General features: G+C 74.0%; 47 protein-coding genes and 1 pseudogene (1 of these 48 only partly in view). 15 read left to right on the forward strand and 33 right to left on the reverse strand.

Annotated elements, in window-relative coordinates; all coding sequences use genetic code 11:
• Nucleotides 1-144: 144 nt before the first annotated feature.
• The gene (gene pdxR / locus ACZ6ZT_RS27760; protein WP_469722733.1) at nucleotides 145-1,560 is read right to left on the reverse strand and encodes a MocR-like pyridoxine biosynthesis transcription factor PdxR; all 1,416 of its coding nucleotides are present in this window, start codon (nucleotides 1,558-1,560) and stop codon (nucleotides 145-147) included.
• Between the two features lie 46 nt (nucleotides 1,561-1,606).
• Here pdxR and ACZ6ZT_RS27765 point away from each other — a divergent pair, with 46 nt between their 5' ends.
• A complete protein-coding gene (locus ACZ6ZT_RS27765) occupies nucleotides 1,607-2,113 on the forward strand; it encodes a carboxymuconolactone decarboxylase family protein (RefSeq protein WP_469722735.1) in 507 nt (168 codons plus the stop codon).
• Nucleotides 2,114-2,135: 22 nt separating this feature from the next.
• Here the strand turns inward: ACZ6ZT_RS27765 and ACZ6ZT_RS27770 are convergent, their stop codons facing one another.
• The 6 genes from ACZ6ZT_RS27770 to ACZ6ZT_RS27795 form a co-directional block, all read right to left on the reverse strand.
• The gene (locus ACZ6ZT_RS27770; RefSeq protein ID WP_469722736.1) at nucleotides 2,136-2,948 is read right to left on the reverse strand and encodes a hypothetical protein; all 813 of its coding nucleotides are present in this window, start codon (nucleotides 2,946-2,948) and stop codon (nucleotides 2,136-2,138) included.
• A gap of 435 nt (nucleotides 2,949-3,383) precedes the next feature.
• On the reverse strand, nucleotides 3,384-3,755 hold the full coding sequence (locus ACZ6ZT_RS27775; protein ID WP_469722737.1) for a hypothetical protein: 372 nt from the start codon (nucleotides 3,753-3,755) through the stop codon (nucleotides 3,384-3,386).
• Nucleotides 3,745-5,532, reverse strand: coding sequence for a hypothetical protein (locus ACZ6ZT_RS27780; RefSeq protein ID WP_469722739.1), 1,788 nt, complete (start codon nucleotides 5,530-5,532; stop codon nucleotides 3,745-3,747). The genes ACZ6ZT_RS27775 and ACZ6ZT_RS27780 overlap by 11 nt, the downstream gene beginning before the upstream one ends.
• A 110-nt stretch (nucleotides 5,533-5,642) precedes the next feature.
• On the reverse strand, nucleotides 5,643-6,632 hold the full coding sequence (locus ACZ6ZT_RS27785; protein WP_469722740.1) for a malate dehydrogenase: 990 nt from the start codon (nucleotides 6,630-6,632) through the stop codon (nucleotides 5,643-5,645).
• A 283-nt stretch (nucleotides 6,633-6,915) separates the two neighbouring features.
• Nucleotides 6,916-7,422: a DUF3017 domain-containing protein gene (locus ACZ6ZT_RS27790; protein ID WP_469722741.1), complete on the reverse strand. Its 507-nt coding sequence runs from the start codon at nucleotides 7,420-7,422 to the stop codon at nucleotides 6,916-6,918.
• Entirely contained in the window at nucleotides 7,412-8,272 is an 861-nt protein-coding gene (locus ACZ6ZT_RS27795; protein ID WP_469722742.1) for a bifunctional methylenetetrahydrofolate dehydrogenase/methenyltetrahydrofolate cyclohydrolase, read from the reverse strand. The genes ACZ6ZT_RS27790 and ACZ6ZT_RS27795 overlap by 11 nt, the downstream gene beginning before the upstream one ends.
• A 254-nt stretch (nucleotides 8,273-8,526) precedes the next feature.
• On the opposite strand from ACZ6ZT_RS27795, the gene ACZ6ZT_RS27800 reads away from it, so the two are divergent.
• Nucleotides 8,527-9,267, forward strand: coding sequence for an RDD family protein (locus ACZ6ZT_RS27800; RefSeq protein WP_469722743.1), 741 nt, complete (start codon nucleotides 8,527-8,529; stop codon nucleotides 9,265-9,267).
• Between the two features lie 101 nt (nucleotides 9,268-9,368).
• On the opposite strand, the gene purH is transcribed toward ACZ6ZT_RS27800, so the two are convergent.
• A complete protein-coding gene (purH, locus tag ACZ6ZT_RS27805) occupies nucleotides 9,369-10,979 on the reverse strand; it encodes a bifunctional phosphoribosylaminoimidazolecarboxamide formyltransferase/IMP cyclohydrolase (protein ID WP_469722744.1) in 1,611 nt (536 codons plus the stop codon).
• Nucleotides 10,976-11,599, reverse strand: coding sequence for a phosphoribosylglycinamide formyltransferase (gene purN, locus ACZ6ZT_RS27810; protein WP_469722745.1), 624 nt, complete (start codon nucleotides 11,597-11,599; stop codon nucleotides 10,976-10,978). The genes purH and purN overlap by 4 nt, the downstream gene beginning before the upstream one ends.
• Before the next feature lie 225 nt (nucleotides 11,600-11,824).
• Between purN and ACZ6ZT_RS27815 the strand changes: the two genes are divergently transcribed.
• A complete protein-coding gene (locus ACZ6ZT_RS27815) occupies nucleotides 11,825-12,433 on the forward strand; it encodes a hypothetical protein (protein WP_469722746.1) in 609 nt (202 codons plus the stop codon).
• 169 nt (nucleotides 12,434-12,602) lie between these two features.
• Here the strand turns inward: ACZ6ZT_RS27815 and ACZ6ZT_RS27820 are convergent, their stop codons facing one another.
• A complete protein-coding gene (locus ACZ6ZT_RS27820; protein ID WP_469722747.1) occupies nucleotides 12,603-14,171 on the reverse strand; it encodes a cell division protein PerM in 1,569 nt (522 codons plus the stop codon).
• Between the two features lie 119 nt (nucleotides 14,172-14,290).
• Here ACZ6ZT_RS27820 and ACZ6ZT_RS27825 point away from each other — a divergent pair, with 119 nt between their 5' ends.
• Nucleotides 14,291-15,727: a helix-turn-helix domain-containing protein gene (locus tag ACZ6ZT_RS27825; RefSeq protein WP_469722748.1), complete on the forward strand. Its 1,437-nt coding sequence runs from the start codon at nucleotides 14,291-14,293 to the stop codon at nucleotides 15,725-15,727.
• 82 nt (nucleotides 15,728-15,809) lie between these two features.
• Here ACZ6ZT_RS27825 and sucD read toward each other — a convergent pair whose 3' ends face one another.
• The 5 genes from sucD to ACZ6ZT_RS27850 form a co-directional block, all read right to left on the reverse strand.
• Nucleotides 15,810-16,700: a succinate--CoA ligase subunit alpha gene (sucD, locus tag ACZ6ZT_RS27830; protein ID WP_469722749.1), complete on the reverse strand. Its 891-nt coding sequence runs from the start codon at nucleotides 16,698-16,700 to the stop codon at nucleotides 15,810-15,812.
• Nucleotides 16,701-16,721: 21 nt separating this feature from the next.
• Entirely contained in the window at nucleotides 16,722-17,900 is a 1,179-nt protein-coding gene (sucC, locus tag ACZ6ZT_RS27835; RefSeq protein ID WP_469722751.1) for an ADP-forming succinate--CoA ligase subunit beta, read from the reverse strand.
• Nucleotides 17,901-18,211: 311 nt separating this feature from the next.
• Nucleotides 18,212-19,318 carry a VWA domain-containing protein gene (locus ACZ6ZT_RS27840; protein WP_469722896.1) on the reverse strand — a complete coding sequence of 369 codons (1,107 nt, stop codon included), beginning with the start codon at nucleotides 19,316-19,318 and terminating at the stop codon, nucleotides 18,212-18,214.
• Between the two features lie 329 nt (nucleotides 19,319-19,647).
• On the reverse strand, nucleotides 19,648-21,942 hold the full coding sequence (locus ACZ6ZT_RS27845) for a DUF5682 family protein (protein ID WP_469722752.1): 2,295 nt from the start codon (nucleotides 21,940-21,942) through the stop codon (nucleotides 19,648-19,650).
• The gene (locus tag ACZ6ZT_RS27850; protein WP_469722753.1) at nucleotides 21,939-23,045 is read right to left on the reverse strand and encodes an ATP-binding protein; all 1,107 of its coding nucleotides are present in this window, start codon (nucleotides 23,043-23,045) and stop codon (nucleotides 21,939-21,941) included. The genes ACZ6ZT_RS27845 and ACZ6ZT_RS27850 overlap by 4 nt, the downstream gene beginning before the upstream one ends.
• 134 nt (nucleotides 23,046-23,179) lie before the next feature.
• On the opposite strand from ACZ6ZT_RS27850, the gene ACZ6ZT_RS27855 reads away from it, so the two are divergent.
• The 3 genes from ACZ6ZT_RS27855 (at nucleotide 23,180) to ACZ6ZT_RS27865 (ending at nucleotide 27,940) form a co-directional block, all read left to right on the forward strand.
• Complete coding sequence (locus ACZ6ZT_RS27855; protein WP_469722754.1) at nucleotides 23,180-24,535, forward strand: SWIM zinc finger family protein; 1,356 nt, start codon at nucleotides 23,180-23,182, stop codon at nucleotides 24,533-24,535.
• 280 nt (nucleotides 24,536-24,815) lie between these two features.
• Nucleotides 24,816-26,480 (forward strand): DUF5691 domain-containing protein, encoded by a 1,665-nt coding sequence (locus ACZ6ZT_RS27860; protein ID WP_469722756.1) that lies wholly within the window; start codon nucleotides 24,816-24,818, stop codon nucleotides 26,478-26,480.
• Nucleotides 26,477-27,940 (forward strand): oxidoreductase, encoded by a 1,464-nt coding sequence (locus tag ACZ6ZT_RS27865; protein WP_469722757.1) that lies wholly within the window; start codon nucleotides 26,477-26,479, stop codon nucleotides 27,938-27,940. Before ACZ6ZT_RS27860 ends, ACZ6ZT_RS27865 begins: the two co-directional genes overlap by 4 nt.
• 23 nt (nucleotides 27,941-27,963) lie before the next feature.
• Here the strand turns inward: ACZ6ZT_RS27865 and ACZ6ZT_RS27870 are convergent, their stop codons facing one another.
• On the reverse strand, nucleotides 27,964-28,368 hold the full coding sequence (locus ACZ6ZT_RS27870) for a cobalamin B12-binding domain-containing protein (protein ID WP_469722758.1): 405 nt from the start codon (nucleotides 28,366-28,368) through the stop codon (nucleotides 27,964-27,966).
• Between the two features lie 211 nt (nucleotides 28,369-28,579).
• On the opposite strand from ACZ6ZT_RS27870, the gene ACZ6ZT_RS27875 reads away from it, so the two are divergent.
• On the forward strand, nucleotides 28,580-29,464 hold the full coding sequence (locus ACZ6ZT_RS27875) for an esterase/lipase family protein (RefSeq protein ID WP_469722760.1): 885 nt from the start codon (nucleotides 28,580-28,582) through the stop codon (nucleotides 29,462-29,464).
• A gap of 300 nt (nucleotides 29,465-29,764) precedes the next feature.
• Complete coding sequence (locus ACZ6ZT_RS27880) at nucleotides 29,765-31,225, forward strand: M23 family metallopeptidase (protein WP_469722762.1); 1,461 nt, start codon at nucleotides 29,765-29,767, stop codon at nucleotides 31,223-31,225.
• Nucleotides 31,226-31,306: 81 nt separating this feature from the next.
• Here ACZ6ZT_RS27880 and pcrA read toward each other — a convergent pair whose 3' ends face one another.
• Entirely contained in the window at nucleotides 31,307-33,799 is a 2,493-nt protein-coding gene (pcrA, locus tag ACZ6ZT_RS27885; RefSeq protein ID WP_469722763.1) for a DNA helicase PcrA, read from the reverse strand.
• Between the two features lie 92 nt (nucleotides 33,800-33,891).
• Nucleotides 33,892-34,206: an ArsR/SmtB family transcription factor gene (locus ACZ6ZT_RS27890; RefSeq protein WP_469722765.1), complete on the reverse strand. Its 315-nt coding sequence runs from the start codon at nucleotides 34,204-34,206 to the stop codon at nucleotides 33,892-33,894.
• 215 nt (nucleotides 34,207-34,421) lie between these two features.
• Between ACZ6ZT_RS27890 and ACZ6ZT_RS27895 the strand changes: the two genes are divergently transcribed.
• Nucleotides 34,422-34,778 carry a hypothetical protein gene (locus tag ACZ6ZT_RS27895; protein WP_469722767.1) on the forward strand — a complete coding sequence of 119 codons (357 nt, stop codon included), beginning with the start codon at nucleotides 34,422-34,424 and terminating at the stop codon, nucleotides 34,776-34,778.
• 129 nt (nucleotides 34,779-34,907) lie between these two features.
• Nucleotides 34,908-35,966 carry a C40 family peptidase gene (locus ACZ6ZT_RS27900; RefSeq protein ID WP_469722768.1) on the forward strand — a complete coding sequence of 353 codons (1,059 nt, stop codon included), beginning with the start codon at nucleotides 34,908-34,910 and terminating at the stop codon, nucleotides 35,964-35,966.
• 29 nt (nucleotides 35,967-35,995) lie between these two features.
• Here ACZ6ZT_RS27900 and ACZ6ZT_RS27905 read toward each other — a convergent pair whose 3' ends face one another.
• From ACZ6ZT_RS27905 to ACZ6ZT_RS27915, 3 genes are all read right to left on the reverse strand, one after another.
• Nucleotides 35,996-37,108, reverse strand: coding sequence for an alpha/beta hydrolase (locus ACZ6ZT_RS27905; protein ID WP_469722770.1), 1,113 nt, complete (start codon nucleotides 37,106-37,108; stop codon nucleotides 35,996-35,998).
• Nucleotides 37,109-37,196: 88 nt separating this feature from the next.
• Nucleotides 37,197-37,895 carry a LuxR C-terminal-related transcriptional regulator gene (locus ACZ6ZT_RS27910; protein ID WP_469722771.1) on the reverse strand — a complete coding sequence of 233 codons (699 nt, stop codon included), beginning with the start codon at nucleotides 37,893-37,895 and terminating at the stop codon, nucleotides 37,197-37,199.
• On the reverse strand, nucleotides 37,892-39,178 hold the full coding sequence (locus ACZ6ZT_RS27915; protein WP_469722772.1) for a PspC domain-containing protein: 1,287 nt from the start codon (nucleotides 39,176-39,178) through the stop codon (nucleotides 37,892-37,894). Before ACZ6ZT_RS27915 ends, ACZ6ZT_RS27910 begins: the two co-directional genes overlap by 4 nt.
• A gap of 131 nt (nucleotides 39,179-39,309) precedes the next feature.
• Between ACZ6ZT_RS27915 and ACZ6ZT_RS27920 the strand changes: the two genes are divergently transcribed.
• Complete coding sequence (locus ACZ6ZT_RS27920; protein ID WP_469722774.1) at nucleotides 39,310-40,599, forward strand: PspC domain-containing protein; 1,290 nt, start codon at nucleotides 39,310-39,312, stop codon at nucleotides 40,597-40,599.
• Complete coding sequence (locus ACZ6ZT_RS27925) at nucleotides 40,586-40,852, forward strand: hypothetical protein (protein WP_469722775.1); 267 nt, start codon at nucleotides 40,586-40,588, stop codon at nucleotides 40,850-40,852. Before ACZ6ZT_RS27920 ends, ACZ6ZT_RS27925 begins: the two co-directional genes overlap by 14 nt.
• Here ACZ6ZT_RS27925 and ACZ6ZT_RS27930 read toward each other — a convergent pair.
• From ACZ6ZT_RS27930 to ACZ6ZT_RS27960, 7 genes and pseudogenes are all read right to left on the reverse strand, one after another.
• Nucleotides 40,756-41,343, reverse strand: coding sequence for a DoxX family protein (locus ACZ6ZT_RS27930; protein ID WP_469722777.1), 588 nt, complete (start codon nucleotides 41,341-41,343; stop codon nucleotides 40,756-40,758). The genes ACZ6ZT_RS27925 and ACZ6ZT_RS27930 overlap by 97 nt on opposite strands.
• Entirely contained in the window at nucleotides 41,330-42,595 is a 1,266-nt protein-coding gene (locus ACZ6ZT_RS27935; RefSeq protein ID WP_469722779.1) for a hypothetical protein, read from the reverse strand. Before ACZ6ZT_RS27935 ends, ACZ6ZT_RS27930 begins: the two co-directional genes overlap by 14 nt.
• Before the next feature lie 102 nt (nucleotides 42,596-42,697).
• A complete protein-coding gene (locus tag ACZ6ZT_RS27940) occupies nucleotides 42,698-43,468 on the reverse strand; it encodes a class II aldolase/adducin family protein (protein ID WP_469722780.1) in 771 nt (256 codons plus the stop codon).
• Nucleotides 43,469-43,623: 155 nt separating this feature from the next.
• Entirely contained in the window at nucleotides 43,624-45,216 is a 1,593-nt protein-coding gene (gene guaA, locus ACZ6ZT_RS27945; protein WP_469722781.1) for a glutamine-hydrolyzing GMP synthase, read from the reverse strand.
• A gap of 116 nt (nucleotides 45,217-45,332) precedes the next feature.
• Nucleotides 45,333-45,920, reverse strand: a pseudogene (locus tag ACZ6ZT_RS27950) (DUF5753 domain-containing protein); the annotation flags it as partial.
• 11 nt (nucleotides 45,921-45,931) lie between these two features.
• On the reverse strand, nucleotides 45,932-46,774 hold the full coding sequence (locus ACZ6ZT_RS27955) for a helix-turn-helix domain-containing protein (RefSeq protein ID WP_469722783.1): 843 nt from the start codon (nucleotides 46,772-46,774) through the stop codon (nucleotides 45,932-45,934).
• A 22-nt stretch (nucleotides 46,775-46,796) separates the two neighbouring features.
• Nucleotides 46,797-47,543 (reverse strand): DUF6879 family protein, encoded by a 747-nt coding sequence (locus tag ACZ6ZT_RS27960; protein ID WP_469722784.1) that lies wholly within the window; start codon nucleotides 47,541-47,543, stop codon nucleotides 46,797-46,799.
• Nucleotides 47,544-47,732: 189 nt separating this feature from the next.
• Between ACZ6ZT_RS27960 and ACZ6ZT_RS27965 the strand changes: the two genes are divergently transcribed.
• Both ACZ6ZT_RS27965 and ACZ6ZT_RS27970 read left to right on the forward strand, forming a co-directional pair.
• A complete protein-coding gene (locus ACZ6ZT_RS27965; RefSeq protein ID WP_469722898.1) occupies nucleotides 47,733-48,107 on the forward strand; it encodes a DUF7848 domain-containing protein in 375 nt (124 codons plus the stop codon).
• A gap of 210 nt (nucleotides 48,108-48,317) precedes the next feature.
• The gene (locus tag ACZ6ZT_RS27970; RefSeq protein WP_469722786.1) at nucleotides 48,318-48,581 is read left to right on the forward strand and encodes a chorismate mutase; all 264 of its coding nucleotides are present in this window, start codon (nucleotides 48,318-48,320) and stop codon (nucleotides 48,579-48,581) included.
• A gap of 262 nt (nucleotides 48,582-48,843) precedes the next feature.
• Here the strand turns inward: ACZ6ZT_RS27970 and ACZ6ZT_RS27975 are convergent, their stop codons facing one another.
• From ACZ6ZT_RS27975 to ACZ6ZT_RS27995, 5 genes are all read right to left on the reverse strand, one after another.
• Nucleotides 48,844-50,511 (reverse strand): peptidase, encoded by a 1,668-nt coding sequence (locus tag ACZ6ZT_RS27975; RefSeq protein WP_469722788.1) that lies wholly within the window; start codon nucleotides 50,509-50,511, stop codon nucleotides 48,844-48,846.
• A 184-nt stretch (nucleotides 50,512-50,695) separates the two neighbouring features.
• Nucleotides 50,696-52,537 carry a GMC oxidoreductase gene (locus ACZ6ZT_RS27980; RefSeq protein ID WP_469722790.1) on the reverse strand — a complete coding sequence of 614 codons (1,842 nt, stop codon included), beginning with the start codon at nucleotides 52,535-52,537 and terminating at the stop codon, nucleotides 50,696-50,698.
• A gap of 10 nt (nucleotides 52,538-52,547) precedes the next feature.
• Nucleotides 52,548-54,179: a succinic semialdehyde dehydrogenase gene (locus ACZ6ZT_RS27985; protein WP_469722791.1), complete on the reverse strand. Its 1,632-nt coding sequence runs from the start codon at nucleotides 54,177-54,179 to the stop codon at nucleotides 52,548-52,550.
• 137 nt (nucleotides 54,180-54,316) lie between these two features.
• The gene (locus ACZ6ZT_RS27990) at nucleotides 54,317-55,963 is read right to left on the reverse strand and encodes a serine/threonine-protein kinase (protein WP_469722793.1); all 1,647 of its coding nucleotides are present in this window, start codon (nucleotides 55,961-55,963) and stop codon (nucleotides 54,317-54,319) included.
• A gap of 114 nt (nucleotides 55,964-56,077) precedes the next feature.
• On the reverse strand, nucleotides 56,078-56,514 hold the 3' portion of the coding sequence (locus ACZ6ZT_RS27995; protein ID WP_469722794.1) for a protein kinase family protein. The gene runs 2,623 nt beyond the window's last position; only the last 437 of its 3,060 coding nucleotides appear in the window; its start codon lies beyond the right edge, outside the window — the gene reads right to left on this strand; the stop codon is at nucleotides 56,078-56,080.

The raw sequence follows: 56,514 nt of genomic DNA on the forward strand, positions 1-56,514 counted from the left end.
TTGAGGCGCGGGGGTCCGGGGGCTGGCCCCCGGCAACGGCGCGCAAGGCGAACGGAGCGTCCAGCCAAAATCCAGCCTCGCCGGCGCTTGAGGCGCGGGGTCTGGGGCGGAGCCCCAGGGGGCCCGGGCGCGGGCGGGGTGCCGTCAGGGGAGGGTGGCCAGGAGGGCGGTCAGGGTGGGGGTCCAGGCGCTGTCCGACGGGGTCCCGTAGCCGACGACCAACGCTTCGCGCACCGGCATCGCCGACTCGGGGTGGCGGTACCCGGCCAGACCCTCCAGGGCCAGGTCCTGCCAGGCGGCGCCCCGCACCAGCCCCCGCTCCACCCCCACCGGAAGGTCCAGCACGGCGTGCAGCCCGGCCGCGATGCCGGAGACCGGGACCTTCCCCGCCACCGCGGCGACCAGCTCGTCCCGCCGCCGCCGGTACCGCACCCGCATCCCCCGCACGTGCCGGTCGTACGCCCCGGAGGCGAGGAACGCCGCCAGCGTCAGCTGGTCCAGCGCACTGGAGCCCCCCGCCAGCCGCCCCCGCACCGCGAGCACCTCCTCCAGCAGATCCGGCGGCAGCACCATCCACCCCATCCGCAGCCCCGGCGCCAGCGACTTGCTCGCGGTGCCGAGGTACACCACCCGGTCCGGGTCGAGCCCCTGGAGCGCGCCGACGCTCTGGCGGTCGTAGCGGAACTCCCCGTCGTAGTCGTCCTCCAGGATCACGCCGCCGGTGGTCCGCGCCCAGTCCACCGCCGCCGCCCGCCGCTCGGGGGTCAGCGCCCCGCCCGTCGGGTACTGGTGCGCGGGGGTCAGCAGTACCGCCCCCGTACGGGGACCGAGCCCGGCCAGGTCGGGGGTGCGGGCCCCGTCCGCGTCCACCCACAGCGGCCGGGTCCGCAGCCCGGCACCGGTCAGCAGGTCGCGGTGGATGCCGAGGCTGTACCCCTCCACCGCCACCTCCCGCACCCGGCGCGCCCGCAGCACGTGTCCGAGCAGCGTCAGCCCGTCCGCGAAGCCCCCGCACAGCACGATCCGGTCGGGATCCGCGTACACGCCGCGGGCCCGCGCCAGGTACCCGGCGAGGGCCTCGCGCAGCTCCACCCGCCCGCGCGGGTCCGCGGGGTAGCCGAAGGCGTCGTTCGGCGCGTCGGTGACCGCCCGCCGGGCCGCCGCCAGCCACGCCGCCCGGGGAAAGGCGCCGAGGTCCGGGGAGCCGGGCACCAGGCTGTACGAGGGCCCCCGCCGGGCCGGACGGCGTACCGGGGCCGCGCCCGCCGGCCGCCGCGGCCGGGCCCGCTCCGCGACCCGGGTCCCGGAACCCTGCCGGGCGGTCAGCCAGCCCTCCGCGACGAGTTCCGCGTACGCCTCGGCGACGGTGTTGCGGGCGATCCCCAGGTCGGCGGCGAAGGACCGGGACGACGGCAGCCGCGTCCCCGGCGCCAGCCGCCCCCCGCGTGCCGCCTCCCGCAGTGCCTCCGTCAGCGCGGCCCGCAGACCGCGCCCGCCGCGCACCGCCGCCGAGACGTCCAGGTGCAGGTCGGCTCCGAAAGTGGCCCAAGATCCCGTCATGGACATGGACCATATCCGCGGGCCGCACGCTCCGTACGGTGGAGCCATGACCCACGACACGAAGAGCACCGGACTCGCCGCCGAGCACCCGCCCCGCATGCAGCTGGCCCAGCTGGCGCCCCAGTTCTACAAGGCCGTCTACGCCATGGAGATCGCCTCCACCAAGGGCCTGGACCCGGTCCTGGTCGAGCTGGTCAAGATCCGCGCCTCGCAGCTCAACCACTGCGCGTTCTGCCTCGACATGCACACGAAGGACGCGCTCGCGCAGGGCGAGAGCGTCGAGCGGATCGTGCAGCTCAGCGCGTGGGAGGAGTCGCGGCACTTCTACACGGAGAAGGAGGTGGCGGCGATCGAACTGACCGAGGCCGTCACCGTCCTGACGGACGGCTTCGTCCCGGACGAGGTGTACGCCAGGGCCGCCGCGCACTTCGAGGAGACGGAACTGGCCCAGCTGATCGCCGTGATCACGACGATCAACGTCTGGAACCGGATCGCCGTCACCACCCGCCTCGTCCCGGGCCATTACACGCCGGGCATGTACAAGAACGCCTGACCCCGGCCTCCGGGGGCTCCGCTCAGCGCGGCCGGAACGAGTCCAGCGCCGCCGTCAGGTGCGCGCGCGTCGTCACCGTGTCCGTGGCCGGTCCGGCCGCGAGCAGGGCCCACCGGCCGCCGTCGGGTGTGCTGATGATCCGCTCCATGCCCTGGCGGCGGCCGTGCGACTCGGGGCTGTCGTACGCGTAGACCAGCTCGCAGGCGTCGGCCGCCGGCCGGTCGAGCGAGAGCTGCCGGTAGCCGGAGGTGCCGGCGGCCAGGCGCTCCGAGGACAGCCGCAGCAGTTCGCAGGAACCGGTGCCGGCGTCCTCGGTGACCCGGAAGATCTGGAGCAGGGCGCTGCGGTCACCGGGCGGCCGGTAGAAGGCGCCGCTGCCGGTCTCGTCGTGGCTGGGCTGCCAGCCGTCGGGGACGGCGACCGAGAAGCCGCCGCTCTCGTCGCGCACCACCGTGTAGCCCGCACCGGCCCCGCCCGACGGGCTGGCCGAAGCGCTCGGGCTCGCGCTGTCCGAGGGGGCGCCGGTGGGCGTACGGGAACCCGTGGGCCCCGGGGTCGGCTCCCGCGAGGGGGCCGACGCGGCGGGCGGGCGGGCGTCCGCGCCGGGGTCGTCCCGGCCGCCCAGCAGCATCCACGCCGCCACGGCGGAGCCGCCCACGGCCGCCGCCACCAGCCCCACCAGCAGCGGCATCCGCCACGGCCCGAACCCGCCGGGCCCCGCCGGGGCGTACGAGGGCACGGGCGCGGCCGACGGCTCCTCCCACGGCCCGTACCCGGGCGGCCCCGGCGGCACGGGCGGCAACGGCGGCAGCACCCCGGGCCCTCGGGGCGCCACGGGCCCCTCCCACCAGGGCGCCACGGCACCACCCGCCGCACCGGGACCGGCCGCAGGCCCGGCACCAGCCGCAGGCCCGGGGCCGGGCGGCGTACCGGAGCCGACCGCCGGACCGGGGCCCACACCAGGCTCGGGGCCGACCGGCGGCCCGGCCGGGGGTGCGGGCGGCACCGGCGGCACCCCCGGCTCCGGAGCCACGACCGGCTCCGGAGCCACGACCGGCCCCGGCTCCACCACCGGTTCCGGGACCGGCTCGGGGGTCGGCCCCGGCGCCGGCTCGGGGGTCGCGACCGGCCCAGCGACCGGCCCCGGAGCCACGGCCGGCTCCGGAGCCACGGCCGGCCCCGACTCCGACTCCGGCCCCGGCGCCCCGCCCCACTCCCACCGCTGCGCGCCCGGGTTCCACCACGGGGCGCCCTTGGCGTCGGCCACCGGTCAGCCCCCCAGCGACGTGAGCAGCCCGGCCAGGGCAGTGGCCGCGCTCACCGACTCCACCAGCGGAGCCCACCGCTCCAGCGCCCCGCGCAACCGCGCGGCCACGCCCGGCCGGATCGCGTCGGCCTCCTCCAGTTCCGCCGCGGCCCCGTCCAGTTCGGCGTCGAGCGCCGACCGGTCCTCGCCGCGCGGCAGCCGCACCAGCGCGGCGCGCAGTTCGAGCACCGCCTCCAGCAGCTCCGCGGCCCCGGGCGCGGGGGTCCCCGTACCGCCGTGGTGGACGGTGTTGGTGTGTCCGGACCCGCCGATGCTGAAGGCGCTCCCGCTGATCCCGCCGATGTGGACCGAGGGCTCCTCGCCGTTACTTGCCACCACTCTTCCTCCCACCGCTCCTGCTCCCGCTCCGGCTCCTGCCGCCACCGCCGGCCGTGTTGTGGTGCCCGCTGCCGCCGACGCTGAACGCGCTGTCGTTCACCGACTGGATGAACACGCCGCCCTCCGCGACGTGGACCGCGCGCTGCGCGAACTCCTCGGTGTGCCAGCCCGCTTCGTGCAGGGCGACGGTAATGCCTCCGACGATCCGGTCCTGAATGGTTTTCAGGTACCGGTCCAGGTCCATGAGGTGGAAGAGCGAGCCCTCGTCCTGCGCGGCGAGTTCCCGCACCGACAGCCCCGGCCCCTCGGGGCGCGCCCCGCCGTGGCCGCCGGTGGCGATCCGCCACCAGCTCGCGACGCCCCGGCCGAGGGTGGCGAGGGCGCCGGTGAAGGAACGGGGCGTCGCGGCGAGCGCTCCGACGGCCTTGCCGAACCAGTTGTTCGCCAGCAGCCGGTGCGCGTCCGCATCGGCCCGCTGAAAGTCCGTCCGTACGGGGAGCAGCACGTGCGGGGCCACTTCCAGCATCAGCATGCGGCCCTGGGTGTGGACCCGTACGAAGACGCTGACGACGAGGTTCTCGTCCCAGCCGCCGACCCGGACGCGCAGGAAGTGCCGGCGCCGCTCCCCGCCCTCCTCGATGGCCCCGCCGCGGTGCTCGGCGAAGTCCCACGGGGTCAGCGGGGCCGCGTCCCGGTGGGGCAGGCCGCCGGCCGGGAGGAAGACGCACTCGTCGACGACCAGTTCGCGCAGCCGGTCCAGGACGGCGGCCTCGGCCTGCGGGGAGCCGTGGTGGGACGGTACGCGCAGGGCCTCCAGGAACGGCACGACGCGCTCCACCATGTGGGCGTTGGTCAGGGGACGCGGCTCCCGGCCCGCGCCGAGGTCCTCGCGCGGACGCAGTTCGACGGACAGCTGCCAGGGCCGGAACGGCTCCCCGGCCCCGGTGAAGGGGCTGTTGACGTCGTACATGATCAGCGGGGCGTGCTGTTCGGCCCGGATACGGGTACGCACCCGGGCGAAACGCGGACTCGGCGAGGCCTCGGCGTCGTCGTTCACGGTGTCGGCGTACCGGGCGGGGGAGAGTTCGGTGGCGACGATGCGGGCGGCGTGTCCGCGCTGGAACGCGACGACGGCGACGATGGCGGCGAAGACGAGGGGGCTCAGCCACACGGCCGCGGGCGGACCGGAGTCCTCGCGCGGGTAACCGTACGGATCGCCGCCGAAGCCGCCTCCGTAGCCGGGGGAGACGAGGTCGTCGACGCCCAGGGAGAAGAAGGAGAGGGAGTCGCCGAGCGAGCCGCCCACCACCACCAGGACGCCCAGCAGGATGACGGCGAACGTCCACCACGCGACGATCCGGACCAGCACGCCCAGGAGGCGCAGCGGCACGCTCCCGCGGGCCCGGAGCCAGCGGGCCAGGCTGAGCAGCAGGAAGGGATACAGCAGCAGCGCGAGCAGACCGCCGGTCAGCAGCGAGCCGACGAACCAGGCCCCGAGGACGCCGCCGGCCCAGGCCAGTTCGAAGCGGCGGGCGCGCAGCGCGTGGGCGAGGACCCGGGCGGCGTCGAATCCGTAGGAGGGGGCGGCGATCCGCTCCTCGTGCACGAACAGTTCGTCGATCACCCGGTCGCGGTACGCGGCGTCGAGATAGGTGCCGGCGCACAGGAGCCGGCCGGCCTCGCTGACGGCGGGGTGCACGGGCGGGCGGCCGGCCCGTTGGCTCGCCCCGACACCGCCGGTGCCGGACTGAGGGGGGATCAGGTGGTCGGTCACCGGCCGACCTTATTTTGCGCCTACACGCGCCGACAGGTGAAAACGCGCCAAAACGCCCCGGCCTGGTTTGGCCGGGGCGTTGCGGCGTCTGTACAGGTCAGACGATCAGATCAGATGAGGCCGAGCTCGCGCACCGCGTCGCGCTCCTCGACGAGCTCCGCCACGGACGCGTCGATGCGCGCACGGGAGAACTCGTTGATGTCCAGGCCCTGGACGATCTCGTACTTGCCGTCCTTGGTGGTGACGGGGAAGGAGGAGATGATGCCCTCCGGGACGCCGTAGGAGCCGTCCGACGGGATGCCCATGGAGGTCCAGTCGCCCGCGGCGGTGCCGTTGACCCAGGTGTGCACGTGGTCGATGGCGGCGTTGGCGGCCGAGGCGGCCGAGGACGCGCCGCGCGCCTCGATGATCGCGGCGCCGCGCTTGGCGACGGTCGGGATGAAGGTGTCGGCGAGCCACTGCTCGTCGGACACGACCTCGGCGGCGTTCTTGCCGGCGATCTCCGCGTGGAAGATGTCCGGGTACTGGGTCGCCGAGTGGTTGCCCCAGATGGTGAGGCGCTTGATGTCGGAGACGGCGGCGCCGGTCTTGGCGGCCAGCTGCGAGATCGCGCGGTTGTGGTCCAGGCGGGTCATCGCGGTGAAGCGCTCGGCCGGTACGTCCGGGGCGGCGGCCTGCGCGATGAGCGCGTTGGTGTTGGCCGGGTTGCCGACGACGAGGACCTTGATGTCGTCCGCGGCGTGGTCGTTGATGGCCTTGCCCTGCGGCTTGAAGATGCCGCCGTTGGCGGAGAGCAGGTCGCCGCGCTCCATGCCCTTGGTGCGCGGGCGGGCGCCCACGAGCAGCGCGACGTTGGCGCCGGCGAAGCCCTGGTTCGGGTCATCGAAGATGTCGATGCCGCGCAGCAGCGGGAAGGCGCAGTCGTCGAGCTCCATGGCGGTGCCCTCGGCGGCCTTCATCCCCTGCGGGATCTCCAGGAGGCGGAGCTTGACCGGCACGTCCGCGCCGAGCAGGTGGCCGGAGGCGATGCGGAAGAGCAGCGCGTAGCCGATCTGGCCGGCAGCGCCGGTCACGGTGACATTCACGGGAGTGCGGGTCATGGCCTTCTCCGTTAGACAGCTGGCGGTGGGGCGTCCCCGCCCCATGTGCTGGGTCCCCGATGGGGGTGGACGCCGCTCCCCTGTCCTGGCGAATCTTGACGTGAAGAGACATCCGCCGTCAGGCTATCCGACCCGCGAGGTGGCGCACCCCCGGGTCCGTGTGGTCCATGGCACACGGACCCCCCGGATCGAAGGCCGGGACGGCTTTCAGGCCCCTTGCGCATCGCCCGGACGGAGGCGCGGCCGGTGGTGTCGGCGCTGACGTCAGCGAACGGTGAAGACGTCACCGCACGGTGAAGCGGACCGCGGTCTCCAGGAACGGCAGCTCCAGCCACGGTTTGGGCTCCACCATCAGCGCGAGCAGCGTGATAGAGACGCCGAGCAGCCCGTACGTGAGCATGTCCGTGAACCGGGAACGCACCGCGAGCATGCCCACGGAGGGCAGGACCCGCCGCATGACGGCGGCCGCGATGAGGGCGGCGCCGATCAGCAGGCAGCCGAACCGGGGATGGCTCGTCGCCGTGGACAGGAGCCCGACGGCGGTGGCGGCGAGGACGCTGAGCACCGGCCACTGGCGGGCCGGCGCGGGGGCGTCCCGGGGCGCGGCCCGGCCGCCGCCCTCGGGGCGGGCGGTGTCCTGGGTGACGGAGGGGAACCGCCGCGACTTCGCCCCGGCCTTCGGCTCGTCGGCGGGGGCGACAGCCGGGACGTCGGCCGGGGGCTGCGCGGACTGCGACGCCCCGGAGTCCGCGCCCGCGGCCGGCGGCTCCGCGTCGTGCTCAGCCCGCACTGGGGATCCGCTCCGCCGCCTCGACGACGTTCACCAGCAGCTGCGCGCGCGTCATCGGGCCGACCCCGCCCGGGTTCGGGGAGATCCAGCCCGCCACCTCGGCGACGCCCGGGTGCACGTCCCCGACGATCTTCCCGTTCTCGTCGCGGCTGACGCCGACGTCGAGCACGGCCGCGCCGGCCTTCACGTCCTCCGGCTTCACCAGGTGCGGCACGCCCGCCGCCGCCACGATGACGTCCGCCTGGCGCAGCAGCCCGGAAAGGTTGCGCGTACCGGTGTGGCACAGGGTGACCGTCGCGTTCTCCGACTTGCGGGTCAGCAGCAGTCCGATGGACCGGCCGACGGTGATGCCGCGTCCGAGGACCACGACGTGTGCGCCGTTCAGCTCGACCCCGTGGTGGCGCAGCAGCTCGACGATGCCGTACGGGGTGCAGGGCAGCGGGCCCGGCTCGTTCAGCACCAGCCGGCCGAGGGACATGGGGTGCAGTCCGTCGGCGTCCTTGGCCGGATCCATCAGTTCGAGGACGCGGTTGGTGTCGATGCCCTTGGGGAGCGGGAGTTGCACGATGTACCCGGTGCAGTCCGGGTCGGCGTTCAGCTCCCGCACGACCGCCTCGATGTCCTCCTGGGAGGCCGTCGCGGGCAGTTCGCGCTGGATGGAGCCGATGCCGACCTCGGCACAGTCCTTGTGCTTGCCGTTGACGTACCAGCGGCTGCCCGGATCGTCGCCGACCAGCAGGGTGCCGAGGCCGGGGGTGATGCCCCGGGCCTTCAGCGCCGCCACTCGGGCGGTCAGTTCGGACTTGATCGCGGCTGCGGTGGCCTTGCCATCGAGAATCTGGGCGGTCATGCGCCCCATCCTCCCGGATGGAGCGGTCCCGGTTCCAGTCGGGCGGAACCTGGACGGCGTACTTCATTGCACTTGCACAACAAGTCCGCCCCAGCCTCGCAACTGGCTGGACAAGGCCGGTACGGGACCACCACGATGACGGTCGGCAACACGATCGCAATGAGTGCCGCGGGCAGTGCCGGGGGGCGTACCGCAGAAAGCGAAGTCCTCCGTGCGTGCCGTGCGTCCCCGCACTTCACGGAGGAAAGACCCAGATGAGCTTCGGCGACCCGAACAACCCGTACGGGCAGCAGCAGCCGCCGGCCCCGCAGGGCCAGCCCGGCTACGGCTACCCGCAGCAGGCCCCGCAGGGCGTTCCCCCGCAGGCCGGTTACGGATACCCGCAGCAGCCGGGTCAGCCGCCGTACGGCGCCGTCCCGCCCCAGGCGGGCACGCTGCAGGCGAACAACGGCTACATCAACGTCGCGGGCCTCGGCACCGTCCAGATCGCCACGATGGGCCGCCGGTTCGGCGCGCGCCTCATCGACGGCGTCGCCATCGGCATCCTCTACGCCATCCTCAGCGCCATCGGCGTCGCGAGCGTCTTCGGCGCCTCGAAGTCCATCAGCGACTGCTCCGGCATGGACCCGATGTCCTCGGCGTACTCGTCCTGCGTGGACGACGCCAACGCGGCCGCCGGCGGCATCATCATGACCTTCCTCGGCATGATGCTGCTGTTCTTCCTGATCACCCTGCTCTACGAGTGGCTGATGATCGCCTTCCTCGGCGCGACCCTCGGCAAGATGGCGCTCGGCCTGAAGGTCGTCAAGGAGAACACCGGCCAGAACCCGGGTCTGGGCGGCGGCTTCATCCGCTGGATCATCCCGATCGTCGGCGCGTTCCTCTGCTACATCGGCGCCGTCCTGGTCTACCTGTCCCCGTTCTTCGACAACTCGGGCAAGCTCCAGGGCTGGCACGACCGCGCCGCCGGCACCCTCGTCGTCAAGACGAAGTAACCGTCTCCGCGTTCCCAGCTCTCACGGCGTTCACCGCTCGAACGCCCGAAGGCCGCGTCCCCGCAGTGCGGGGGCGCGGCCTTCGGTCTGTTCCGGGTCCGTCAGTGGAAGAAGTGGCGGGTGCCGGTGAAGTACATGGTCACGCCCGCCTTCCGGGCCGCCTCGACGACCTGCTCGTCACGGACCGAACCGCCCGGCTGGACCACGGCCTTGATGCCCGCCGCCGTGAGGATCTCCAGCCCGTCCGGGAACGGGAAGAACGCGTCCGAGGCCGCGTACGAGCCCCGCGCGCGCTCGGCGCCCGCCCGCTCGACGGCCAGCTTCGCCGAGTCCACGCGGTTGACCTGGCCCATGCCCACGCCGACGGAGGCGCCGTCCTTGGCCAGCAGGATCGCGTTGGACTTGACGGCCCGGCAGGCCTTCCACGCGAAGGCCAGCTCGGCCAGTTCGGCGGCGGACAGCGCGTCACCGGTCGCCAGCGTCCAGTTCGCCGGGTCGTCGCCCTCGGCGCCGCCCCGCTCCTTGTCGAACGTGTCCGACTGCTGGAGCAGCACACCGCCGCTGATCGGCTTGAGGTCACCCGCCTGGTGCGGGGTTCCGTCCACCTTCAGGACGCGGATGTTCTTCTTCTTGGCGAGGACCTCGACCGCCCCCTCCTCGTACCCGGGCGCGGCGATGACCTCGGTGAAGATCTCGGCGACCTGCTCGGCGAGCGCGACGGTCACCGGGCGGTTGACGGCGATCACGCCGCCGAAGGCCGACAGCGGGTCGCAGGCGTGCGCCTTGCGGTGCGCGGCGGCGATGTCGGTGTCCACGGCGATCCCGCACGGGTTGGCGTGCTTGATGATCGCGACGCAGGGCTCGTCGTGGTCGTAGGCGGCCCGGCGGGCGGCCTCGGTGTCCACGTAGTTGTTGAAGGACATCTCCTTGCCGTGCAGCTGCTCGGCGTTGGCGAGCCCGCCCGGCCGGCCGTCCGTGTACAGCGCGGCGGCCTGGTGCGGGTTCTCGCCGTAGCGCAGGGCGGACTTGCGCTCCCAGGAGCCCGCGAGGAACTCGGGCAGCGGCGCGTCACCGGACTCGGGCGCGTACACGTTGGTGAACCAGGTCGCGACGGCCACGTCGTAGGCGGCGGTGTGCTGGAAGGCCTCGGCCGCGAGCCGCTTGCGGGCGCTCAGGTCGAAGCCGCCGCCCCGGGCCGCCGCGAGGACGTCGGCGTAGCGGGCGGGGCTGGTGACGACCGCGACCGACGGGTGGTTCTTGGCGGCGGCGCGGACCATCGAGGGGCCGCCGATGTCGATTTGCTCGACGCACTCGTCGGGGGTGGCGCCGGAGTCGACGGTCTCCCGGAACGGGTACAGGTTGACGATCACCAGGTCGAAGGGCTCGACGCCCAGCTCGGCGAGCTGGTTGCGGTGGTCCTCCAGGCGCAGGTCGGCGAGGATGCCGGCGTGCACGCGCGGGTGGAGGGTCTTGACGCGCCCGTCGAGGCACTCGGGGAAGCCGGTCAGCTCCTCGACCTTGGTGACGGGCACCCCGGCCGCGGCGATCTTCGAGGCGGTGGAGCCGGTGGAGACGAGCGCGACGCCCGCCTCGTGCAGACCGCGCGCCAGCTCTTCCAGTCCCGTCTTGTCGTAGACGCTGACGAGCGCACGCCGGATCGGCCGCTGCGTGGTGGTCGGGTCGGTGCTCGCTACGGTCTCTGCGGCGGTCACTGGATCGTTACCTTTCGTCCCTCAATGCGGTAGCCGTGCCGGGCCAGGCGCCCCACGACGTCGACGAGCAGCTGGCGCTCGACTTCCTTGATGCGCTCATGGAGAGCGGCTTCGTCCTCGCCGTCCCGGATCTCGACGACACCCTGGGCGATGATCGGACCGGTGTCCACGCCGCTGTCCACGAAGTGGACGGTGCAGCCGGTGACCTTCGCCCCGTACGCGAGGGCGTCGCGCACCCCGTGCGCGCCGGGGAAGGCCGGGAGGAGGGCGGGGTGGGTGTTGATGAAGCGACCGCCGAAGCGGTCGATGAAGCGCTTGCCGACGATCTTCATGAAGCCGGCGGAGACGACGAGGTCCGGCGCGTGGGCGTCGGTGGCCTCCGTCAGGGCCGCGTCCCACTCCTCACGGCTCCCGTAGCCCTTGACCGGGCACACGAAAGTGGGGATCCCCGCCTTCCGTGCCCGGTCGAGCCCCGCGATGTTCTCGCGGTCGGCCCCGACGGCGACGACCTCGGCGCCGAAGCCCCCGGCCCCGCCGGAGTGCGCGTCGATGGCGTCGAGCAGGGCCTGGAGGTTGGTGCCGGAGCCGGAGACCAGCACGACCAGGCGGGAGGCGGGCATGGGGGGCCCTTTCTTACGGGAATGCCGTCATTCGTCTTGTGTGGTCATACGAAACTTCGGGGTACCGATATACGGGGAACCATACGAAGCCACCGACCGCCTGCAACGATACCGGCACACCGGACCGCCCCCGAGGGACGGGGGGACGGGTGGGCGGTAGCGTCAGGCGTACACCGCACGCCGGGCGCGCGCCCGGCCCACGACACAGGGGAAGTAACGCACTCGATGCCGGACCGCCGTCAGCCCGACCCCTCGACCGACGACAACCCCTTCGCGGCGCCGCCGGAGGGCCGGCCCGACCAGCTGTGGGAGCCCCGGCAGCCGCAGCGGCCGCACGAGGGCGGCGGCCCCGGCTCCGGCCAGGGCCCCTCGGACCCCGGCGGCCCCGGCGGGCCGGCCCGGTGGGACCCGACGGACCCGCTCCAGCGGCGCGCGCGGTACGCGCTGCTGGCGGGCATGTGGGGCTTCTTCTTCGGGATCTTCGGGATCCCCTCGGTGGGGCTGCTGCTGGGCACGCTCGCGATGTACTGGGGCATCAGCGCCCTGCGCGGCCGCCCCGCGACCGCCGCCGACCCCACGACGGGCACCCCGCCCCGCCCCGGCGGCCTGTCCGCCCTGGGCCCGGCGGCCCGCCCGCAGCGCACGGCGGCGATCAGCGGCCTGGTCACGGCGTCCCTGGCGCTGCTCCTGGCGGCGAGCTCGTACGCCCTGCAACTCGCGTACAAGGACTTCTACGTCTGCCGCGACGACGCCCTCACCCGCACCGCGGAACTCCAGTGCAACAACCTCCTCCCGGACAACGTGATCGGCGAAGTCCTGAAGGTCCAACGCTGACCCCCCACCGGCCAAGCCAGTCCCGCCGGGCAATCCAGCCTCGCCGGCGTTTGAGGCGCGGGGGTCCGGGGGCTGGCCCCCGGCAACGGCGCGGCAGCGACCCGACCACGCCGGCACAACTCAGCCCCGCCGGCGTTTGAGGCGCGGGGTCTGGGGCGGGGCCCCAGGATCAGGGCAGGGGCCGCCGCCGGGACAGCACCCGCGCCCCCGCCACCGGCGGCAGCATCGGCTTCGGCGGCACCCCCACCAACACCGGCGGAGCCACCGGCTCGGGCGGCACCCCCACCAACACCGGCGGAGCCACCGGCTCGGGCGGCACCCCGACCAGGACCGGCGGAGCCACCGGCTCGGGCGGAGCACCCCCCACCAGCACCGGCGGAGCCACAGGGCGGGCCGCCTCCCGCAGCGCCGCCCACCTCAACTCCCGCACCCCCGAGTCGTGCCACGCATCCTCCCCGGCCCCCCCAACGGCCGGCCGCGTCCGCCACACCTGCACCCCCACCGCCACCGGCACCCCCAGCACCAGCGTCCACCCCGCCGCCGCGCCCCCCACCGCCCACCACACGGGCCCGAACCCGGCCAGCGCCCGCGACCCCAGCGGCCCCGCCGAAGCCGCCGCCAGCCCGGCCATCCCCAGCCCGCACACCACCGCCCCCAGCGCCGCCGTCAGCGCCGTCTCCCCCGCCGACACCTCCCGCGCCCTGCGCACCGCGAACCACCCCACCAGCAGCCCGGCCACCACCGGCACCCCGGCCGCCGCCCAGGTGACCGGCGTACCCGGCCCCGCCGGCGGCAGCGCCGCCAGCAGCGGGAACCTCGGCAGGGCCGGCGCCCCCGCGAAGCCGAGCGGCGTCGCCGTCACCCCGGCCCCCACCACGAACCCGGGGCCCAGCCCGTACGCCGCGCCCCACACCATGGCGTTCGGCAGCAGCGCCGCCGCGAGCAGCAGCACCGCGAAGCGCCCCGACCACACCCCGGTCAGCGACAGGAACGAGGCCCGCGTCTCCGCCCCGTGCCACACCAGCGAGGCGCCGACGAGCAGCGCGCCGCCGCCCAGCAGTACGAGGACCCCGGCCGCGCCCGACCGCAGCGCCAGCGCGTAACGCGGGCGCGCGAAGTGCCTCCGTACGCCCCCCGGAATCCACTCCGGCAGCGTCGCCGACGGCCTCCCCTTCGCCGACCACACCCCGGCGGCCCCGGCCACCACCGCCACCAGCGGTACGTGCCAGGCCGCGCTGAGCGGGTCGGCGGGCATCGGCCCGCCCGCCGCGTACGCCGTGGCCAGCGCCCCGACGGCCAGGTAGCCGCAGGTCACGGCGGAGAACACCACCGAGGCCGGCAGTACCTCCTCCGGCTCCTCCCCCACCCCGGCGCCGTCGCCCGGCACACTGCCGAGCCGCGCCGCCCGCCGCATCAGCAGCACCGGCAGCGCCACCAGCAGCAACGGGGTCAGGCCGACGGGTGCGGGCACGCCGGAGAGGGTCTCGTAGCGGACGAGTTCCGTCCCGTGGGCCATCAGCCACAGCCCGGCGGCCAGGTGCAGGGCACCGCCCGGGCCGCTGTCCGGGTACGGCGAGCTGATCCACAGCACGATCACGAGCACGGCCAGGAAGCCGAGCCCCAGTCCGGCGGCCACGGCACCGCCCAGCACGCACGCGGCGGCGGCGGGCGAACGCCGTCGCGCGGCGGCTTGCGGGGCCGTCGGCAACGAGGTCCCGCGTTCGGTCACTTGGGTCACCCCGCCATGGTGCCAACGACACGCGCTATGGGCGGGTAACAGGCGAATGCCCGTGGTGTCGCTCAATATACGTTTATGTACTTTTTCGCCCAGGACTGCCGGGTCGCGGGGAGTGTGGCATGACACAAGGCGTCGAGACGGCCTCCGGCTCGGAGCTGGGCCTGCCGTCCCCCAAGGAACGCCGCAGGCTGCGCGAAGCGGCCGAGCTGACCCATGAGGAGGTGGCGGCGGCCGCGGGCGTCACCCCGGCGACCGCCCGCTCCTGGGAGACGGGCCGCACCGAGCCGCGCGGGCGCAAGCGCGAGGCGTACGCCGCCCTGCTGCACCGCCTCGCACAGGCGGACACCGTCCCGGAGGCGGACACCCCCGACCTGAACATCACCCCGACGGCCCCCCCACCCCCACCGTCACCCCCGGCATCCGCCCCACCGGCCGACCCGGCCGCACGGCCCCCCGCCCTGCCCACACGGCCCCTCTCCGAGACCCCCTCCGAGCCCACCCCGGTCACCCCCGTACGGGCGTTCGCCACCGCCACCGCCGGCCAGGCGCCCCCCGGCCCCGACGCCGCGCACCCCCACCCCGAGGCGACGCCCGAGCACGCCATCCCGCCCCCCGTCGCCCCGCCCCGCCCCGAAGCCGGCGCCGCCCCCGACCGGACGAGCGCGAACGGCCCGCGCACCCCCGAAACCCCCGCCGAAGCCCCCGCCGACGTCCCCGCCCCGCGGGCCCCCGCGCCTCCGGCGGACCCCGCCCAGGCCTTCGACGCCCTCTTCGCGCTCGCCGCCCCCTCCCTCGTCCGCCAGGCCTACCTGCTGACCGGCCGCCGCCGGCTCGCCCAGGAAGCGGTGGAGCAGGCGTTCCGGCAGGCCTGGGGGCGCTGGCCCGAGGTGGCCACCGACCCCGACCCCGTCGGCTGGGTCCGCGCGGCCGCGTACGAGTACGCCCTCTCCCCCTGGCACCGGCTCCGCCGCTCCCCGCACCCCCCCGAACCGGCCCCGGCCGAGCCCACCGACCGGATGCTGCTGGACGCCCTCCTCGACCTGCCGCCCGCGCACCGCCGGACCGTGCTGCTCTACGACGGCATCGGCCTCGATCTGCCCGACACCGCCGCCGAGACCGAGGCCAGCACGCCCGCCGCCGGGCACCGGCTGCTGCGCGCGCACGCCGAGCTCGCCGAACGGGTGCCCGGGCTGGCCGACGTACCGCCCGAGAAGCGGTCGGCCGTCCTGCGCGACCTGATCGCCGCCCTCCGCCCGCCCGTACCGCTGGAGCCGCACCGCACGGCGGCCACCCTGCGCGTCCTGACCGAGAACCGGTCCCGCCGGTGGGCGCGGGCCGCGCTCGGCCTGACCGCGGTCATCGCCGTGGCCACGGGATACACCACCGTCACCGCGCCGGACCGGTACCTGCCCCCGCTCTCGCCCGGCGCCAGCGTCTCCGGGGTCCCCCCGCACCCCGGGCCGCAACGGCTCACCGAGCAGAGCCGCCAGCTCCAGGACAAGCTGCGCGACGACCCGGCCGCCGGCCCCGCCAGGATCTCCCCGGCCCTGGAATGACGCCGGACGCGCAAACGGGCGTGGCCCGCACCCCCCGAGGGGGATGCGGGCCACGCCCGTATACGGAGCGGAGCGAACGGGCCTACTTGGCGGCGTTCAGGATCTCGCGCGCCAGCTTGGCGGTCTCGGTCGGCGTCTTGCCGACCTTGACGCCCGCGGCTTCGAGGGCTTCCTTCTTGGCCTGTGCGGTGCCGGAAGAACCGGAGACGATGGCGCCGGCGTGGCCCATGGTCTTGCCCTCGGGGGCGGTGAAGCCCGCGACGTAACCGACGACCGGCTTGGTGACGTGCTTCGCGATGAAGTCCGCCGCACGCTCCTCGGCGTCGCCGCCGATCTCGCCGATCATGACGATCAGGTCGGTGTCGGGGTCGGCCTCGAAGGCCTCCAGCGCGTCGATGTGCGTGGTGCCGATGACCGGGTCGCCACCGATGCCGACGGCGGACGAGAAGCCGATGTCGCGCAGCTCGTACATCATCTGGTAGGTCAGCGTGCCCGACTTCGACACGAGACCGATACGGCCGGGCTTGGTGATGTCGCCCGGGATGATGCCGGCGTTGGACTGGCCGGGGGTGATCAGACCCGGGCAGTTCGGGCCGATGATCCGGGTCTTGTTGCCCTTGGCCTTCGCGTACGCCCAGAAGGCGGCGGAGTCGTGCACCGCGATGCCCTCGGTGATGACGACGGCCAGCGGGATCTCGGCGTCGATCGCCTCGACCACGGCGGCCTTGGCGAAGGCCGGCGGGACGAAGAGGACGGAGACGTTGGCGCCCGTCTCCTTCATCGCCTCGGCGACGGAGCCGAAGACCGGGACCTCGGTGCCGTCGAAGTCGACGGTCGTGCCGGCCTTGCGCGGGTTCACGCCGCCGACGATGTTGGTGCCGTCAGCCAGCATCAGCTTGGTGTGCTTCATGCCCGTGGCACCGGTCATGCCCTGGACGATGACCTTGCTGTCCTTGTTGAGGAAGATAGCCATGTGAGTCTGTGACCTCTGCCCTTACTTCGCAGCCGCGAGCTCGGCGGCCTTGTCGGCCGCGCCGTCCATGGTGTCCACGCGCTGCACCAGCGGGTGGTTGGCGTCCGACAGGATCTTGCGACCCAGCTCGGCGTTGTTGCCGTCGAGACGGACGACGAGCGGCTTGGTGACCGCCTCGCCCTTCTCCTCCAGCAGGGCCAGCGCCTGGACGATGCCGTTGGCGACCTCGTCACAGGCGGTGATGCCACCGAAGACGTTGACGAAGACGGACTTGACGTCCGGGTCGCCGAGGATGATCTCCAGGCCGTTGGCCATGACGGCGGCGGAGGCGCCACCGCCGATGTCCAGGAAGTTGGCGGGCTTGACGCCGCCATGGTTCTCACCGGCGTAGGCGACGACGTCGAGGGTGCTCATGACGAGACCCGCGCCGTTGCCGATGATGCCGACCTCGCCGTCGAGCTTGACGTAGTTGAGGTTCTTCGCCTTGGCGGCGGCCTCCAGCGGGTTCGCGGCCGGGTGGTCCACGAACTCCTCGTGGCCCGGCTGGCGGAACTCGGCGTTCTCGTCGAGCGAGACCTTGCCGTCGAGGGCGATGACGTCGCCGGAGGCGACCTTCGCGAGCGGGTTGACCTCGACGAGGAGCGCGTCCTCGGCGATGAAGGTCTGCCACAGGGTCACGAGGACCTCGGCGACCTGCTCCGCGACCTCGGCCGGGAACTTCGCCAGGGCGACGATCTCGCGGGCCTTCTCGATGGTCACGCCCTCGTTGGCGTTCACCGGGACCTTGGCGAGCTTCTCCGGGGTCTCCTCGGCGACCTGCTCGATGTCCATGCCACCCGCGACCGAGGCCATGGCCAGGAAGGTGCGGTTGGTGCGGTCCAGCAGGTACGAGACGTAGTACTCCTCAAGGATCTCGGGAGCCGTCTCGGCGATCATCACCTTGTGGACCGTGTGGCCCTTGATGTCCATCCCCAGGATGTCCGTCGCACGGGCGACGGCCTCGTCCGGGGTGGCGGCCAGCTTGACGCCGCCGGCCTTGCCGCGGCCGCCGACCTTCACCTGGGCCTTGACGACCGACTTGCCGCCCAGCTTCTCGGTGGCCTCGCGAGCCGCCTCAGGCGTGTCGATCACTTCACCGGCCAGCACCGGTACACCGTGCTTGGCGAAGAGGTCCCTCGCCTGGTACTCGAACAGGTCCACGCGCGTCCGTCCCTTGTCTTCAAAGATTCGCAGTGATTCGCGGTTGTCTGCTATCTGCGTGGGCGTGCCGCGGAGGGCAACGTGACGGCGCTGTCACAAGGGAGGCGCACACGGTGACCGTGGACGCGGCATGTCCGTCTCGCAGGTTATCCCCGTGGGACCTGCGTCCCTAAATCGCAGATCACACCTGAGCGGTGATACCTGTCACAGATCGCCTCACGGTTGAACTGCGACTTCGTGTGTTCTGACGATGTGCGTCCGCGTTCCCGTGTGCTCGGGAGGGGACGCCCCGCGTGCTCCGGCGGGGCGTCTCACGGGCTCGGGAGGGGCCGCTTCTCCAGGGCCGCCGCCATCACCTCCGGGAACAGGTCGGGGGTGCAGGCGAAGGCCGGGGCGCCGAGCGCGGCGAGGGCCGCCGCGTGCGCGTGGTCGTAGGCCGGGGCGCCCTCGTCGGACAGCGCGAGGAGGGTCACGAACTCCACCCCCGCCGCCTTCATCGCGGCGACCCGCTGGAGCATTTCGTCCCGTATGCCGCCCTCGTAGAGATCACTGATCAGGACGACGACCGCGTCGGCGGGACGGGTGATGCGGGACTGACAGTAGGCGAGCGCGCGGTTGATGTCCGTGCCGCCGCCCAGCTGGGTGGCGAAGAGGACGTCGACCGGATCGTCGAGCCGCTCGGTGAGGTCCACCACCGCCGTGTCGAAGACGACCAGCCGGGTGGCGATCGAACGCATCGAGGCCAGCACCGCGCCGAAGACCGAGGCGTAGACGACGGAGGCCGCCATCGAACCCGACTGGTCGACGCAGAGCACGACCTCCTTGCGCACCGCGCGCGCGGCCCGGCCGTACCCGATGAGGCGCTCCGGCACGACCGTGCGGTGCTCGGGCAGGTAGTTCCGCAGGTTGGCCCGGATCGTCCGGTCCCAGTCGATGTCCGCGGGGCGGGGGCGCGAGGTCCGCGCCGAACGGTCGAGGGCGCCCCCCACCGTGGCCCGGGTCCGGGCGGCCAGCCGCTTCTCCAGCCGCTCGACGACCGTACGGACCACGGCCCGCGCCGTGGTCCGGGTGGTGTCGGGCATCGCCTTGTTCAGCGACAGCAGCGTGCCGACCAGGTGGACGTCGGGCTCGACGGCCTCCAGCATCTCCGGCTCCAGCAGCAGGGCGGACAGGCCGAGCCGCTCGATGGCGTCCCGCTGCATGACCTGGACCACCGAGCTGGGGAAGTACGTACGGATGTCCCCGAGCCAGCGCGCCACGTGCGGTGCGGAGCCCCCGAGCCCGGCGCCCCGCTCCGCCCGGTCCCCGCGCCCGGTTCCCCCGCCCCCGTACAGCGCTCCCAGGGCGGCGTCCATCCCGGCGTCCCTGCCGCCGAGCGCCCACCCCGTGCCGTCCGCCTCCCCGCCCCCGAGCACCATCCGCCACCGCCGCAACCGCTCGCCCCCCGCGCCAAGCCCGTCGGCGCCCGCAACCGCGCCCGTATCCCCACGCGAGTCCGTGTCCGTGCCCATGCCTGTCCCCGTCCCCGCGTCCGTGCCGATGCCCGCGTCCGTGCCCATGCCCGTCCCCGAGTCCATGCCCACGCCCGTGCCCCTGCCCACGCGCATGTCCGTCTCCGTCTCCGGCTCCGTCCCGGTCCCCGTCATCTGCCCTTCCCCCTTCGCCCGTCCGGCCTTCCGGGGCCCATGGCCCCTGGCCCCCTGTCCCGTCCCCCGCCCGCTCCCCAGGCCCGCAGGCCCGCAGGGCTTCAGGCCGGGGCCGCGGCGAGGAGCGTGCGGACCAGTGCGGCCGCCGCGGCCGCGCGGTCCGGATCGAGCTCCGGGGCGAAGCCCTCGGGGGCGGCGCGGGACGCGGACCGCCCCCGGCGCCCGCCGCCCGGCCCCCGCCGGACCAGCTCGCCCAGCGTCCGTCTCACCCCGGGCTCGTACGCCCCGAAGGTGCGCCGCAGCAGGGGCAGTACGCCGATGAACGCCCGCTCCGGCACCGACACCAGCCAGGCGTCGATCAGGCCCATCAGCCGCTCGTCGTGGACCAGCAGAGTGCCCCCGCCGGCGCCCCCGCCCGCGAAACCCTCGATCCAGCCCGCCGCGTCCGCCGGGGCCGCCGCCGGGGACAGCGCGAGTCCCATCAGGCGCGCCGGCTCCCCGTCCGGGAGCCGGCCGCCGTCCAGCAGCAGCCGGGCGGCCCGGCCCCGGATCAGCCCGGGCACGGCGTCCCGCCCGGCCAGCGTCCGCAGCACCGCCGACCAGCGCTCGCGCAGCCCCGGCGCGTCGTCCGCCAGCAGCGCGACCGCCCCGTGCACCGCGTCGACGTGGTCCCGCAGCACGGCCGCCGCGTCGGCGTCGAGCCCGGCCGCGCAGGCCGGGGGCAGCGCCACGCAGATCCGCTCCGCGAGGCCCGCCGCGACGGTCCCCAGCGCCCGCGCGTCGGTCCCCCGTACGTCCCCGTACCGCAGGGAACGGGCCAGCGCGGGCAGCGCCGCCGCCAGGCGGGCCACATCGGTGTCGAGCGCGGCCCGGTCGGCCAGGGCCCGCAGTACGGCGGGCAGTGCCTCCGAGAGCCCGGCCGACAGGCAGCGCTCGGCCAGCGCGGCGACCTCGGCCAGCTCCCCGGCCGCCGCGGCGTCGGCCTCCGCCTTCGCGGTGGCCGCTCCGAGGACGGTGGTGCCCCAGATCCCGGCCTCAACGACCCGGACCGACAACTCGGGCTCCCAGCACAGCCGCCAGGTCTCGCGGAAGGTGCCCGTACCGCTCCGGGAGGCCGTCGGCACGCCCCATTCGACGCCGAGCAGCCGCAGCCGGTGCAGCAGCAGGGACCTGGCCGCGTCGGTGTCCTTGCGCAGGTCCAGCTCCAGTTCGCGGCGCTGGGCCTCGGCCTTGAGGCGCAGCGAGCGCATCCGGCGGGTGAGGTCGCGCTGGAGCGGTACGGCGGGCGCGCCGTCCGGGACCTCGCCGAGTACGTCGCCGACGACGAGCCGGTCCTCGATCAGGGCGAGCGGTACGTCGGAGCCGTCGCACATCACCGCCCGGACGGCCTCCAGGGTCTCGGTCAGCCCGGGCAGCGGCCGGTCGCGGACGGCGGCCAGGGTGGTGGCCAGCCGGACCGCCTCGATCACGTGCGCCGGGGAGACCTGCCGGTCCTCCTCCCGCAGCAGCTGCGCGACCTTCGTCAGCCAGCGTTCGACGGGCCGGTCCCGGGCGGCGAAGAGGTGGGCGTACCAGCCGGGTGAGGTGATGCCCGCGCCGTACCCGCCGGCCCGGGCGAGCCTGCGGTGGGTCCAGGGCACCCAGCTGGTCTCCACCTTCGTCTTCGGGAGTCCGGAGAGCAGGGCCCGGTCGGCCGCCGCCGTGGTCCGCGCGCGCAGCGCCGGGACGTGCCAGGCCCCGCACACCACGGCGTGATCGGCGCCGAACTCCCGGCGGGCGGCGCGCATCCGCTGACGCATGTGGGCCTCGCGGAGGAGGTCGCGGGGCCGGCCGCCGTCCCCGCAGGCCTCGCGCAGGGCCCCCATCGCCTCCGCGACGGCCTCGAAGACGGCCAGCGGGTCCCGGGCGGCGCCCGCGTCCCGGTGCTCGACGACGTCCTCCCACCAGCGCTCCGGATCGTCGTACCCGGCGGTGCGGGCGAGCGCGGCGAGAGGGTCCACCGGCACGTCACCGGCCTCCTCCGGGGCGGGCTCCCCCGCCGCGCGGGCGCCGGACTCCGGCGCGGCGGCCAGCGTGTGCGCGGCGGGCAGGTCGATGAAGCGGACGGGCACGCCCCGCTCCTGCGCCCAGCGCAGGGCGACCCACTCCGGGGAGAAGGCGGCGAGCGGCCAGAACGCGGCCCGCCCCGGGTCGTCGGCCGCGTGCGCGAGCAGCGCGACCGGCGGGTGCATCCCGGGATCGGCGGCCAGCGGCAGCAGCGCGTCCGCCTCGGGCGGTCCCTCGATCAGCACGGCCCGCGGCCGGGCGGCGTCCAGCGCGGCCCGTACCGAGCGGGCGGAGCCCGGCCCGTGGTGGCGCACGCCCAGCAGCAGCGGTCCCGCGGCCCCCGGACTCATGCCGTCACCTCCCGGCAGGCGCGGTAGAAGTCCTTCCAGCCGTCCCGCTCGCGGACGACCGCCTCCAGGTACTCCTGCCAGACGACCCGGTCGGCGGCCGGGTCGCGGACGACGGCTCCGAGGAGACCGGCGGCCACGTCGGAGGGGCGCAGGACGCCGTCGCCGAAGTGGGCGGCCAGGGCCAGGCCGCCGGTGACGACGGAGATGGCCTCGGCGGTGGAGAGGGTGCCGCTGGGCGACTTCACCTTGGTGCGGCCGTCGCCGGTGACGCCCTCGCGCAGCTCCCGGAAGACGGTGACGACCCGGCGGATCTCCTCCAGTCCCTCGGGGGCCGCCGGGAGTTCCAGGGCGCGGCCCAGCTGGTCGACGCGGCGGGCGACGATGTCGACCTCGGCGTCGGCGGTCGCGGGCAGCGGCAGCACCACCGTGTTGAAGCGGCGGCGCAGGGCGCTGGAGAGCTCGTTGACGCCGCGGTCGCGGTCGTTGGCGGTGGCGATGAGGTTGAAGCCGGGTACGGCCTGTACCTCCTGGCCGAGTTCCGGTATCGGGAGGGTCTTCTCGGACAGGACGGTGATGAGGCTGTCCTGGACGTCGGCCGGGATGCGGGTCAGTTCCTCGACCCGGGCGGTCGTGCCCGCGGCCATGGCCCGCATGACGGGACTGGGGACGAGGGCTTCGCGGCTCGGGCCGTGGGCGAGGAGGCGGGCGTAGTTCCAGCCGTAGCGGATGGCTTCCTCGGACGTGCCTGCGGTGCCCTGCACGAGGAGGGTGGAGTCCGCACTGACGGCGGCGGCGAGGTGTTCGGAGACCCAGGTCTTGGCGGTGCCGGGGACGCCGAGGAGGAGCAGGGCGCGGTCGGTGACGAGGGTGCTGACGGCGACCTCGACGATCCTGCGAGGGCCGACGTACTTCGGCGTGATGACCGTGCCGTCGGCGAGGGTGCCGCCGAGCAGGTAGGTGGCGACGGCCCACGGGGAGAGTTTCCAGCGGGCCGGGCGGGGCCGGTCGTCGGCCGCTTCCAGGGCTTTCAGTTCGTGTGCGAAGGCGTCTTCGGCGTGCGGTCGCAGTACCTCTGCGGCGGTGTCGGTTCCGGGCATGGTCATGGTCCCCCTCCAAGGCTCGCCGGCCGTTCCCGACCGCTTCCACCACGGTGCACCATGCCACTGACAACGCCCGCTGTTCGAGGCGTTGTTGCAGGTCAGAGCGATTGTCAGTGGGGGTCCCTACGGTGGTTCACATGACTGGGCAGCGGGTCCGACTGACGGTGGAACAGGTACTGGCTCTGGCTCCTGACGAGGCATCGCGCAGGGCGGGAGGGAAGCTGGGAGGGGAGGGGTCGTGGACGCATACCGGAGGTTCCGCTTCCGGTGCGGTGTGGGGGTGGTGCGCGGGCAGCGGGCGGACGCCGTACCGGACGGTCGTGGATCCGGCGGGGCCGGCGTACCAGTGCACCTGCCCGAGCCGGAAGTTCCCGTGCAAGCACGCGCTGGGACTGCTGCTGCTCTGGGCGGCGCGGGAGGCGGACGCGCCGGCCGAGGCGTCGGCCGAGGCGCCCGACTGGGCGGCCGGGTGGCTGGCGGAGCGGGCGGCGAAGGCCGGACGTACGGCGGCCGGTCCGGCCCGGCCGGTGGACGCGGAGGCGGCCCGGAAGCGGGCCGAGCGGCGGGCGGAGCGCGTGGGGGCGGGCGTCACCGAGCTGGAGCGGCGGCTCGCGGACGCGCTCCGCGAGGGGCTGGCCGGGCAGGAGCGGGCGGGCTACGCGGGATGGGAGGAGACCGCCGCCCGGATGGTCGACGCGCAGGCGCCCGGACTGGCCACCCGGGTGCGGGAGTTGGGGGCAATACCCGGTTGCGGCGCCGGCTGGCCCGCCCGGATGCTTGAGGAGTTCGCGCTGCTGCACCTGCTGGACAGGGCCTGGCTGGGGGTGTCCGGGCTGCCGGAGCCGCTGGCCGCGACCGTCCGCAGCCGGGTGGGGCTGCCGTACGCGGCGGAGGGGGAGACCGTCCGGGACCGCTGGCTCGTACTGGCCCAGTACGACTCGGTGTCCCCGGACGGCCGGCTCACCACCCGCCGGACGTGGCTGCGGGGGCTGGGGAGCGGACGCCCGGCCCTGGTGCTGGACTTCGGCCCGCCCGGGCGGCCGCCGGAACTGGCGCTGCCCGTCGGGCTGGTGGTGGAGGCGCCGGCGCGCTTCCGGACCGGTACGGCGGGACTCCGGGCCGATCTCGGGGACCGCACCGTCACGGCGGCGGCCACCGGGGCACCGCCCGGGGTGGGTACCGGGGAGGCGCTGGCCGCCTACGGGAGCGCGCTGCGGGAGGACCCGTGGCTGGATTCCTGGCCGGTGGTCCTGGGCCCGGTGGTCCCGATACCGGGGGAAGCGGGCGAGGGGGTCTGGCAGATCGCGGACGCGGAAGGGACGTCCGCACTGCCGGTGACGCTCGCCGGGGGCCGCTCCCGGTCGGGGCTGTGGCAGCTGGCAGCCCTGTCGGGCGGCGGGCCCGTCACGGTCTTCGGCGAGTGCGGCCACCGCGGCTTCACTCCGCTGACGGCCTGGCACCCGCAGACCGGGGAGCCGGTCGCCCTGGGGTGACCGGGGCCCGGGGGGCCGTGCGAAGGAAGGGGGACGGCGGATCGGGACCGGTGGACCGGTACCGCGAGGAACCGGCACGACCGGGATCCGCCGTGCACGTCGAGTACCCGGAACGGGGCGCGGGGGCGCCGCCGTACGGGATGAGAAAGCCGGGGGGCTTTGTGATGGACGACAACCACGCCAGCTGACGCCTGCCCCGGTCCCGTGGAGGGGACGGGACCGGGGCACTTCAGCACCGACGAGTACGGACACGCACGGGACGACGAGGGAGGGGGACCCGATGAACACCACGCACCACACACCGACCCCGCGACACGAACACCCCGGGACCGAACCCGGGGACCACGCCGGGACCCACGGAGAGGAGATGGGGTGGGAGGAGTTGGTGGGGGTCGCGTTGCTCGGGACCGGGCGGCGGGGCGGTGCGCCGGGGGTGGTGTTGGGGGCGGCGGCCGTGGAGGTGGTGCGGCGGCGGGCCGGGTTGCGGCCCGCCGAGGCCGCCGCGCGGCCGGAGCCGGCGCCGCACGATCCGCGGCCGGCGCCGCCGGAGGCCGCGCGGCGGCGGCTCGCCCAGCTGCTGGCGGGCCGCGCCGGCGCGGGCGGGCGCCGGAGTACCGCCCCGGACCTGACGGAGCTGCTCCCGCAGTGGCTGGCGACGGCCGGCCGGCACGGCTACCGCGCGCCGGAAGCCCTGCTCCCGGCGCTGCTGGACGCGGCCCGGGCCCGTACCGACCTGCGCCCGCAGGCCCTGGCCCTGGCCGGGGCCCGCGGGCGGTGGCTGGCCCGGCTGAATCCGGACTGGCGGTTCGCGCTGCGCGGGACGGCGGGCGGCTCCGGAGAGCTGCCGGACCCCGCCGACGGGGAGGCGGTGGCCCGCCTGTGGGAGGAGGGGCTGTTCGCGGAGCGGGTCGCGCTGCTGGGCTCCGTACGGGCGCACGAGCCCGGCGCCGCGACCCGGCTGCTCGCCACGACGTGGGCCGCCGAGCGGGCCGAAGACCGGCTGATGTTCCTCGACTCGCTGCGGGCGGGCCTCTCGGAGGCGGACGAGCCCTTCCTGGAGGCGGCCCTCGGCGACCGCAGCCGTAACGTCCGGGCGACGGCCGCCGAACTGCTGTCGGCGCTCCCGGGCTCCGCGCTGGCCGGGCGAATGGCGGAGCGCGCGCTGGCCTGCGTCGGCCCGGGAAGGGTCGATCCGCCCGCCGAGTGCGACGCGGGAATGCTCCGCGACGGGGTGGTCAAGCGGCCGCCGGCGGGACGCGGGGAACGGGCCTGGTGGCTGGGCCAGCTGGTGGAGGCCGCCCCGCTGTCGTGCTGGCGGGAGCGGTTCGGGGGGCTTTCGCCGGAGCGGATCGTGGCGTTCCCGGTGCCCGGGGGCTGGGCGGAGGAGCTGCACGCGGCCTGGTGCCGGGCGGCGGTGCGCCAGCGCGACGCCCTGTGGTCGAAGGCGCTCCTGGGCCCGGCGTACGCCCCGCCCGCGGCGGGTCCGGGGACGGCCTCCCTGGCGGAGCGGGCCAGGCTGCTGGAGACCCTGCCACAGGGGGAACGGGCCGACTGGGTCGCGGAGTTCATACGAGCCCACGGGCTCTCGGAGGCGTTCCAGCTGCTCGGCGTGTGCCGGGTCCCCTGGGCGGGGGCGCTGGGCCGGGCGGTGGTCGACGCCCTCGACGCGGCCCGCGAGGCGGGCAGTTACCCGTGGAGCTTCAGCGGGGTCATGGGCCTGGCGGAACGCTGCCTCGACCCGGCACAAGCCCCCCGCCTGACCGCCCCGACCACCCCCGACGACGCCACCAACAACACCCCCGAGGACACCTCCCCGGGCGCCGCCGCGTACTGGGCGGAAGCCTTCCAGCGCCTGTCGTCCACCCTCCGTCTCCGCGCCGCGATGCACGCCGAACTGGCCCCGCCCGCCTGCGGATCGCCGCCGCGTGGTGAGGTGGCCGCATGATCGCCTACGAAGCGCTGAGCCCGGCGGAACGCCTGGTGTGGGACGCCTTCCCCGAAGGACTTCCGGTCGATCTGCGGGTGCCGGGGCCGGGCGGCGACCCCCCGGAACCGACCGTACGGGCGGCGGTGATCAGGGCGCTGCTGCTGGGGGGCGGCCCCCGGCCGCCGGGCGCGGTGCCCGCGCTGCGGCTGTCCGGGGCACGGGTCACCGGCCCGCTCGACCTGAGCGGCGCCGAGCTGACGCACGTCCTCGACCTCCAGGACTGCCGGCTCGACGCGGAGGTCAGCCTCTACGGGGCCGCTACCCGCACGGTGTCCCTGGTCGGCAGCACCCTGGCGGGCGGCATCGACGCCTGCATGGCCCGGATCGGGGGCCGCCTCGACCTGTGCCGCTCGCGCCTCGGCGGCCCGCTGCTCCTGCGCAACGCCGAAGTCTCCGGTGAACTGGTGATGGACCGCGCGGACCTGTCGGCCGACGGCGCCTGGGCCTTCGACGCGGGCGGCCTCACCGTGGCGGGCGGCCTCTGGGCCCGCAAGGGGTTCACCGCGCGCGGGGGCGTCTGCCTGCCGGGGGCGGTGCTGCGCGGCGGCCTGTTCCTCTCCGGGGCCCGGCTGCATCCGCACCCCTCGGGCACGGCACTGCGCGCGGAGCGTGCCACCGCGGCCACGCTGGTCCTCTCGGGCGGGTTCACCGCGCACGGCACCGTCGACCTGAAGGGCGCCCAGGTGAGCGGCCCGGTGACGTTCGCGGACGCCGTCCTGGAGGGCGCGGACACCGCGGTGGACTGCTCCGGGACGCAGGCGGCCAGCCTGGACTTCACCCCGGCGGCGCCGCCCGCCGGGGCCGTCGACCTGCGGGGCGCCCGGGTCGAGACGCTGCTCGACCGGCCCGGCAGCTGGCCCGCGAAGGTGCTGCTCCAGGGGTTCGTCTACGGTTCCCTCCCCGCGGCCGGCGGGGACCGGCGCGAGGCGGAGCGCCGCGTGGAGTGGGTACGCCGCGAACCGGGCTACGCCCCGCAGCCGTACGAGCAGTTGGCCAGCTGGTACCGCAAGGTCGGGCACGACGACCAAGCCCGCCGGGTCCTGCTCCTCAAGCAGCGCCACCGGCGGCGCACGATGAACCCGGCCGCCCGGCTGTGGAGCCACGTCCTGGACGCCACCGTCGGCTTCGGCTACCGCCCGTGGCTGGCGGCGCTCTGGCTGGCCGCCCTCGCCGCGCTCGGCACGGCGGTGTTCGGCAGCGGGACGCCGACGCCCGTCCAGAGCGGGCAGGGGCCCCGGTTCAGCGCGCTCGTCTACTCCCTCGACCTGCTGGTGCCCGTCGGCAATCTGGGGCAGCGCGCCGCCTGGTACTGGACGGCCCCGGCCCTCCAGTGGACGGCGTACGCGCTGATCGCGGCGGGCTGGGTGCTCACGACGGCGGCCGTCGCGGGCGTGACCCGCACCCTCAGCAAGAACTGACCCCCGCAGCGCGGGGGCAGCTGTCAGGCCTGGCGGACGTGGGCGTTGACCCAGTCGACGATCGCGGTCGTGGTGGCGCCCGGGGTGAAGATCTCGGCGACGCCCTTGGCCTTGAGCGGGGCGATGTCGTCCTCGGGGATGATGCCGCCGCCGAAGACCTTGATGTCCTCCGCGTCGCGCTCCTTGAGGAGGTCGATGACGCGCGCGAACAGGGTGTTGTGCGCACCGGAGAGGATCGAGAGGCCGATGGCGTCCGCGTCCTCCTGGATGGCGGTGTCGACGATCTGCTCGGGGGTCTGGTGAAGGCCGGTGTAGATGACCTCCATGCCCGCGTCCCGCAGCGCCCGCGCGATCACCTTGGCCCCCCGGTCGTGGCCGTCGAGACCCGGCTTGGCCACCACCACACGGATCGGACCGGTCACACCCATCGCGCTGCCTCCCGAGTGAACGAACGTTAAGTACAGCATTGCGCACGGCGCCGTTTCGCGTCCCCCCACGAGGGGGAAATCACACGTGGGACGCCGCTGATTCACCACCGCCCGGTCGCCCCGCCACCGCGCCGGCAGCCGCCCGGCACGGTGGCGGGGCCTCGTCGGCACACCACGGCCCCGCACCCGAGAGGTCCAGGGGAGGCCGTCCATGGGGCTCACGCTCGCGCCGCTGCCCGTGTCGCGCACCGGGGCCGCCCTCAGGGCCGCCGTGCTGGAGGCCCTCGTGCTCGCCGGGCACCTACTGCTCTACCCCACCGGGGTGCGCGCCGAAACCCTCGCGGCCGCCCTGGATCCCGAGGCGGCGGCCGCCCTCGACCGCCCCGTAGCGGCCTCCGCCGGCCTGCCGCCCGTCCTGCTCCTGCACGGTTTCACCGACAACCGTTCGGTCTTCGTCCTGCTGCGCCGCGCGCTCGGCGCGGGCGGCCGGCGGCGCGTGGAGACGTACAACTATTCGCCCTTCACCCGGGACCTGCGCGTCATCGCCGGTCACCTCGGCCGGCGCGTCGAGGAGCTGTGCGAGCGGTCCGGGCAGGACCGGGTGGACCTCGTCGGCCACAGCCTGGGCGGGCTGGTCGCGCGGTATTACATCCAGTGCCTGGGCGGCGACGCGCGCGTGCGGACGCTGGTCACCCTGGGCACCCCGCACGAGGGCACGCGGGTGGCGCCCTTCATGGACGCGCACCCCCTGGTCCGCCAGATGCGCCCGGACTCCGAGGTGATGGCCGAGCTGCGGGCCCCGGTGGCCGGCTGCCGGACCCGTTGCGTCGCGTTCTGGAGCGAGTTCGACGCGCTGATGGCGCCCACCGGCACCGCCCGCATCGAGCATCCGGACCTGGACGCGACGAACATCCAGGTCACGGGCATCGGCCACCTCGCCATGCCCGTGCATCCGGCCGTCATCACCGCCGTCCGCCGCGCCCTCGACGGCCCGGTCCGCGCCGCGGACGCCCCGCACTCCACCACGGACGGCGCGGCCCCTTCCACCGGAAATCTCCGCCCCACGGGAACCGAAAGCCAGGGCCCGGTCGTCTGAGACGCCGCCCGCCGCTCGCCGCCCGATCCCCCGCCCGATCCCCGGCGGATGTCGAACACATTTCGAACTCCAGGCCAAGGCTGGGTGTTGGCGCGACCGAAAGGCCGCCGAATGCCCGCTTCCCGGGAGACCGGCCCCCGCCGAAGATTGTCGTGGCGAGTAACCGGCGGGTACAGTCACGCCACTGCTCTCCTCCGGCGGAACCTCCCGTTCCCCGGCCACCCAGGCACCCAGGCCCCCACTGCCGAGGCGAAAGAGAAGTTGGTGAACGACCGCCCGACGTCGGGCCAGTATCCCGAAATGGGATACGACGGCCTTTCCACCACCACTTTCGCTGGTGACCAGCCTGCCCAGCCGTATGTTTCCTATGAAACACAAGGTCAGGGCTACCAGTACGTCACGGACTACGCCGCCACCGGCGGCGGTTACGACCCGTCCACCGCGACCGGCTCGTACGACACCACCGCGTGGACCTCGCAGGAGACCTACCTCTCCAACGTCCCGCCCCAGACCGCCCCCGAGGACGCCACCGGCTCCTGGGACACGAGCGCCTGGTCCCAGCCCGCCGCCGCGTACCAGCAGCCCGCCGCCTTCGGGTACGACCCCGCCGGCGCCGAGCAGACGCAGCAGTGGTCCGTCCCCGCCTACGGGCAGCAGGACACCGGCAGTTACGACGCCACCGCCTGGAACGGCGGCGGCGGTGCGGAGCACGCCGCGGACCCCTACGCCGGATACGAGGCCACGACCGTCGTCCCGGCCGTCACCGCCACGGACCCGGGCCCCGACGCCGACGCGTACGCGTTCGCCGCCGAGGAGACCTCCGTCTTCGAGCCCCTCACCTTCACGGCCGCGGAAGAGTACGTCCCCGAGCCGGACGTCACCGACGCCGTGCACGACCTGCCCACGCAGGCCATGCCCGTCACCCCCGCCGAGCCGCGCTCCGCGCGCCGCGCCACCGGCAAGAACGCCGCGAAGGGCAACACCAAAGCCAACGCCACCGCCAAGGGCGCGGCCGGCGCCAGCCGCCGCCGCACCCCCGCCAAGCGGTCCGCCCTGCTGACCGTGGCCGTCCCCTCCGCCTGCGTGATGGGGGTCGCGGGAGTCGCCGCCGCCTCCGTCGGCGGGCTCACCGGCGCCGACAAGCCCGCCGAGGAGCCGGTCACCATGGCCGCCGCCGACCCGGCCTCGGTGCGGCCGGTCGCGGCGAACAACAAGCTCGACACGCAGCTGGCCGCGCTCAGCGCCGACGCGGGCGACTTCGCGGACCGCGCGAGCCGCACGCAGGAGCGCATCGACCTCAAGCAGCGCCAGGAAGACGAGAAGAAGAAGCGGGCCGAGGAGGCGGCGGCCAAGGAGGCGGCCCGCCCCAAGTTCGCGCTCCCGGTCGCCCAGCACGGCCTGAGCGCCGGCTTCGGACAGGCCGGCGGCATGTGGATGTCGGTGCACACCGGCATCGACTTCCCGGTCTCCTACGGCACCCCGGTCATGGCCGCCACCGACGGCACCGTGCGCACCCAGTGGAACAGCGCCTACGGCAACATGGCCATAGTGACCTCGCCCGACGGCACCGAGACCTGGTACTGCCACCTCAGCAGCACCAAGATCCGGTCCGGCAAGGTCAAGGCCGGCGACGTCATCGCGTACTCGGGGAACTCCGGCAACTCCACCGGTCCCCACCTCCACTTCGAGGTGCGGCCCGGCGCGGGTTCCGCGATCGACCCCGCGGCGTGGCTGCGCAACCACGGCCTGGACCCCACGTAACCCGTGACACGTAGCACATAACACACGTACCGGTGCCGGCGCGGGGCCCGCCGTGGCGGGTCCCGGCGCCCCCGGGCGCCGCTAGAGCTTCTGCACCGGCGCGTAGCGCAGCAGCAGCCGCTTCGGCTTGTCGTCCCCGAAGTCGATGGTGGCCTGCGCGTCCGCCCCGGCCCCCCGGACCTCCATGACGGTGCCCAGCCCGAACTGGTCGTGCGTCACCCGGTCCCCCACGACGAGCGCGATGACCGGCTTGTCGGTGGCGCGGCGCGTGGCGAACCCGGACGGGCCCGACTTCGTACGCGACGAGGACAGGAACGCCTCAGGCGACGTACCGAACGAGGCCTTCCCGCCGCCCGGGCCGGAGCCCGAGCCGAAGCCGGAGGAACCGCGCATTGGCCCGGCCGGCTTCTGCGCGGCGCCCGTCCGCTTCCACTGGAGGTACTCGGCCGGGATCTCCTCCAGGAACCGCGAGGGCGGGTTGTACGAGGGGGTCCCCCACGCGCTGCGCATGCCGGACCGGGTCAGGTACAGCCGCTCGCGGGCGCGCGTGATGCCGACGTAGGCGAGGCGGCGCTCCTCCTCCAGCTCCTTGGTCTGGCCCAGCGCGCGCATGTGCGGGAAGACCCCGTCCTCCATGCCGGTCAGGAAGACCACCGGGAACTCCAGGCCCTTGGCGGTGTGCAGGGTCATGAGGGTGATGACCCCGCTGCCGTCCTCGTCCTCGTCCGGGATCTGGTCGGAGTCGGCGACGAGCGCGACCTGTTCCAGGAACTCGGCCAGGGTGCCCGGGCTGGATTCGTCCCGGGCCTGCTCGAACTCCAGGGCCACGGCGGCGAGTTCCTGGAGGTTCTCGATGCGCGTCTCGTCCTGCGGGTCGGTCGAGGCCTGGAGCTCGGCGAGGTACCCCGTACGCTCCAGAACCGCCTCCAGCACCACGGCCGGTCCGGCGCCGGAGTCGACGATGGTGCGCAGCTCCTCCATCAGCACGTTGAAGCGCTTGACGGCGTTGGTGGAGCGGGCGGCCATGCCGAAGGCCTCGTCCACGCGGCGCAGGGCCTGCGGGAAGGTGATCTTCTCGCGCAGCGCGAGCGCGTCGATCATCGCCTCGGCGCGCTCGCCGATGCCGCGCTTGGGCACGTTGAGGATGCGCCGCAGCGGGACGTTGTCCTCGGGGTTCGCCAGGACGCGCAGGTAGGCCAGGACGTCCCGGACCTCCTTGCGCTCGTAGAAGCGGACGCCGCCGACGACCTTGTAGGGCAGTCCGACGCGGATGAAGATCTCTTCGAACACGCGCGACTGCGCGTTCGTCCGGTAGAAGATCGCCACGTCGCCCGCCTTGGCGTCGCCCGCGTCCGTCAGCCGGTCGATCTCGTCGGCGACGAACTGGGCCTCGTCGTGCTCGGTGTCCGCGACGTAGCCGGTGATCACCGCGCCCGAGCCGGCCTCGGTCCACAGGTTCTTCGCGCGGCGGTTCTCGTTGCGCTCGATGACCGCGTTGGCCGCCGACAGGATCGTCTGGGTGGAGCGGTAGTTCTGCTCCAGCAGGATCGTCGTGGCGTCCTTGTAGTCCTCCTCGAACTGGAGGATGTTGCGGATGGTCGCACCGCGGAAGGCGTAGATCGACTGGTCGGCGTCGCCCACGACGCAGAGCTCGGCGGGCGGCAGGTCCGGGTATCCGGGGCCGACGAGCTCGCGCACGAGGGTGTACTGGGCGTGGTTGGTGTCCTGGTACTCGTCGACCAGTACGTGGCGGAAGCGGCGCCGGTAGTGCTCGGCGACGTCCGGGAAGGCCTGGAGCAGGTGGACGGTGGTCATGATGATGTCGTCGAAGTCGAGCGCGTTGGCCTCGCGCAGCCGCCCCTGGTACATCGCGTAGGCCTGGGCGAGGGTCTTCTCGAAGCCGTCCACTGCCTGGTCCGCGAAGGCTTCTTCGTCGATCAGCTCGTTCTTGAGGTTCGAGATCTTGGCGTTGAAGGCCTTCGGCGGGAACTTCTTCGGGTCCAGGTCCAGGTCGCGGCAGACGAGCGCCATCAGGCGCTTCGAGTCGGCCGCGTCGTAGATCGAGAACGACGAGGTGAAGCCGAGGCGCTTGGACTCGCGGCGCAGGATGCGGACGCACGCGCTGTGGAAGGTGGAGACCCACATGGCGTTGGCGCGAGGGCCGACCAGGCTCTCCACGCGCTCCTTCATCTCACCGGCGGCCTTGTTGGTGAAGGTGATCGCCAGGATCTGGCCGGGGTGGACGTGCCGCGCGGACAGCAGGTGGCCGATGCGGTGGGTCAGGACGCGGGTCTTGCCGGAGCCCGCGCCGGCGACGATGAGCAGCGGGGAACCCGCGTGCACCACGGCCGCGGCCTGCTGCTCGTTCAGCCCGTGCAGGAGCGCCGCCGGGTCGATGACGGGCCTGGGGGCGCCGTCGCGGTAGTACGCGTCCCCGCTCATGGGTACGTCGAACCGGCCCCCGAAGAGGTCGTCCGCGCCCGGCTCCGGGGCGGGGTGGTCCTCGGGCGGCGGCGGGACCTCGTCGGTGGGGCCGAGGTCCGCCAGGAAGCTGTCGTCAAAGAGGCTGCTCATCGCCTTCCGAGTTTAGGGGGCGGGACCGACAGCCGGTCCCGCCCCCGGAAAATCGGCCGGGATCCGTACGGGAGGACGACGGCGCGGGGCCGTTAGCGGTAGCCGAGTACGAGGTCCAGCAGGCCGGGGAAGCGGGCTTCGAGGTCCGCCCGGCGCAGGGCGAGGAGGTGCCTGCGGCCCCGGGGGTGCTGGAGGATGACGCCGCTCTCGCGCAGGGTCCTGATGTGGTGCGTGACGCTGGAGCGGGGCAGGTCGGGCACGACGTCCCCGCAGCAGGACTCCTCGGCGGCGGCCAGCCGCCGGACGATCTCCAGCCGGGCGGGGTGTCCCAGCGCCGCGAGAACGGCGGCCAGCTCGATCCGGTCGGCGGCGGGATGGGTCGGCTCGGCGGCGCGGGCGGGCGTCATGCGGCCAGCCTACGCAGGCCGCGCGGGGTGCGGCCGCGGGTCCGCGCGGGGTGCGGCCCCGGGTCCGCGCGGGGTGCGGCCCCGGGTCCGCGCGGGCCGCCGCCGCAGGCCGGCGCGGCCCTGCCACGCGGGCCGCGCGGGCCGCCGCCGCGGCCGCGCGGGCCCGCCGAAGACCGCTGTCGGGGTGCCGGAGGGTGCCCCGTACGCTCGTCGGCATGACTGTCCTCACCCAGGTCTTCGTCGGCCTCCACATCATCGGCATAGCCTCCCTCCTCGGCGGTTTCCTGACCCAGCTGAAGGCCATGGGCGCGGGCACGGCCCGCTTCGTGCCCGCGATGCTGCACGGCGCGCTGACCATGCTGGTCACCGGTGTCCTGCTGGTCGGCTTCCACGAGATGGGCGACGGCGCGCCCCTGAACAACGTCAAGATCGGCGTGAAGCTGGCGGTCCTCTTCGTGATCCTGGCGCTGGTCTACGTCAAGCGCGACGAGGAGCACGTGGAGAAGGGCCTCTTCGCCGCCGTCGGCGGGCTGACCGTCGCCAACATCTTCATCGCCGTCCTCTGGCACTGATCGCCTCCGATCAGCCCCCTTCCGGTCATCGGCGGTCGGCAACGGCCAGTTCCGCGCATTCCGTCATCGTCCCGTGACCTTCCGGTTTAGCGTCCTCCCCCAGGACCGACGGAAGGACGTGAGGCCCGCGTGGCCAGTCATCGAAAGCCCAGGCAGCGCCCGCTCTCCGGCGGCGCCGTACGGACCGCCGCCGCCCTCGCCCTCGCGGGCGCTGCCACCGCCACCGCCTGCGAAGGCACCTCGTACGCCGACCCCCAGCCCACCCCCGCCCAGGTCAAGGCGGAGGTCGACCGCTTGTACGGGGACGCCGAGGCGGCGACGGAGCGGTACGACGGGGCGAAGGTCAAGGCCGACGAGACCGAGCGGGAGCTGTCCGCCCTGCGCGACGAGGCCGCCCGCAAGGCGGACCGGCTGAACACCGCCCGGCGCTCGCTCGGCTCGCTGGCCACCACCCAGTACCGCAGCGGCGGCCTCGGCCCGGCCCTCCAGCTCGCGATGGCCACCGACCCGCAGGACTACCTGGAGCGGGCCTCCCTGCTGACCCGGGCCGGCGACCGGACCGCCGCCGAGGTGGCCTCCGTACGGCGCGGCCTCGACGAGGCCGGGCAGCTGCGCGACCGGGCCGCCGGGCGGCTCGCGGACCTGCGGGCCCGGCAGGGCGAGCTGGCGGAGCAGAAGGCCGTCATCGAGGGCAAGATCGACGCGGCCCGGCGCCTGCTGGCCCGGCTCACCGCCGAGGAACGGGCGGCGTACGAGGCCGGGCCGGCTACCGCCGGGGCGACCGCCGCCCAGGCCGCCACCCACGGCGGGACCCCGGCCCCGCCGCCCCCCGGCGACGGCTCGCGGGCCGCCCGCGCGGTGGCGTTCGCGTACGCCGCGATCGGCAAGCCGTACGTCTGGGGCGCGACCGGCCCCGGCGGGTACGACTGCTCGGGGCTGACCCAGGCGGCCTGGCGCGCGGCCGGGGTCTCCCTGCCCCGCACCACCTACACCCAGATCAACGCCGGACGGCGGGTCGCGCGGGACCAGCTCGCCCCCGGTGACCTGGTCTTCTTCTACTCCGGGGTGACCCACGTCGGCATGTACATCGGCAACGGCCAGATGATCCACGCCCCGCGCCCCGGCTCCACGGTCCGGCTGGCGCCGGTGGACTCCATGCCCTGGGCGGGTGCCAGCCGCCCCGCCTAGACCGCGCTCCCGGCTACGTCCCTTGACGGCTACGGCGCCTTGACCGTCTTGCTGAGCCAGTCGAAGGTCTGCGGGAGCTGCTTCGACCACGACTCCAGGTTGTGGCCGCCGGTCACCTTCTCCGCGTGCACCGTGGTCGGGCTCTGGGCGAGCGCCTTGAGGTCCGTGCCGGACAGGTAGCCGTCCTGCTCCGCCCCCGACATCCACAGCGCGACCGGCGGCGGCGTGGGCGCGGCCTGCAGGACGGCCTTCAGGTTGTGGGTGCGGCGCAGCTCCGGGTCCTTCGCGACCAGCGACGTGGGCTCCTGGCCGGGGTCGTTGTAGCCGGAGAGGGAGACGGCCGCGCTGTAGCGGTCGGGGTGCAGGACGGCCAGCTTGGCGGCGCAGTACGCGCCGGCCGAGTACCCGGCGACGCCCCAGCTGCGGGCCTCGTCGGAGACCCGGAAGTTGTCGGTGACCATCTTGCGGACGTCGACGCTGAACCAGCTGTCCGCGTTGACCTTGCCGGGGATGTTGGCGCAGCCGGTGTCGGCGTTGCCCAGCAGCATCGCGCGCGGCGAGACCAGGACGAAGGGCTGCACCTTGCCCTGCTTCATCAGGGGCTCCAGCACCTCGTGCGCCTTGAGTCCCTGGAACCAGGACTTGCCCGTGCCGGGGATGCCGGGGATGAGTTCGACGACGGGGAACTTCTTGTCCTTGTAGGCGGGGTCGTCGTACTGGGGCGGCAGCCACACCATGACGTCGCCCTTGACCCCGGATATCTTCCCGTCGAGTTCGGTCTTGCGCACGCGCCCGCCGAGGCCCTCGACCGGCTCGAAGCTCTGGCGCACCTTGGGTTCGGCCCTGACCTCGTCGGCCTTCTTCCCGCCGAGGCCGTCGGGGCCGAGGTCGGGGGCGGCGGTGACGTACTTCCCGGTGCCGAAGAGGTCGCCCCAGCTCGCGTAGAAGTTCATGTCCCGGTTGACCGCGACGAACACCAGCAGCACGGCGGTGACCTGCGCGAAGACCAGCATGGAGCCGCGCGCGGCCAGGCGCAGCGCGGCGGGCCCGCGCACCTTGCTCCACACGGCCAGCGGCAGGGCGACGGCGGTCACGGTCAGGGCGACCGCCGTCGCGAAGAAGGGGGTCCCCGTCAGGCTCATCACGACACCGAAGAGTCCGGCGCACGGTCTCGCGGTTGCCCCCGGCCCCTGCGGCGTGGATCACACCGCGGGGGCCGCGGCCGGCGGATCAGACCAGGCGGCGGGCGGTGGCCCAGCGGGTCAGCTCGTGGCGGTTGGAGAGCTGGAGCTTGCGCAGCACCGCCGAGACGTGCGACTCGACCGTCTTGACCGAGATGAACAGCTGCTTGGCGATCTCCTTGTACGCGTACCCGCGCGCGATGAGCCGCAGCACCTCGCGCTCGCGCTGGGTGAGCCGGTCCAGGTCCTCGTCGACCGGCGGGGCGTCGGTGGAGGCGAAGGCGTCCAGGACGAAGCCGGCCAGCCGGGGCGAGAACACCGCGTCGCCGTCCTGGACCCGGAAGACGGAGTCCACCAGGTCGGTGCCGGTGATGGTCTTGGTGACGTACCCGCGGGCGCCGCCGCGGATGACGCCGATGACGTCCTCGGCGGCGTCCGACACGGACAGGGCCAGGAACCGTACCGGGTTCTCGGCGGCCGACATCAGCGGGGCGCAGCGGCGCAGCACCTCGACGCCGCCGCCGCCGGGCAGGTGCACGTCCAGGAGCACCACCTCGGGGCGGGTGGCGGTGATGACGGTGACGGCCTGGTCCACGTCGGCGGCCTCGCCGACGACCTCCACGCCGGTGCGGGCGGTCTCGCCGATCTCCGCCTGTACCCCGGTGCGGAACATGCGGTGGTCGTCGACGAGCACGACCCGGACCCGCCTGCCCCCGGTCTCGTTCACAGCGCTGCCCTCGGTGCTCATGCCGCCCTCTCCATCTCCAGCTCGACTTCCGTGCCACCGTCGGGCGCGGACCGCAGCCGGGCGGTCCCGCCGTTGCGCCGCATCCGGCCGATGATCGATTCTCGTACGCCCATACGGTCGCCCGGTACCGCGTCGATGTCGAAGCCCGGTCCGCGGTCCCGTACGGAGACGAACACGGTGCGGCCCTCGACTTCCGCGTACACCTGCACCGGGCCGCCGTCGCCACCGTACTTGGCGGCGTTGACCATCGCCTCGCGCGCGGCCTGGACCTGGGCGCCGAGGCGTTCGTCGAGCGGGCAGTCGCCGACGACGACCACCTCGATCGGGACGCCGTGGTGGTCCTCGACCTCGGCGGCGGTCTTCTTCACAGCCTCCGCGAGGGTGGCGGGCTCCTCGGCCTCGTCCTTGCCGGTGCCCTCGGGCTTGTACAGCCAGTTGCGCAGTTCCCGTTCCTGGGCGCGGGCGAGGCGGCGCACCTCGCCGGCGTCCTCGGCGCCCCGCTGGATCAGGGTGAGGGTGTGCAGCACCGAGTCGTGGACGTGGGCGGCGACCTCGGCGCGTTCCTGGGCGCGGATGCGCATCAGGCGTTCCTCGGAGAGGTCCTGCGTCATCCGGATCAGCCAGGGTCCGGCGAGCAGGGCTATGCCGACGAGGACGGCGAGGGTGGCGGTGAGGACGTTGCCGAGCTGCGCGGCGGATCCCCGTACGACGATGAACACGGTCAGGCCCACGCCGACGAGCACCACCCCGGCCAGCGCCCGGGCGGCCTGAAGCAGGCGTCCGTGGCGGCCGGCGGCGGCGCTCCAGTGGGCGCGGCGGGCGTTGTCGGCCTGCCGCCAGACCAGGACCACGCCGGCGCCGACGAGCAGGGTCGGCCAGACGTAGCGGCCGTTCGCGCCGCCGACGCGCAGCTGGGAGAAGAAGATGCCCGCGCCGACGGCCAGCGCGATCAGCCCGGACACCGCCCCCTTGTCGGGCTTGCGCAGGCGCCGGGTGCCGTCGGGCAGGGTCTCGAAGAAGGAGTGGTGGCCGGTCTTGCCGCCGACGCCGAGCGGGACGAACACCCAGAACGCCGCGTACAGCAGCACCCCGAGCCCGTCCCCGAACATGAACATGCCGAGGAAGGCGAGCCGGACCCAGATCACCGGCAGCCCGAGGTGCCCGGCGAGGCCGCGCGCGACGCCGCCGAGCATCCGGCCGTCGGCGCTGCGGTACAGCTTGCGCTGGGGCGCGTCCTCGGCGTCGGGTGCGTGCGGTGGGCGGGGCGGGGCGGCTACGGGCATGGCACCAAGGGTCACACGCGCGGGCGGGCGGCGGCATCAGGGAATCCCCCCGGTTCCCCCGGGGGGATATCAGGGTTGCGCCAGGGTCGTCACCGGTGCCGCGGGGCCCGGCGGCCCGTCACCATGGACGCATGACCGAAGTACACGACGCTCCGCCGCCGGATGCCGGGGCACCCGCCCCGGACGGCCGCCCGCCCCTGCGCCGCAGCAGGCACGACAAGGTCCTCGCGGGCGTGTGCGGCGGCCTGGGCCGGTACTTCGGCCTGGACCCGGTGGTGTTCCGGATCGTGCTGGGCGTGCTCGCCGTCACCGGCGGCGTCGGTCTGATCTTCTACGGCTTCGCGTGGCTGCTGCTCCCCCAGGACGGCGAGGAGGACAGCGAGGGCCGGAAGCTGCTGACCGGCCGGGTCGAGGGCGCCACCCTGGCGGCGGTGTTCAGCGCGCTGGTGGGCTGCGCCCTGTTCCTGTCGATGGCGGACAACGGGGTGATCGGCGGTTTCTCCGTCCTGGTGATCCTGGCCCTCGGCGGCGCCGCGTACTGGTCGCAGCGCCACCGCCGTCCCCCCGAGGCGGAGGCCGAGGCCCCGGCCGCGCACCGGCCCGCGCCGCCGGAGACGCAGGCTCCGCCGGTGCCCTGCAGCCCGTCGTGGTGGCGGGACCCGTTGATCAAGGACGGTACGACCGGCCCGGTCGGGTCGTCGGGGTACCTGTGGGGCCCGGACGACGAGATCGGCCCGCGGCCCGGTACGGCTCCGGCGAAGCCGCGCGCGGCGGCCCCGGCGCGCACGGGCGGCGGCATCGGCGGGCGGGTGTTCGTCCTGGCGCTGCTGGCCGGGGGCGCGGGCACGGCCTCGGTGTGGGAGGGCAGCACCCTCGCGCACGCCCTCCAGGTCGGGCTCGCCTCGGCGCTGGCCGTCTTCGGGCTGGGCATGGCCGTCAGCTCCGTCAAGGGGCGTACCGGCTTCGGCACCGTCGTGCTGTCGCTGATCACCGCCGGCCTGCTGGCGGGGTCGCTGACCCTGCCGCGCGAGATCGGCACCGACTGGCACGACGTGGACTGGCGCCCGGCGGCGGTGGCGGACGTGGCGCCCTCCTACCGGTCGGGCACCGGGCTCGCCACCCTGGACCTGAGCCGGCTGGACGTGCCGAAGGGCACCACCGTCTCGGTGAGCGCCGCCATCGACGCGGGCCGGCTGAGGGTGGTCGTACCCCGGGAGGTCACGGCGCGGGCCGACGTCTCGATCCGGCTCGGCGACATCCAGTTCCCCGGGGAGGGCGGCCCCGACATCCGGGTGAAGAGCGGCGGGGAGACCCGGCGGGCCACCCTGGCGCCCGCCGCCGGCACCGAGGCCGGCGGGACGATCGAGCTGCGCCTGGAGGCGGGCGTGGGACAGGTGGAGGTGGAGCGTGCGGCGTCATGAGTTCCAGCCGGGCCGGCTGCTGGCGGGTCTGGTCCTGACCGCGGTCGGGGTGCTCTACCTGCTCGACGCGGCCGGGGAGACGGATCTGCCCTGGTTCCTGGTGGTGCCGATGGCGTTGGGCGGGCTCGCGCTCGCCGCGCTGGTCGGGCTGGTGACCTACGCCGTCCGCCGCGACCGGCGTACGGAGGCGTCCGGGCCCGGGGAGGAAGAAGAGGGACGCCTCCGCCGGATCAGCGAGTCCACCGAGAGATAGGGCGCCCCGGCGAGGACCAGCGGGAGCCAGGCCATCAGGTAGATCAGGTCGTTGCCGTAGTAGTACGGGCTCACCGCCCAGGACACCGTGAGCCACAGGCTGAGCGAGATCAGCGCTCCGCCGGTGGCCGCGATCCGGGTCAGCAGCCCGGCGAGCGTACCGAGCCCGACGAGGAGCTCACCGACGGCGATGGCGGTGCCGAAGCCGACGGGCGACTTCAGGGCCAGGTCCACCAGGGCGGGGACGGCGGAGGTGTCGCGCACCCCCCGCATCAGCTCGCCGAGGGAGCCGGGGCCGGTGGCGGACAGGAACGCGGAGTCGGTCAGCTTGTCCAGACCCGCGTACACGAAGGTCACGCCGAGGAAGATCCGCAGGGGCAGGAGCGCGTGGCGGGCGGCCGTCTCTCTGAAGGACGGGGCCGCCGGCCCTGAAGGCACGTCAGTTCGGGTCACGCCCCATGTGTACCGCGTACCCCCTTCACTCGGCGACATCGATGCCGTAGCGGTTGGATTCCACCCCGGCGGCCGTCACCACCTGGATCTCGGTGCGGCCCGGCTCGACCTCCGCCGGCACGGGCACGGTCAGCACCGCGTCCGACGGGTTGGTGAACCCGCCCGGCACCGGCACCAGCGGTACGTGGACGTGCACGGCCCCGATCCGGACCACCAGCCGGGCCAGCATCTCCGGGGTCTGCGCCCCGGGCGGGACGAAGCCCACCCCGCGGATCTCGATGTCGTCCCCGGGGCGGACGGCCGCGTCCAGATCCCCGGGCTCCCGTCTGCGGACCACCGACAGCACGAGCGGGCGGCTCCCCTCGGCGTACTTCGCCGCCAGGTAGACCACCGCCGACAGGGCCACCAGCATGGCCAGCGACCACGGCAGCCGTGGCAGCCGGTCCGGGAAGCGGGCCAGCGACACCGCCGCGAAGGCCAGCACCACCAGGGAGACCAGGACGTACTGCGCGTCGGTGAAGCTGCCCCGGCCCGCGTCGTCCGTGAGCAGGTCCGCCCCCCTGGGACGGTCCGCCGGCAGCTTCTGCAGCCGCTGCCCCATGATCCGTACGCACACCACCCGGCGCACCAGCACCGCCACCCCGGACGTCAGCGCGAGCACCGCCAGCAGCGGCAGTGCCCGTCCCAGCGCCAGCCCGTCGTACAGGGCCTCGCGTTCGGGACCGGGCGAGGAGGCGGCCAGCCGCAGCGCGGGCAGCAGGGCGGCGAAGGCGGTCAGCACCAGCCAGGCCGCCGGGACCGCCTTGGAGGTGGACAGCCGGTTGTCCTCGCCGACCAGCGGGGCGAGCAGCCCGCCGCGCAGCGACTGGGTCCGCGCCGCGAGGGTGAGCAGCCCGGCCAGGACGAGGGCCGCGAGCAGCCCGGCGGTGCGGGCGGTGGACCAGCCCGTGCCGAGGGCGGTGCCGACCTGGACCACCAGCAGCACCCCGGCGGCGATCCACAGGGCGAGGACGGCCCGCCGCGACAGCAGGTACAGCCAGGAGTGCCCGGCCTCCCGGCCCCGGTCGGCGACCGTGCGCGCGGACAGGGTCAGTTCGTCGGACACCCACTGGCGGGAGGCGCCGAGGGAGTGGGCCACGGCGGCGGGGACGCCCTGTCCGGCGGCGAACTCGTCGCGTTTCTCCAGGAAGGCGGCCACCGCCCGGCGGTGTCCCTCCCGGGCTCCGTGCGGGCAGTCGTCGCAGGTGCAGCCGCCGCCGTGGGTACTTCGGGGGATCTCTTGGACAGCCACGTGCGTGCCGCCTCTCTGAACTCCGGTGCAATGCCAGCGAATTGTGCACCACTGCGGCAGTGCTCCGGATTGCCCACGATGTCAGAGCGGGTGATTAACCGTTCATGATGTTGACGTCACCCCTCCGGCCGCCTCCCGCAGCGGCTGGTAGCTGACCCAGGCGGCCAGGTCCGTCCCGAACCGGCCGCGCGTGGCGAGCGCGCCGCGGTGGTCGATCGCCACCGGCTTCCCGGCCGCCCGCGCGATCAGCTGCACCTGCGCGGCCCGCTCCGCCGCGACGCACCACCACAGCGCCGCCTCCACCGAGTCCCCGACCGTCAGCAGGCCCCGGTTGCGCAGGATCAGCGCCTTGTACGGGCCGAGCGCGCGCCCGACCCGCGCCGGGTCCTCGGCGCCCGCGTACTCGTCCAGCAGCGCGTGGTCCTCGTAGAAGGCGCAGGCCTCCTCCGTGACCGGGGCCAGCAGTTCGCCGAGGCAGGCCAGCGCCCTGCCGTACGGGCCCTGCGCGCGCACGACGGCCACCACGCCGGGCCGCGCCCGGTGGACGGCGGCGTGCACGGCGAAGGCCAGCTGGTTCACCCGCCGCGCACCCCGGAGCACCCGGCCCTCCCCGTCGACCAGCAGCAGGTCGTCGGGGCTGAGCCCGCCGAAGGCCCGCCCGAAGGGGTTGACCCAGTAGCAGTCCTCGAACTCCGGATCGCGTACGGAGACCTGCCCGGCCACCCCGTCCTCGTACCCCAGCCGCCCCAGCAGCCGCAGCCCCTCCGCGAGCCGCTCCCGGCGGTGCGCCCGGGTCTCCTCGGCGGTGGCGAAGACGGGCGGCAGCGCGAAGCCGAGCCGTTCGGCGGGCACGGGTACGGGTCGCTCGGCCACGGCCCCTCCTTCGTCTTCGTCTGCGTCTTCGTCTCGTCCCGGGTCGCGGCGCAAGGTACCGGCGGCCGCCGCAAGAGGCCAGACACGCGGCGAAGCCGCCGTCCCCTCGGGGAACGGCGGCTTCGTCACGGGCTGTCGGGGGTCGGCGGGAGGTCCTACTCCCACTCGATGGTGCCCGGGGGCTTGCTCGTGCAGTCCAGGACCACGCGGTTCACGTCGGCCACCTCGTTGGTGATCCGGGTGGAGATCTTCGCGAGGACCTCGTACGGCATGCGCGTCCAGTCCGCCGTCATGGCGTCCTCGGAGGAGACGGGGCGCAGCACGATCGGGTGGCCGTAGGTGCGGCCGTCACCCTGGACGCCCACGCTGCGCACGTCGGCGAGCAGGACGACCGGGCACTGCCAGATCTCCCGGTCCAGGCCGGCGGCGGTCAGCTCGTGGCGGGCGATGGCGTCGGCTTCGCGCAGCAGGTCCAGGCGCTCCTTGGTGACCTCGCCGACGATGCGGATGCCGAGGCCGGGGCCGGGGAACGGCTGGCGCTGGACGATCTCCTCGGGCAGGCCGAGCTCCTGGCCGACCATCCGGACCTCGTCCTTGAACAGCTGGCGCAGCGGCTCGACGAGCTCGAACTCGATGTCGTCGGGGAGGCCGCCCACGTTGTGGTGGGACTTGATGTTGGCGGTGCCGGTGCCGCCGCCGGACTCGACGACGTCCGGGTACAGGGTGCCCTGCACGAGGAAGGCGACCGCGGGGCCCTCCTCCTGCATGATCTCCAGCTGGGCCTGCTCGAAGACGCGGATGAACTCACGGCCGATGATCTTGCGCTTGGTCTCCGGGTCGGAGACGCCGGCCAGCGCGTCGAGGAAGCGCTCCTGGGCGTCGACGACCTTCAGCTGGACGCCGGTGGCGGCCACGAAGTCCTTCTCGACCTGCTCGGTCTCGCCCTTGCGCATCAGGCCGTGGTCGACGTACACGCAGGTCAGCTGGGAGCCGATGGCCTTCTGGACGAGGGCCGCGGCGACCGCGGAGTCCACGCCGCCGGACAGGCCGCAGATGGCGCGCTTGTCGCCGACCTGCTCGCGGATGGCCGCGATCTGCTCCTCGACGATGTTGCCGGTGGTCCAGGTGGGCTGGATGCCGGCGCCGCGGTAGAGGAAGTGCTCCATGATCTGCTGGCCGTGCGTGGAGTGCATGACCTCGGGGTGGTACTGGACCCCGTACAGCTTCTTCTCGTCGTTCTCGAAGGCCGCGACCGGGACGACGTCCGTCGACGCGGTGACGGCGAAGCCCTCGGGGGCTGCGGAGCAGGCGTCCCCGTGGGACATCCACACCGACTGGCTCGCGGGGGTGCCCTCGAAGAGGGTGGAGCCGGCCTTGGAGACGGCCAGCGGCGTACGGCCGTACTCGCGCGCGCCGGTGTTGTCGACGGTGCCGCCGAGGGTGGTCGCCATCAGCTGGAAGCCGTAGCACATGCCGAAGACCGGGACGCCGGCGCCGAAGAGGCTCTCGGCGTCGTCCAGGCGCGGGGCACCCTCCTCGTACACGGAGGACGGACCGCCGGACAGGATGATCGCCTTGGGGTCCTTGGCGAGCATCTCGGCCACGGGCATCGTGCTGGGCACGATCTCGCTGTAGACCCGGGCCTCGCGGACGCGGCGGGCGATGAGCTGGGCGTACTGGGCGCCGAAGTCGACGACGAGAACCGTGTCCGGGGCGCTGTCGTGAGCGGCGGAGGGTGCTTCTGGCACGGGGCGGCCTTCCGGCGGAGGAGGGTGGCTGTTTTGTCGATTCTACCGTCGGCCCCACCCCCGCTTTTGTCGCACCATCCAGTCCCCGCCGCCGGTGACCCCCCGCGACACCCCGCTCACAGCCCTCCCCGAGCCCGCCCGACCACCCGCCGCGCGGCATCCCCGTACACGGCGGCCTCCCGGAGCGCGTCCCAGACCCGGAGGTGGGTGGCGACGCTGTCCGCGTCATCGAGCCACAGCTCGGCGTGCCAGGCCTCCACGATCACCTGCCGGTCGTCATAGATCCAGAACCCCGTGGCGGGCGGAATCTTCAGCGGCGCCGCGAACGGCACGATGCCCAGCTCGACGGTGTCGAGCCCGATCACACCCAACAGCCGGTCGAGCTGCGCCGCGAGTACGGCGGGCGGGCAGATCCGCGCATGGAGCGCGGCCTCCCACATGAGCAGGTGGAACCGCTTGGCCGGGTCGTAGAGCGCCTCTTGCCGCCGCATGCGCGAACGGACGGCCTCTTCGGTGTCCCGGGGGGACTGCTGCAGCTCCGCGTAGCGGGTGAAGACGGAGCGCGCGTAGTCGGGCGTCTGGAGGATCCCCATGACCATGGAGGTCTCCCACCCGCGCAGCACGGCGGCGTCGGCGTGCGCGGCGAGGTGCGTGTCCTGCACGGGCTTGTGCCCCGCACTGAGCTGCCGCCTCCAGGAGCGGACGCCCTCCCCGCTCACAGCTCCCGCCGCGCCCGCACGATGACGCGCTGCGCCTCGGCCCCGAAGACGGCGGACTCGCGGAGCGTGTCCCAGACCCGGAGGTGGGTGGCGACGCTGTCCGCGTCATCGAGCCACAGCTCGGCGTGCCAGGTCTCCACGATCACCTGCCGGTCGTCATAGATCCAGAAGCCGCTGCCGGGCGGCAGCTTCAGCGAGGCCTGATGGGGAACGATGCCCAGCTCGACCGTGTCCAGGCCGATCACGCCCAGCAGCCGGTCGAGCTGCGCGGCAAGAACGGTAGGGGGGCAGATCCTGGCGTGGAGGACGCCTTCCCACAGCAGGATGTGATACTTCCGCGTCGAGTCGTAGAGCCCCTGTTGGCGCCTCATCCGGGAACGCACCGCGTCATCGATGTCACGCGGTGAACGGTGCAGTTCGGCGAAGCGGCTGAGGATCGCGCGCGCGTAGTCCGGCGTCTGGAGCACGCCGACGACCCACGAGGATTCCCAAGCGCGGAGGACTTGCGACCGCGCCTGCGCCTCGTTGTGGGCGTCCTGTACCGGTGTGTGACCTGCCGCGAGCTGGCGACGCCATGACCGGATGTGGGATTCCAGCCCGCGCAGCCGCGCCAGCAGCTCGTCCGCGGCTTCCGGCTGCCCGACCGCCTGGGCCCACGCCTCAAGGTCTCCGGCCGTGGCCGTTTGCCGGCCGTTCTCCAGCTTGCTGACCTTCGACTGCGTCCAACCCAGCCGTGCCGCGAGCGCCGTGCCGGTGACCCGCCCCGCTGGGCATGCTTCGCGCAGCTCTCGGAGCCTTGCTCCGAGAGCTGCCCGGGCCTGCTGGAAATCCGTACTCACCTACGCGCGTTCACTGGCAGTTCTACTCCCTCAGGCCTGACACGAACGTCTCGTACCGGATCGCGTAGTGCCAGGCCGCGTCGCGCACCTGGCAGTAGCGGTTCACCTCGGCGGGCTCGGTGATCAGCTCGGCACCGAGCAGGTTGTCCGCGTCATCGAAGTTCAGCAGGGCGACCAGCCGCGAGTCGAAGATCCAGAAGTCCTCGGCCGGCAGTCGCAGGCGGTCGGCGTCCGCGCGCCACATGTTGCGGATGTCCTCGCCGAGCGAGGCGTTCCGCTCCGCGTACGCCAGCAGGTAGCGCTGCCCGTCCGTCGGCGGGTCGTCCACGAGACGAACACGGCCGACCGTGGCGCCGGCCCCGGTCTTGGCTCGGATCGTCGTGGACCACTCCGTCTCCACGTCCCATTTCGGGCGCACACCCCGCAGGAACTCGGCATAGGTGCTGGTGACTTCGTCAGACGCGTAGCGGCGCCGGGTCTCCAGCCGCCAAGCGGTGTGCTCGAAGTTCTCGAAGAGGCGACCGAACGCTTCCAGGTCGATGGTGCGCGGCACTCGGGTCACCTCCTTGGGACCGAAATCGACGAGCAGCTCTCGCGGCACCACGATCGACACCTCGCCCGCGGAGAGGTGCTGGAGTTGGGCGATGTCTTCAGGATCCGTGAGCGGTGGGCCGTGGACGATGATCTCCCCACTGTCCAGGTCCTCGTGTGCAGCCGGGCAACCACCCTCGCCACTTCCCGTGCCATTGAATCGCAGTCGACGTGCCATGCGCCTGCCCCTCTCGTAGGTCGGTCGACTCAGGGTCACGGCAACGCATGCTCTCCGGCTACGACTTGACCGCTCCTGCGTGAGAATGCCCTGGCATATCCGTCTCCCTGGCGAGAATAGTCCGGAATAGTCCCTCGCAGGCAGCAACTCGACCCATCTAGCGTCCAGTTCATGGCATCGCACACCACCATGAGCCCGCCCGTCCACCTCTCCCTCCCCCCGGACGCCCCCAGACCCGCGCCGGGGTGTGACGTGTGTGCGGCGCTCGTGCGGGAGCGGCGGGAGGCGTATCGGCGGGGGGGACCGGTCGGGGGTGTCGGACTGCAACGTGGAGATCGTGGCGCACCGGGGGCGGGGACGGTGCTGAGGCACGTGCCCGAGGGCGGGGTCACCTATGAGGCGGTCTGCCGGGCGTACTGCTGCCCGGCGGGGTCCGGGCCGCAGGACGAGGAGGAGGCGGCCGAGGAGTGGGCGCTCGGGCACGCGCGGCGCAGCGGGCACGAGGTGTTCCGACGGATGCGGAGCGATCACGCGCGGGTCGTCTCAGGATATGGGCGCGGTTGACCCGGGGAGGGGGCGGAGGGTAATAATCCGGACATGCGTGAGCAGCTGAGCTTCCTCTTTACCTATGGCACCGGTCGGTCCGGTCGCCATGGGTCCGCGTGATGCTCGCTTGAGCCGCTGACTTCCCAGAGCGCCCCGGTCCGACAGGACCGGGGCGCTCTGGCGTTCCCCCCGGTCCCGCGGTCCCCACCCCCACCCAGGAGGAACCCCATGACCACCATCGCCCCCACCCCCGAGCAGCTCATCGCCGGCAGCCGTGAGCGGATCGACGCGCTCGACGACCGGATCATCGGGCTGATCCAGGAGCGGATGGCCGTCTCGGCCGTCATCCAGGAGGCCCGGATCACCTCGGGCGGGCGCCGGGTGCACCTGTCGCGCGAGATGGAGGTGCTCGCGCACTGGAGCGACGCCCTCGGCAAGCCCGGTACCGCGCTCGCGATGACGCTGCTGGAGCTCTGCCGGGGGCGGGTGTGACGGATGTTCGTCACCCGTCCGGACCGTGACCGCCCCCACGGGCCTTCGTTCTCGGGGTAATCCGCGCCAGCCAGGCGCGGGGCCGCGTCACCACGCGTGGATCCAGGGAGCGATGAGGCGCGATGCCGGAGGGCGCGCGCCGTGGGACCTCGCTCCTTCACGTGACCGGACGGCAGGGGACAGCAGCCCGGTCACCCCAGGAGAACGGCCGGCCCGGGGGACGCCCCGGACCGGCCGTTCGGTGTTCCCCGGCCCGGTGTCGCTAGGCCGTGCGGCGCCGCCGGAAGGCCGCGTACAGGCCGCCTCCTACGAGGACCAGCGCGGCCCCCGCCAGACCGACCGGGCCCACCGTGCTGCCGGTGGAGGCCAGCGGGCCGCTGCCCGAGCCGCCCGACGTCGCCGGGGTGGTGGCCCCGCCGCTCGGGGTGGCGGACGCCGACGCGGAGGGCGACGCGGAGGCCGAGGGGGACGCGCTCGGCGACGGCGTGCCCGAAGTGCTCGGGGCCGGACCGGCCGGGTTCACCGTGAACGCGGCCTGGTTGTTGGCCAGGTCCGGGTCGAAGGGGTGCTTCTGCGGCTCCCCGCCGAGGCCGGGCCGGCCGACGGTGATGGCGCCCTTCGCGTCCGCCACCGCCTTCTCGATCCGCAGCTCGAACGGGAACGCCGCCTTCTCGGTCTCCAGCAGCGTGGCCCCCGTGGCGCACAGGTAGCGCGGCGCGGCAGCGGTCCCGGTGGAGCGGCAGGCCGCAGGGGCCGTGACCACCTTCAGGCCCGCCGGGAGCGCCACGTCGACGACGGCCGCCGGGGCCTCGGAGCGGGGTTCGAAGACCCAGGCCGGTCCCTGGTTGCGGACGGCGACGACGGCCTGGACGGTGTCGCCCGCCTTGCCCTTGACGACGACGGGGTCGGCCGCGAGGTCGGCGGTGTTGGTGACGGCGAAGACGGCCTCGCGCCGGTTGTCGGCGGGGTTGAGGTCCGCGCCGCGCACGGCCGGGGGCGGGGCCGCCGCCCGCTTCTTCGCGGTGAGCTTGCTGCTGCCGCCCGGGCCCTTGCCGGCCGGGTCGCCGGGCTTCGGCCCGGGCTTCGGCTTTCCGTCGACTTCGGTGTGCGTGCCCGCGTTCGCGCCCGCCGCCGGGTAGATCCCGTAACCCAGGACCTCCGCGCGGGCGTGCCCGGTGGCCCTCAGGTGCAGCGGGCTGTCCCCCGCCAGCTCGTAGCCCGCCCCCGTCTCGAACTCGCCCTCGATCGTGCAGAGCGCGGTGGTGGAGGTACGGGTGGTGCGGTACTCGCAGTTGTCGTAGCGCTCGGCGAGCTCCAGGCCGTGGCTGGCCTCCAGCTCCAGGACCACGCCGTGCGCGGCCTGCGTGCCCCGGTTCTCGAACGCGAGCGGGAGTGCCTGGCTCTCGCCCGGCTTCGGGTCCTTCTTGAGCGGCATCTCCCCCATGACCAGGTCCGGCCCGCCGACCGTGACCGCGGTGACGGCGGACGTGACGGTGACCCCGGCCGCGGCGCCGCTCACCGTGATCTCGCCGCTCTTCCCGTTCGCCGCGCCCTTGGCAGCGGCGACCTGGAGGTCGACCCCTCGCGGGGCCCCCGCGCCCGTGCCCTTGTCCTCGCAGACGAGCGTGGCGGCGACGGTCTTGCACAGGGGCGTGTCGAGGACGGTGGCCACCCCGGCGACCTTGGACAGGTCGACGGTGAAGGTGAACGGGCCGGTGAAGGCCGTGCCGCCGGCCGGCTGCTCCAGCCGTACGGCCAGTGTCACCGGCTTCGGCGCGCCGTCTGCCGGGTACGGCGTCAGGGCGAGGGCGGACGGGGCCGCGAGGGTGAGGACGGGTTCCGCGGCCTGCGCGGGGGTGATGGCGGTGGCGGTGGCGAGCCCCGCGGTGACCAGGCCGCAGGCGGCCAGCAGGGAGATGCGCTGTCTCATGCACCCTCTGACCGCCGGACCCGTGCCGCGGTTGTGTTCCTCGCCCTGTGACCGACACCACAGACCTGGCGGAAGGATTCCGGTACAACCTTCTCCGGCGACCGCCTGTCCTCTCTTGTACCGCGGTGAGTACCGCGCTCGGAGGGGGAGCGCGGTACTCATCACGGTCGGTGAGAGGGGCCGGTCAGGGCCGGTGTTCCGGTTCCGGTTGCCTCGGAGGCACGGGCGGAACGGCCAGGAAGGGCAGCCGCAGCGCCCCGAAGGCCTCCTTGGGGACGGCCGGAGCGACCGGTTCCACCGCCGCGAGACGGACGTACGCCGCCCCCTGCCCGGGCCGCGGGTCCGCCTCGCCCTTGTTCGGCCAGTACGACATCGCCCGCTCCGCCTGCGCGGTGATCGTCAGCGACGGGTTGACCCCGAGGTTCGCGGAGACGGCCGAACCGTCGACGACCGAGATGCCCGGGTGCCCGTAGAGCCGGTGGTACGGGTCCACGACCCCCTCCCGCGGTGAGGCGCCGATCGGGCAGCCGCCGAGGAAGTGCGCGGTCAGCGGGGTGCCCATCAGCTCGCCGACGTTGCTGCCGGGGAAGCCGTTGATCTCCTCGGCGAGCAGGGTCGCGGCCCGGGTGGCCGCCTCGATCTGCACCGGGTTGGGCGCGCCGTGGCCCTGGCGGGCGGTCAGCAGGCCCTTGCCGAGGCCGCCGGGCTTGCGGTAGGTGGTCAGGGAGTTGTCGAGGGACTGCATGACCAGGCCGATGATGGTCCGCTCCGACCAGCGCCGGTTCGACAGCGAACGCGCCAGCTGGAGCGGGTGCCTGGCGGTGCGGGCGAACCAGGCGCGGACCCGGTGGCGGCTGTAGGGCACCTGGAGGACGGTCAGGAACCCCATGGCGTTGGAGCCCTTGCCGTAGCGGACGGGCTCGATGTGCGTGTCGGCGTCGGGGTGCACCGAGGAGGTGATGGCCACGCCCCGGGTGAAGTCCGCCCGGCGCTCCGCCCCGTGCCGCTTGCGGTAGCGGCGGTCGTCGGTCTGGGCGCCGACCAGGCCCTCGGAGTTGGTGCGGGTCAGATCGCCGAGCCGGTCCGAGAGGCGGGGCAGTTCGCCCCGGTCCTTCATGGTGTGCAGCAGGGTCTGCGTACCGTACGTCCCCGCCGCGACGACCACGTACCGGGCGCGCAGCACCTTGGCGCGGCCCCGGCGGCGGTGGTCGGTGGGGACGGTGCGGACGCGGTGGCCGCCGTCCGGGTGCTCGGCGAGGGCGGTGGCGGTGGTCATGGGGTGGATGACGGCGCCCGCCCGTTCGGCGAGGTGCAGGTAGTTCTCGTTCAGGGTGTTCTTGGCGCCGTGCCGGCAGCCCGTCATGCACTCCCCGCACTCGGTGCAGGCCGTACGGGCGGGCCCGGCTCCGCCGAAGTACGGGTCGGGGACCTCCTGCCCGGGCCGCACGGGCGCCGCGCCCCCGGCGTCCTCTCCGTCGCCGAAGAACACGCCGACCGGCGCCATGTGGAAGGAGCCGCCGACGCCCATCTTCTCGGCGGCCGCCTTGAGGTGGACGTCGGAGGGGGTGAGTGTCGGGTTCAGCCGTACCCCGAGCATCCGCTTGGCCTGGTCGTAGTACGGGGCCAGTTCCTCGCGCCAGTCGGTGATGGAGGCCCACTGGCGGTCCTCGAAGAAGGCGGCGGGCGGCACGTACAGGGTGTTGGCGTAGTTGAGCGAGCCGCCGCCCACGCCGGCCCCGGCGAGGACCATCACGTTGCCGAGCAGGTGGATGCGCTGGATCCCGTACAGGCCGAGGGCCGGCGCCCACAGGTAGTTGCGCAGGTCCCAGCTGGTGCGGGGCAGGCTCTCGCGGGTGAAGCGGCGCCCCGCCTCCAGGACGCCCACCCGGTAGCCCTTCTCGGTGAGCCGCAGCGCCGCGACGGAGCCCCCGAAGCCCGATCCGATGACGAGGACGTCGTAGTCGTAGGCGTGGTCGTCGTCACGTGCGTGTGCGTGTGCGTCTGCGTCTGTGTGTGCGTGCGGCACGGGCGGGCTCCTAACGGAAGCGGAGGGCCTTCATGACCTGGAGGCTGCGGGTCATGAACCGCGCGTACGCCGCGTCGTCCATGCCCAGCGAGGGCGCCATCGGCAGCAGCCGCTGGTGGGCCACGGTCTGCGCCTCGGTGTACTTGAGGATCCCCTCGGAGCCGTGGCGGCGGCCGAGGCCGGAGTCCTTCATGCCGCCCATCGGGGCCTGGGCGCTGCCGTAGGCGGGGGCGTACCCGTCGTTGATGTTGACGGTGCCGGTGCGCAGGCGGGCGGCGACGGCGTGGCCGCGCTTGGCGTCCTTGGTCCAGACGCTGGAGTTGAGGCCGTAGGGGGTCGCGTTGGCCTCGGCGATGACCTCGTCCTCGTCGGTGAAGCGGTAGACGGAGACGACCGGGCCGAAGGTCTCCTCGGCACAGACGGCCATGGGCGCCTCGACCCCGTCGAGGATGGTGGGTTCGTAGAAGAGGGGGCCGACGTCGGGGCGGGCGGTGCCGCCCGCGACCAGCGTGGCGCCCTTGGCGACGGCCTCGTCCACGTGCCGTTGTACGGTCTCCAGCTGGCGGATCCCGACGAGCGAGCCCATGTCCGCCCCGTACGCGAGGGCGTGGCCGAGCCGCATGGCCTTGGTGCGGGCGGCGAACCGCTCGACGAAGGCGTCGGCGACCGAGGCGTGGACGTAGAGCCGCTCGATGGAGATGCAGAGCTGGCCCGCGGAGGAGAAGCAGGCGCGGACGGCGCCCGCGGCGGCCTTCTCCACGTCGGCGTCGGCGAGGACGAGCATGGCGTTCTTGCCGCCGAGTTCGAGGGAGACGCCGACCAGGCGGTCGGCCGCGCCCCGGGCGACCTCGCGGCCGGTACGGGTGGAGCCGGTGAAGGAGACGTAGTCGGCGTGCCGGACCACCTCGGGGCCGACGACCGGGCCCTCGCCGAGCACGACCTGGAAGACCTCGGCGGGCAGCCCGGCCTCGATCAGCAGGTCACGGGCCCACAGGGCGGTCAGCGCCGTCTCGGTGTCCGGCTTCATGACGACGGCGTTGCCGGAGACGAAGGCGGGCAGGGCGTCGCCGACGGACAGTTCGAGGGGGTAGTTCCAGGGGGCGATCTGGCCGACGACCCCGCGCGGCTGGCGCAGTTCGGTGACCTTGGTGAGGGTGGGCATGGCGCCCGTGTGGCCCTTGGGGCGCAGGTACGAGGGCGCCTTGCGGCCGTAGTGGCGGGCGGCGACGGCGACGGCCTGGACCTCTTCGTGGGCGTGCAGGCGGGCCTTGCCGGTCTCCAGCTGGATGAGGTCGAGCACCTCGGACTGGCGGGCCAGGACCAGGTCGTGGAAGCGCAGCAGGACGGCCGCCCGGCGGCGTACGGGCACCGCGGCCCAGGCGGGCTGGGCGGCGCGGGCCGCCGCGAAGGCGGTGGCGACGTCCTCGGGGGTGGCCTCGGGGAGGTCGGCCAGCTTCTCCCCGGTGAAGGGGGTGTGGTTGGCGGTCCGGCCCGAGCCGATCACTCCGCGGGTCAGCCGGGCGACCAGGTCGGGGGTCACCACGTCGGCGGCGGTGCGGGCGCCGGCCGGGACCGGGGCGACGGGGTTGGTGGGCTGCGGTGCGGTGCGGAGGGGGGCGGCGGGGGCCTGCGAGTCCGTCATGGCGGTGAGCGTATTGCGCCCACGAGCCTTTGGGTACCCGTGGGTAACCGGATTTTGCCAAGTCTGCCAGTGATCGCTGGCGCGATCGTCGGAGAGTGGCGCGATCCTGGCGCCGCCGCCCGGCGGGGCCCCCGCGTTCAGCCCTTCTTCGCCGGGGGCCGCCAGCCGGTGAGCACCGTGTCGAACTGCTGCCGGATCTTGGGCCACTCGTTCGCCGGACCCGACATGTACACCGCGTACTCGGTGTCGTCCGGGCTGTAGTACATCTGCTCGATGGCCCGGCGCGGCCCGGCGTGCGGCGCCTTCTCCGTCCAGGAGAAGTCCCACAGCCCGGCCCGGGTGGTGTCGCGGAAGCTGTTCTGGCGCAGCGCCTCGCGCTTGTAGTCCATGCGCTCCTTGAGCTGCTTCTCCATGTCGAGGAGGTGCACGTACGGGTTCTCGTAGTCCGGGGTGGTGTCGATGGCGATCCGGATGAGGTGCCGGCCGTTGTCGGGGGTGTAGTCGATCTGGTTGCCGTCCATCTGGCGCTTCCAGCCGGCCGGCACGAACAGGGTGAAGCCCGTCGGGTCCTCGACCTTGACGAAGCCGGCCGGCGCGGTCGCCTCCGCGGCGGGCGCCGCCGGCCCGGCCTCGGCGTCGTCGCCCTGCGCCACGCCGTCGGCGGCGACGGCCGAGCCACCGTCCTTGACCCCGTCGTCCTTGCCGTCCAGGTACGTGAGCACCCCGAACACCCCGCCACCGCCCAGCAGCGCCGCCACCAGGGCGACGGCCGCGGCCCGCCTGAGCCGCCCGGGCGGGCGCCCGGCCGGGGTGGGGCGAGGTTCGGCGAAGGCGGTCGTCGGCGCCGGCCCGGGGGCCGGAGTGGGCGGTTCCGGCTGCTCCACGGGCCGGGCGGGGGCCCGCTCCTCGGCGCTGACCGCGCGGGTGGGCACGTACGCCTGGGCCGCCTTGGGCTCGCGGCCCTCCATCGCCTCGATCAGCATCCGCTCGGCCTCGGCGGCCGAGGGCCGCTGCGCCGGGTCCTTGCGCAGGAGGGCGGTGATGACCGGGCCCAGGGCGCCGGACTGGCGCGGGACGGGCGGCTCGTCGTTCACCACGGCCTGGAGGCTGGAGATGGGCGACGTACGACGGAACGGCGAACGGGCCTCGACGGCCGTGTACAGGGTCGCGCCGAGGGACCACAGGTCGGAGGAGGGGTCGGGGGCGCCGCCCGTCACCCGCTCCGGGGCCAGGTAGTCGATGGAGCCGACGAGCTCGCCCGTCCGCGTGATGGAGGAGTCGCCCTCGATCGCGGCGATCCCGAAGTCGGTCAGCAGCACCCGGCCGTCCTTGGCCAGCAGCACGTTGCCCGGCTTCACGTCCCGGTGCAGCACGCCGACCGCGTGCGCGGCGCGCAGCGCGCCCAGCACGTGCAGCCCGATCCGGGCCGCCTCGCGGGGCTCGATGCGGCCGGCGGCCTTGGCGGCCTCCGCGAGGGAGGGGCCGTCGATGTGCTCCATGACGATCCAGGGCCGGTCGTCGTGTTCCAGCACGTCGTGGACGGTGACCACCGCCGGGTGCTGGATCCGGGCCGCGGCCCGGGCCTCCTTCTGGGTCCGGGCGTGCAGGACCTCCCGATCGGCCTGGGCCACGTACAGCCCCGCCGTCAGTTCCTTGACCGCCACGGTCCGGTGCAGCAGCTCGTCATGCGCGCGCCACACCTTGCCCATGCCGCCGCTGCCGATGGGCTCCACGAGCCGGTACCGGCCTGCGAGCACCGCACCCGCGCCTGTCTGCTGTTCCACGAATTCCCGCCGCTCTGTGCACTCCGGGCCAGATTACGGAGCCCGTGGCCGCTGCCGGAAGCGGGCGGGGCCGGTGAGGCCGCACTGTGACGCAATCGCCGTACTGATGACCGGTCAGCCACCCGCCTGGTAACTCGCCGTGGCCTTCTCGAAGACATCGGTGACCTTGTCCTCCTCGTCCTTCGGGCCCGTCACCAGGACGACGTGGTAGCTGCCGCCGAGGGCGACGACGAAGTTGCGGGCGAGGACGGACCGGCCGGTCGAATCGATCCAGGAGTAGCGGCCGGTGACGCGCAGCCGGCCGCCGACCGTGGTGCTCTTGACGTCACCCCCCTCCGCCCAGGTGGAGTTGCGGTACGGGGACAGCTCCGGCTCCTTGTCCTGCTGGTACGCCTTGGGGTCCGGGTTGCCCTCGACGCGGTCCCGGCCGGGGACGACGGTGAGGGTGAACGCGCCCTGGGTGTACCGCACCTGGCCGGCCTCGTTGACGCCGTGGCGGGTCCAGCCCTGGGGGACGGCGACCGTGAAGTGCTCGGGGTCCCGCTCCAGGG

The organism is Streptomyces sp. NPDC102258 (assembly GCF_055584685.1).

What these genes read in the sequence shown, in the direction of transcription:
- pdxR (WP_469722733.1), bottom strand. Translation starts at nt 1,560, where the DNA reads ATGACGGGATCTTGGGCCACTTTCGGAGCCGACCTGCACCTGGACGTC.
- ACZ6ZT_RS27765 (WP_469722735.1), top strand. Translation starts at nt 1,607, where the DNA reads ATGACCCACGACACGAAGAGCACCGGACTCGCCGCCGAGCACCCGCCC.
- ACZ6ZT_RS27785 (WP_469722740.1), bottom strand. Translation starts at nt 6,632, where the DNA reads ATGACCCGCACTCCCGTGAATGTCACCGTGACCGGCGCTGCCGGCCAG.
- ACZ6ZT_RS27795 (WP_469722742.1), bottom strand. Translation starts at nt 8,272, where the DNA reads ATGACCGCCCAGATTCTCGATGGCAAGGCCACCGCAGCCGCGATCAAG.
- ACZ6ZT_RS27800 (WP_469722743.1), top strand. Translation starts at nt 8,527, where the DNA reads ATGAGCTTCGGCGACCCGAACAACCCGTACGGGCAGCAGCAGCCGCCG.
- purN (WP_469722745.1), bottom strand. Translation starts at nt 11,599, where the DNA reads ATGCCCGCCTCCCGCCTGGTCGTGCTGGTCTCCGGCTCCGGCACCAAC.
- ACZ6ZT_RS27815 (WP_469722746.1), top strand. Translation starts at nt 11,825, where the DNA reads ATGCCGGACCGCCGTCAGCCCGACCCCTCGACCGACGACAACCCCTTC.
- ACZ6ZT_RS27825 (WP_469722748.1), top strand. Translation starts at nt 14,291, where the DNA reads ATGACACAAGGCGTCGAGACGGCCTCCGGCTCGGAGCTGGGCCTGCCG.
- sucD (WP_469722749.1), bottom strand. Translation starts at nt 16,700, where the DNA reads ATGGCTATCTTCCTCAACAAGGACAGCAAGGTCATCGTCCAGGGCATG.
- ACZ6ZT_RS27840 (WP_469722896.1), bottom strand. Translation starts at nt 19,318, where the DNA reads ATGGTGCTCGGGGGCGGGGAGGCGGACGGCACGGGGTGGGCGCTCGGC.
- ACZ6ZT_RS27845 (WP_469722752.1), bottom strand. Translation starts at nt 21,942, where the DNA reads ATGAGTCCGGGGGCCGCGGGACCGCTGCTGCTGGGCGTGCGCCACCAC.
- ACZ6ZT_RS27850 (WP_469722753.1), bottom strand. Translation starts at nt 23,045, where the DNA reads ATGACCATGCCCGGAACCGACACCGCCGCAGAGGTACTGCGACCGCAC.
- ACZ6ZT_RS27855 (WP_469722754.1), top strand. Translation starts at nt 23,180, where the DNA reads ATGACTGGGCAGCGGGTCCGACTGACGGTGGAACAGGTACTGGCTCTG.
- ACZ6ZT_RS27860 (WP_469722756.1), top strand. Translation starts at nt 24,816, where the DNA reads ATGAACACCACGCACCACACACCGACCCCGCGACACGAACACCCCGGG.
- ACZ6ZT_RS27865 (WP_469722757.1), top strand. Translation starts at nt 26,477, where the DNA reads ATGATCGCCTACGAAGCGCTGAGCCCGGCGGAACGCCTGGTGTGGGAC.
- ACZ6ZT_RS27870 (WP_469722758.1), bottom strand. Translation starts at nt 28,368, where the DNA reads ATGGGTGTGACCGGTCCGATCCGTGTGGTGGTGGCCAAGCCGGGTCTC.
- ACZ6ZT_RS27875 (WP_469722760.1), top strand. Translation starts at nt 28,580, where the DNA reads ATGGGGCTCACGCTCGCGCCGCTGCCCGTGTCGCGCACCGGGGCCGCC.
- ACZ6ZT_RS27880 (WP_469722762.1), top strand. Translation starts at nt 29,765, where the DNA reads ATGGGATACGACGGCCTTTCCACCACCACTTTCGCTGGTGACCAGCCT.
- pcrA (WP_469722763.1), bottom strand. Translation starts at nt 33,799, where the DNA reads ATGAGCAGCCTCTTTGACGACAGCTTCCTGGCGGACCTCGGCCCCACC.
- ACZ6ZT_RS27890 (WP_469722765.1), bottom strand. Translation starts at nt 34,206, where the DNA reads ATGACGCCCGCCCGCGCCGCCGAGCCGACCCATCCCGCCGCCGACCGG.
- ACZ6ZT_RS27895 (WP_469722767.1), top strand. Translation starts at nt 34,422, where the DNA reads ATGACTGTCCTCACCCAGGTCTTCGTCGGCCTCCACATCATCGGCATA.
- ACZ6ZT_RS27905 (WP_469722770.1), bottom strand. Translation starts at nt 37,108, where the DNA reads ATGAGCCTGACGGGGACCCCCTTCTTCGCGACGGCGGTCGCCCTGACC.
- ACZ6ZT_RS27910 (WP_469722771.1), bottom strand. Translation starts at nt 37,895, where the DNA reads ATGAGCACCGAGGGCAGCGCTGTGAACGAGACCGGGGGCAGGCGGGTC.
- ACZ6ZT_RS27915 (WP_469722772.1), bottom strand. Translation starts at nt 39,178, where the DNA reads ATGCCCGTAGCCGCCCCGCCCCGCCCACCGCACGCACCCGACGCCGAG.
- ACZ6ZT_RS27920 (WP_469722774.1), top strand. Translation starts at nt 39,310, where the DNA reads ATGACCGAAGTACACGACGCTCCGCCGCCGGATGCCGGGGCACCCGCC.
- ACZ6ZT_RS27930 (WP_469722777.1), bottom strand. Translation starts at nt 41,343, where the DNA reads ATGTCGCCGAGTGAAGGGGGTACGCGGTACACATGGGGCGTGACCCGA.
- ACZ6ZT_RS27960 (WP_469722784.1), bottom strand. Translation starts at nt 47,543, where the DNA reads ATGGCACGTCGACTGCGATTCAATGGCACGGGAAGTGGCGAGGGTGGT.
- ACZ6ZT_RS27965 (WP_469722898.1), top strand. Translation starts at nt 47,733, where the DNA reads ATGAGCCCGCCCGTCCACCTCTCCCTCCCCCCGGACGCCCCCAGACCC.
- ACZ6ZT_RS27970 (WP_469722786.1), top strand. Translation starts at nt 48,318, where the DNA reads ATGACCACCATCGCCCCCACCCCCGAGCAGCTCATCGCCGGCAGCCGT.
- ACZ6ZT_RS27975 (WP_469722788.1), bottom strand. Translation starts at nt 50,511, where the DNA reads ATGAGACAGCGCATCTCCCTGCTGGCCGCCTGCGGCCTGGTCACCGCG.
- ACZ6ZT_RS27985 (WP_469722791.1), bottom strand. Translation starts at nt 54,179, where the DNA reads ATGACGGACTCGCAGGCCCCCGCCGCCCCCCTCCGCACCGCACCGCAG.